Origin of the sequence: Alteromonas gracilis (genome assembly GCF_036870955.2) — a bacterium.
Taxonomy (GTDB): domain Bacteria; phylum Pseudomonadota; class Gammaproteobacteria; order Enterobacterales; family Alteromonadaceae; genus Alteromonas; species Alteromonas gracilis_A.
On record NZ_CP145482.2, the window covers coordinates 1,787,816 to 1,845,486 of the forward strand.

General features: G+C 44.0%; 54 protein-coding genes and 7 pseudogenes (2 of these 61 running past the window's edge). 20 read left to right on the forward strand and 41 right to left on the reverse strand.

Annotation, left to right across the window (positions count from 1 at the left end):
* From V6N89_RS08685 to V6N89_RS08700, 4 genes and pseudogenes are all read right to left on the reverse strand, one after another.
* Positions 1–108: the 5' end (the start) of a CsiV family protein gene (locus V6N89_RS08685; RefSeq protein ID WP_346993657.1), read on the reverse strand. The gene continues 888 nt to the left of window position 1, outside the view; only the first 108 of its 996 coding nucleotides appear in the window; the start codon lies at positions 106–108; its stop codon lies beyond the left edge, outside the window.
* Positions 53–946 (reverse strand): hypothetical protein, encoded by an 894-nt coding sequence (locus tag V6N89_RS08690; RefSeq protein WP_346993658.1) that lies wholly within the window; start codon positions 944–946, stop codon positions 53–55. Before V6N89_RS08690 ends, V6N89_RS08685 begins: the two co-directional genes overlap by 56 nt.
* 1 nt (position 947) lies before the next feature.
* Positions 948–4,466: pseudogene (gene mfd, locus V6N89_RS08695) on the reverse strand (transcription-repair coupling factor).
* Positions 4,456–5,025 carry a PilZ domain-containing protein gene (locus V6N89_RS08700; protein ID WP_346993659.1) on the reverse strand — a complete coding sequence of 190 codons (570 nt, stop codon included), beginning with the start codon at positions 5,023–5,025 and terminating at the stop codon, positions 4,456–4,458. Before V6N89_RS08700 ends, mfd begins: the two are co-directional and overlap by 11 nt.
* A gap of 269 nt (positions 5,026–5,294) precedes the next feature.
* Here V6N89_RS08700 and V6N89_RS08705 point away from each other — a divergent pair, with 269 nt between their 5' ends.
* Both V6N89_RS08705 and V6N89_RS08710 read left to right on the forward strand, forming a co-directional pair.
* Entirely contained in the window at positions 5,295–6,515 is a 1,221-nt protein-coding gene (locus V6N89_RS08705; protein ID WP_338517214.1) for a lipoprotein-releasing ABC transporter permease subunit, read from the forward strand.
* A gap of 77 nt (positions 6,516–6,592) precedes the next feature.
* The gene (locus tag V6N89_RS08710) at positions 6,593–7,156 is read left to right on the forward strand and encodes a phosphoribosyltransferase (RefSeq protein ID WP_338517215.1); all 564 of its coding nucleotides are present in this window, start codon (positions 6,593–6,595) and stop codon (positions 7,154–7,156) included.
* Between the two features lie 137 nt (positions 7,157–7,293).
* Here V6N89_RS08710 and V6N89_RS08715 read toward each other — a convergent pair whose 3' ends face one another.
* The 5 genes from V6N89_RS08715 to V6N89_RS08735 all read right to left on the reverse strand — a co-directional run bounded on the left by V6N89_RS08715 (position 7,294) and on the right by V6N89_RS08735 (position 12,267).
* A complete protein-coding gene (locus V6N89_RS08715; RefSeq protein ID WP_346993660.1) occupies positions 7,294–8,691 on the reverse strand; it encodes a GAF domain-containing sensor histidine kinase in 1,398 nt (465 codons plus the stop codon).
* Positions 8,688–9,830, reverse strand: coding sequence for an FIST signal transduction protein (locus V6N89_RS08720; RefSeq protein WP_346993661.1), 1,143 nt, complete (start codon positions 9,828–9,830; stop codon positions 8,688–8,690). The genes V6N89_RS08715 and V6N89_RS08720 overlap by 4 nt, the downstream gene beginning before the upstream one ends.
* Before the next feature lie 171 nt (positions 9,831–10,001).
* Positions 10,002–10,643: an energy-coupling factor ABC transporter permease gene (locus V6N89_RS08725; protein WP_338517218.1), complete on the reverse strand. Its 642-nt coding sequence runs from the start codon at positions 10,641–10,643 to the stop codon at positions 10,002–10,004.
* A 27-nt stretch (positions 10,644–10,670) separates the two neighbouring features.
* Positions 10,671–11,480, reverse strand: a complete 810-nt coding sequence (gene xthA / locus V6N89_RS08730; RefSeq protein WP_338517219.1) for an exodeoxyribonuclease III — start codon at positions 11,478–11,480, stop codon at positions 10,671–10,673.
* A 121-nt stretch (positions 11,481–11,601) separates the two neighbouring features.
* Positions 11,602–12,267: a hypothetical protein gene (locus V6N89_RS08735; protein WP_338517220.1), complete on the reverse strand. Its 666-nt coding sequence runs from the start codon at positions 12,265–12,267 to the stop codon at positions 11,602–11,604.
* A 209-nt stretch (positions 12,268–12,476) separates the two neighbouring features.
* Between V6N89_RS08735 and V6N89_RS08740 the strand changes: the two genes are divergently transcribed.
* Positions 12,477–12,875 (forward strand): DUF2750 domain-containing protein, encoded by a 399-nt coding sequence (locus V6N89_RS08740; protein WP_338517221.1) that lies wholly within the window; start codon positions 12,477–12,479, stop codon positions 12,873–12,875.
* 29 nt (positions 12,876–12,904) lie between these two features.
* Entirely contained in the window at positions 12,905–13,288 is a 384-nt protein-coding gene (locus V6N89_RS08745; RefSeq protein ID WP_338517222.1) for a SufE family protein, read from the forward strand.
* Between the two features lie 33 nt (positions 13,289–13,321).
* Here V6N89_RS08745 and V6N89_RS08750 read toward each other — a convergent pair whose 3' ends face one another.
* On the reverse strand, positions 13,322–14,089 hold the full coding sequence (locus V6N89_RS08750; protein WP_338517223.1) for a helix-turn-helix domain-containing protein: 768 nt from the start codon (positions 14,087–14,089) through the stop codon (positions 13,322–13,324).
* A 145-nt stretch (positions 14,090–14,234) separates the two neighbouring features.
* Here V6N89_RS08750 and V6N89_RS08755 point away from each other — a divergent pair, with 145 nt between their 5' ends.
* A complete protein-coding gene (locus tag V6N89_RS08755; protein ID WP_338517224.1) occupies positions 14,235–15,047 on the forward strand; it encodes an alpha/beta fold hydrolase in 813 nt (270 codons plus the stop codon).
* Positions 15,048–15,090: 43 nt separating this feature from the next.
* Here the strand turns inward: V6N89_RS08755 and V6N89_RS08760 are convergent, their stop codons facing one another.
* The 16 genes from V6N89_RS08760 to V6N89_RS08835 form a co-directional block, all read right to left on the reverse strand.
* Positions 15,091–15,669, reverse strand: a complete 579-nt coding sequence (locus V6N89_RS08760) for a hypothetical protein (RefSeq protein ID WP_338517225.1) — start codon at positions 15,667–15,669, stop codon at positions 15,091–15,093.
* 111 nt (positions 15,670–15,780) lie between these two features.
* A complete protein-coding gene (locus V6N89_RS08765; protein WP_338517226.1) occupies positions 15,781–16,137 on the reverse strand; it encodes a hypothetical protein in 357 nt (118 codons plus the stop codon).
* A gap of 89 nt (positions 16,138–16,226) precedes the next feature.
* A complete protein-coding gene (locus V6N89_RS08770; protein ID WP_338517227.1) occupies positions 16,227–16,823 on the reverse strand; it encodes a DUF998 domain-containing protein in 597 nt (198 codons plus the stop codon).
* 70 nt (positions 16,824–16,893) lie between these two features.
* Positions 16,894–17,283, reverse strand: coding sequence for a GFA family protein (locus V6N89_RS08775; RefSeq protein WP_338517228.1), 390 nt, complete (start codon positions 17,281–17,283; stop codon positions 16,894–16,896).
* 424 nt (positions 17,284–17,707) lie between these two features.
* Positions 17,708–18,025, reverse strand: a complete 318-nt coding sequence (locus tag V6N89_RS08780) for a hypothetical protein (RefSeq protein ID WP_338517229.1) — start codon at positions 18,023–18,025, stop codon at positions 17,708–17,710.
* 892 nt (positions 18,026–18,917) lie between these two features.
* Positions 18,918–19,112 carry a hypothetical protein gene (locus tag V6N89_RS08785; RefSeq protein ID WP_338517230.1) on the reverse strand — a complete coding sequence of 65 codons (195 nt, stop codon included), beginning with the start codon at positions 19,110–19,112 and terminating at the stop codon, positions 18,918–18,920.
* Positions 19,113–19,185: 73 nt separating this feature from the next.
* On the reverse strand, positions 19,186–19,497 hold the full coding sequence (locus V6N89_RS08790; RefSeq protein WP_338517231.1) for a hypothetical protein: 312 nt from the start codon (positions 19,495–19,497) through the stop codon (positions 19,186–19,188).
* Between the two features lie 61 nt (positions 19,498–19,558).
* Positions 19,559–19,798: a hypothetical protein gene (locus V6N89_RS08795; RefSeq protein WP_338517232.1), complete on the reverse strand. Its 240-nt coding sequence runs from the start codon at positions 19,796–19,798 to the stop codon at positions 19,559–19,561.
* Between the two features lie 95 nt (positions 19,799–19,893).
* Positions 19,894–20,490: a rod shape-determining protein MreB gene (locus tag V6N89_RS08800; RefSeq protein ID WP_338517233.1), complete on the reverse strand. Its 597-nt coding sequence runs from the start codon at positions 20,488–20,490 to the stop codon at positions 19,894–19,896.
* Positions 20,491–20,615: 125 nt separating this feature from the next.
* The gene (locus V6N89_RS08805; protein WP_338517234.1) at positions 20,616–21,008 is read right to left on the reverse strand and encodes a hypothetical protein; all 393 of its coding nucleotides are present in this window, start codon (positions 21,006–21,008) and stop codon (positions 20,616–20,618) included.
* A gap of 128 nt (positions 21,009–21,136) precedes the next feature.
* The gene (locus tag V6N89_RS08810) at positions 21,137–21,475 is read right to left on the reverse strand and encodes a nuclear transport factor 2 family protein (protein WP_338517235.1); all 339 of its coding nucleotides are present in this window, start codon (positions 21,473–21,475) and stop codon (positions 21,137–21,139) included.
* Positions 21,476–21,595: 120 nt separating this feature from the next.
* Positions 21,596–21,919 (reverse strand): low molecular weight protein tyrosine phosphatase family protein, encoded by a 324-nt coding sequence (locus tag V6N89_RS08815; RefSeq protein WP_338517236.1) that lies wholly within the window; start codon positions 21,917–21,919, stop codon positions 21,596–21,598.
* A gap of 11 nt (positions 21,920–21,930) precedes the next feature.
* Positions 21,931–22,260, reverse strand: coding sequence for a DUF1801 domain-containing protein (locus tag V6N89_RS08820; protein ID WP_338517237.1), 330 nt, complete (start codon positions 22,258–22,260; stop codon positions 21,931–21,933).
* Between the two features lie 32 nt (positions 22,261–22,292).
* Positions 22,293–22,682 (reverse strand): hypothetical protein, encoded by a 390-nt coding sequence (locus V6N89_RS08825; protein WP_338517238.1) that lies wholly within the window; start codon positions 22,680–22,682, stop codon positions 22,293–22,295.
* 434 nt (positions 22,683–23,116) lie between these two features.
* Positions 23,117–23,587 carry a hypothetical protein gene (locus V6N89_RS08830; RefSeq protein WP_338517239.1) on the reverse strand — a complete coding sequence of 157 codons (471 nt, stop codon included), beginning with the start codon at positions 23,585–23,587 and terminating at the stop codon, positions 23,117–23,119.
* Between the two features lie 333 nt (positions 23,588–23,920).
* Positions 23,921–24,205 (reverse strand): hypothetical protein, encoded by a 285-nt coding sequence (locus V6N89_RS08835; protein ID WP_338517240.1) that lies wholly within the window; start codon positions 24,203–24,205, stop codon positions 23,921–23,923.
* 183 nt (positions 24,206–24,388) lie between these two features.
* Here V6N89_RS08835 and V6N89_RS08840 point away from each other — a divergent pair, with 183 nt between their 5' ends.
* Positions 24,389–24,637 (forward strand): type II toxin-antitoxin system Phd/YefM family antitoxin, encoded by a 249-nt coding sequence (locus tag V6N89_RS08840; RefSeq protein WP_338517241.1) that lies wholly within the window; start codon positions 24,389–24,391, stop codon positions 24,635–24,637.
* Positions 24,627–24,920, forward strand: coding sequence for a type II toxin-antitoxin system RelE family toxin (locus V6N89_RS08845; RefSeq protein WP_338517242.1), 294 nt, complete (start codon positions 24,627–24,629; stop codon positions 24,918–24,920). Before V6N89_RS08840 ends, V6N89_RS08845 begins: the two co-directional genes overlap by 11 nt.
* A gap of 102 nt (positions 24,921–25,022) precedes the next feature.
* On the opposite strand, the gene V6N89_RS08850 is transcribed toward V6N89_RS08845, so the two are convergent.
* Both V6N89_RS08850 and V6N89_RS08855 read right to left on the reverse strand, forming a co-directional pair.
* Positions 25,023–25,469 (reverse strand): hypothetical protein, encoded by a 447-nt coding sequence (locus V6N89_RS08850; protein ID WP_338517243.1) that lies wholly within the window; start codon positions 25,467–25,469, stop codon positions 25,023–25,025.
* 242 nt (positions 25,470–25,711) lie between these two features.
* Positions 25,712–26,960 (reverse strand): annotated as a pseudogene (locus tag V6N89_RS08855) (glycosyltransferase).
* Positions 26,961–27,306: 346 nt separating this feature from the next.
* Here V6N89_RS08855 and V6N89_RS08860 point away from each other — a divergent pair.
* Positions 27,307–28,146 carry an HDOD domain-containing protein gene (locus tag V6N89_RS08860; RefSeq protein WP_346993795.1) on the forward strand — a complete coding sequence of 280 codons (840 nt, stop codon included), beginning with the start codon at positions 27,307–27,309 and terminating at the stop codon, positions 28,144–28,146.
* A 65-nt stretch (positions 28,147–28,211) separates the two neighbouring features.
* Here V6N89_RS08860 and V6N89_RS08865 read toward each other — a convergent pair whose 3' ends face one another.
* A complete protein-coding gene (locus V6N89_RS08865; protein ID WP_338517246.1) occupies positions 28,212–29,027 on the reverse strand; it encodes an acyl-CoA thioesterase in 816 nt (271 codons plus the stop codon).
* A 169-nt stretch (positions 29,028–29,196) separates the two neighbouring features.
* Between V6N89_RS08865 and V6N89_RS08870 the strand changes: the two genes are divergently transcribed.
* The gene (locus tag V6N89_RS08870) at positions 29,197–30,522 is read left to right on the forward strand and encodes a spinster family MFS transporter (protein ID WP_346993662.1); all 1,326 of its coding nucleotides are present in this window, start codon (positions 29,197–29,199) and stop codon (positions 30,520–30,522) included.
* Positions 30,523–30,588: 66 nt separating this feature from the next.
* The gene (locus tag V6N89_RS08875; protein ID WP_338517247.1) at positions 30,589–31,398 is read left to right on the forward strand and encodes an alpha/beta fold hydrolase; all 810 of its coding nucleotides are present in this window, start codon (positions 30,589–30,591) and stop codon (positions 31,396–31,398) included.
* On the opposite strand, the gene glgC is transcribed toward V6N89_RS08875, so the two are convergent.
* Entirely contained in the window at positions 31,395–32,681 is a 1,287-nt protein-coding gene (gene glgC / locus V6N89_RS08880) for a glucose-1-phosphate adenylyltransferase (RefSeq protein WP_338517248.1), read from the reverse strand. The two genes, V6N89_RS08875 and glgC, sit on opposite strands and share 4 nt — an antisense overlap.
* A 271-nt stretch (positions 32,682–32,952) precedes the next feature.
* Here glgC and V6N89_RS08885 point away from each other — a divergent pair, with 271 nt between their 5' ends.
* The 3 genes from V6N89_RS08885 (at position 32,953) to V6N89_RS08895 (ending at position 35,779) form a co-directional block, all read left to right on the forward strand.
* Positions 32,953–33,930 carry a nucleoside hydrolase gene (locus V6N89_RS08885; protein ID WP_346993663.1) on the forward strand — a complete coding sequence of 326 codons (978 nt, stop codon included), beginning with the start codon at positions 32,953–32,955 and terminating at the stop codon, positions 33,928–33,930.
* Positions 33,931–33,973: 43 nt separating this feature from the next.
* Entirely contained in the window at positions 33,974–34,507 is a 534-nt protein-coding gene (locus V6N89_RS08890) for an SRPBCC family protein (RefSeq protein WP_338517250.1), read from the forward strand.
* Positions 34,508–34,594: 87 nt separating this feature from the next.
* Positions 34,595–35,779, forward strand: coding sequence for an MFS transporter (locus V6N89_RS08895; protein ID WP_338517251.1), 1,185 nt, complete (start codon positions 34,595–34,597; stop codon positions 35,777–35,779).
* Between the two features lie 104 nt (positions 35,780–35,883).
* On the opposite strand, the gene V6N89_RS08900 is transcribed toward V6N89_RS08895, so the two are convergent.
* The 6 genes from V6N89_RS08900 to V6N89_RS08925 all read right to left on the reverse strand — a co-directional run bounded on the left by V6N89_RS08900 (position 35,884) and on the right by V6N89_RS08925 (position 42,924).
* Positions 35,884–36,783: a hydroxymethylglutaryl-CoA lyase gene (locus V6N89_RS08900; RefSeq protein ID WP_346993664.1), complete on the reverse strand. Its 900-nt coding sequence runs from the start codon at positions 36,781–36,783 to the stop codon at positions 35,884–35,886.
* 5 nt (positions 36,784–36,788) lie between these two features.
* Entirely contained in the window at positions 36,789–38,831 is a 2,043-nt protein-coding gene (locus tag V6N89_RS08905; RefSeq protein ID WP_346993665.1) for an acetyl/propionyl/methylcrotonyl-CoA carboxylase subunit alpha, read from the reverse strand.
* Positions 38,832–38,833: 2 nt separating this feature from the next.
* On the reverse strand, positions 38,834–39,652 hold the full coding sequence (locus V6N89_RS08910) for an enoyl-CoA hydratase/isomerase family protein (RefSeq protein ID WP_338517252.1): 819 nt from the start codon (positions 39,650–39,652) through the stop codon (positions 38,834–38,836).
* An 11-nt stretch (positions 39,653–39,663) separates the two neighbouring features.
* Positions 39,664–41,271 (reverse strand): carboxyl transferase domain-containing protein, encoded by a 1,608-nt coding sequence (locus tag V6N89_RS08915; protein WP_346993666.1) that lies wholly within the window; start codon positions 41,269–41,271, stop codon positions 39,664–39,666.
* Between the two features lie 79 nt (positions 41,272–41,350).
* A complete protein-coding gene (locus V6N89_RS08920; protein ID WP_346993667.1) occupies positions 41,351–42,520 on the reverse strand; it encodes an isovaleryl-CoA dehydrogenase in 1,170 nt (389 codons plus the stop codon).
* Positions 42,517–42,924: a MerR family transcriptional regulator gene (locus V6N89_RS08925; protein WP_159625046.1), complete on the reverse strand. Its 408-nt coding sequence runs from the start codon at positions 42,922–42,924 to the stop codon at positions 42,517–42,519. Before V6N89_RS08925 ends, V6N89_RS08920 begins: the two co-directional genes overlap by 4 nt.
* Positions 42,925–43,243: 319 nt before the next feature.
* Between V6N89_RS08925 and V6N89_RS08930 the strand changes: the two genes are divergently transcribed.
* The 4 genes and pseudogenes from V6N89_RS08930 to V6N89_RS08945 all read left to right on the forward strand — a co-directional run bounded on the left by V6N89_RS08930 (position 43,244) and on the right by V6N89_RS08945 (position 48,436).
* Entirely contained in the window at positions 43,244–44,419 is a 1,176-nt protein-coding gene (locus tag V6N89_RS08930) for a thiolase family protein (protein ID WP_346993668.1), read from the forward strand.
* Between the two features lie 108 nt (positions 44,420–44,527).
* Entirely contained in the window at positions 44,528–45,496 is a 969-nt protein-coding gene (locus V6N89_RS08935; protein WP_346993669.1) for an alpha/beta hydrolase, read from the forward strand.
* A pseudogene (gene kynU, locus V6N89_RS08940) lies at positions 45,486–46,720 on the forward strand (kynureninase). The gene V6N89_RS08935 and the pseudogene kynU overlap by 11 nt, the downstream one beginning before the upstream one ends.
* A 282-nt stretch (positions 46,721–47,002) precedes the next feature.
* Positions 47,003–48,436, forward strand: a complete 1,434-nt coding sequence (locus V6N89_RS08945) for a diguanylate cyclase (protein WP_338520249.1) — start codon at positions 47,003–47,005, stop codon at positions 48,434–48,436.
* 35 nt (positions 48,437–48,471) lie between these two features.
* Here V6N89_RS08945 and V6N89_RS08950 read toward each other — a convergent pair.
* Together V6N89_RS08950 and sbcB are read right to left on the reverse strand one after the other, a co-directional pair.
* Positions 48,472–50,128, reverse strand: a pseudogene (locus V6N89_RS08950) (DUF342 domain-containing protein).
* A 93-nt stretch (positions 50,129–50,221) separates the two neighbouring features.
* Positions 50,222–51,652, reverse strand: coding sequence for an exodeoxyribonuclease I (gene sbcB, locus V6N89_RS08955; protein WP_338517255.1), 1,431 nt, complete (start codon positions 51,650–51,652; stop codon positions 50,222–50,224).
* A 185-nt stretch (positions 51,653–51,837) separates the two neighbouring features.
* On the opposite strand from sbcB, the gene V6N89_RS08960 reads away from it, so the two are divergent.
* The 3 genes and pseudogenes from V6N89_RS08960 (at position 51,838) to V6N89_RS08970 (ending at position 54,310) form a co-directional block, all read left to right on the forward strand.
* Positions 51,838–52,416 carry a hypothetical protein gene (locus tag V6N89_RS08960; protein WP_338517256.1) on the forward strand — a complete coding sequence of 193 codons (579 nt, stop codon included), beginning with the start codon at positions 51,838–51,840 and terminating at the stop codon, positions 52,414–52,416.
* Between the two features lie 227 nt (positions 52,417–52,643).
* Positions 52,644–53,654, forward strand: a pseudogene (locus tag V6N89_RS08965) (isoaspartyl peptidase/L-asparaginase family protein).
* A gap of 234 nt (positions 53,655–53,888) precedes the next feature.
* Positions 53,889–54,310: pseudogene (locus tag V6N89_RS08970) on the forward strand (CBS domain-containing protein).
* A gap of 99 nt (positions 54,311–54,409) precedes the next feature.
* Here the strand turns inward: V6N89_RS08970 and V6N89_RS08975 are convergent.
* The 3 genes and pseudogenes from V6N89_RS08975 to V6N89_RS08985 all read right to left on the reverse strand — a co-directional run.
* Entirely contained in the window at positions 54,410–56,500 is a 2,091-nt protein-coding gene (locus tag V6N89_RS08975; protein ID WP_338517257.1) for a phytase, read from the reverse strand.
* A complete protein-coding gene (locus V6N89_RS08980; protein ID WP_338517258.1) occupies positions 56,500–57,579 on the reverse strand; it encodes a metallophosphoesterase in 1,080 nt (359 codons plus the stop codon). Before V6N89_RS08980 ends, V6N89_RS08975 begins: the two co-directional genes overlap by 1 nt.
* Before the next feature lie 79 nt (positions 57,580–57,658).
* Positions 57,659–57,671 (reverse strand): annotated as a pseudogene (locus tag V6N89_RS08985) (TonB-dependent receptor) (it continues 2,694 nt past the right edge of the window).

Genomic DNA, 57,671 nt, shown 5'->3' on the forward strand with positions numbered 1-57,671 from the left:
ATGTGCATGTGAAGCGCGCGGCCAATCATGTCCCTCAATAATGATGGGTAAGCTAGCGGGTACTCGGTAAGCGGTTGTCAGCTTTTTCAGCTTTCCAAACAATGTCATAACCTTTTTCTACAACGGTTAGCCAAGGTTTGGCTGTTTCGCAAAAAGAAAACTCAGGCACTTGCAACGAATTGCTTGTTGCTTCTTCTGAACTAAATAATGGCTGTTTACCAGAGCGAGAGTCTGCGCCAAAAAATGACAACCAGTATTGTGCAATGGTCGCTGCCGAGGGGGCAGGTGTTTCATCATTTAAAGAATCGGTAGTGTCTGCGGTAAGTAGACGGTCTTCCTGTGTTGTCACTGAATCATTTTCAGTATCCAGAGTATCGCCATTTAGATCGCTATCGATTGTTTGTACTGTCGTTTCAAGTGCTTCTTGCGCTTCAATGTAGTTAGCGGAATCGTCTTCTGAAGTAGATTCCTCTGATATTGAAGTCGAATCAAGTGGCTGTTGACGTGTACTTTCTAACGAAGGTTGTACCAGAGCCAAAGTGTTGCTTTGTGCATCACTTGCTTCGCTGTCTTGTATATCAGCCTCTGCCAATACATCTTCTGACTCAGTAAGGGAAGGCAGTGACAAAAAATCAACATCGCTTTTGGGCACAGTAAGTGCGTGGTTCACGGGCCATGAAGGTCGGGTGTCTATGTTGCACTGACGTAAGCCTTGTTTCAGCCAGCTGATGTCAGGTGCAATGATGTCTCGAATTACGTCGACATCTGCGCGCGGTGCACTTAACGAATTGGCCAAAGTGAATTGTTCTTCAAGTTCGCTTAATGAGGCGTTTCTTTTAAAGGCAATGACCTCTACATCAAACCACCAGTCATCATTAGCATGCGCCGAGCTGGCTAGAATCGCAATGGTTAATGCAACCCATGAATACCAGCGAATAAACTTCATATTACCGCGACTCCTTTACAAAATCGGCAATGATATCGCTAATAAAGGCGATACGCGCTTTGGCTGTGTCGGTCTGTTTTACTAACCGAAGTTTTTGGCTACCCTCAAATTTGAAAGTATTCGGTTTAGTTTGCACTAGCTTAATAATGTAGCCAGGATCGACCTTTGTTGTTTCTTTAAATTCTATGGTACCGCCTTGGGCAGACAAGTCCACTTTTAGGATGCCAATTTCTTGTGCTTTTATTTTAATTTCAGCTACTTCAATAAGGTTCTTGGTAGGTTCAGGAAGCAGTCCAAAACGGTCGATACATTCTACTTGGAATTCATCTATATCGTCTTGTGTTTGACAGCTTGCCAACCGTTTGTATAACGAAAGCCGCGTGTTCACGTCAGCAATGTAGTCTTCAGGCAGTAAAGCCGGAATACGTAACTCTACTTCGGTGTGGCCAGCCATAGCATCGTCTAGCGAGGGCTCTCTACCATCTTTTAATGCATTAACCGCTTTGTCTAGCATGTCCATGTATAAACTAAAGCCAATGCTAGCAATTTGACCAGACTGGTCGTCACCAAGCAGCTCACCCGCACCACGTATCTCAAGGTCATGCGTGGCAAGTGCAAAACCTAAGCACCTAAATCCTCAAGCTGAGATATAGCATCTAAACGCTTTACCGCGTCTTTAGTCATGCGCTTCGGATGCGGAGTAAGAAGATAGGCATACGCTTGGTGATGCGAGCGACCGACACGGCCCCGCAATTGGTGAAGCTGTGCTAAACCCAAATGATCGGCTCTATCCATAATGATAGTGTTGGCGCTTGGTACATCGATACCTGTTTCAATAATGGTGGTACAAACAAGCACGTTATAGCGCTGATGGTAAAAATCGCTCATCACGCTTTCAAGTTCTCGTTCCCGCATTTGGCCGTGACCTACGGCAATGCGGGCCTCTGGTACAATTTCAGCAATTTCTTCTGCGGTGCGTGCAATGCTGTCTACTTCGTTGTGCAGGAAATAAACCTGTCCGCCGCGTAATATTTCTCGCATTACGGCTTCACGAATCACAGCCTTATTACGTTGTTGTACAAAGGTTTTTATCGATAAACGTCGTGCTGGTGCGGTAGCAATAATTGATAGGTCGCGCATTCCGGATAGCGCCATATTTAGCGTACGCGGAATAGGTGTTGCAGTTAGCGTTAAAATATCGACATCAGCGCGAAGCGACTTCAATTTTTCTTTTTGTCGAACACCAAAACGGTGTTCTTCGTCAATAATGACAAGCCCGAGATCTTTGTATTTTATATCGCTCGACAGTAGCTTGTGTGTACCAACGACAATGTCTACTTTGCCTTTGCCAATGCGCTCTACAACCGACTTCTGCGCCTTACCACTGACAAACCGGCTCATGACTTCAATTTCAAACGGCCATGCAGCAAAGCGGTCCTTAAAGTTTTCATAGTGCTGTTGAGCAAGCAGTGTGGTGGGTACAAGGATCGCCACTTGTTTTCCTGCATTTGCAGCAAGAAAGGCAGCGCGCATTGCAACTTCGGTTTTACCAAAACCAACGTCACCGCACACCAGTCGGTCCATGGCTGACGGGCTGCCCATATCATGCATAACTGCCGCAATGGCTTGTGCCTGGTCTGGTGTTTCTTCAAATGGAAAGCTGTCGGCAAAAGACTGGTAGTCGTCCCAGTTGATGTTGTAGGCAAACCCAGGCTTTGCGGCGCGGCGAGCGTAAACATCAAGCAGCTCTGCAGCCACATCGCGCACTTTTTCAGCTGCTTTCTGCTTAGCTCTGCTCCACGCATCAGAGCCTAACGCGTTAACCGGAGCACTGTCTGCATCGCCTCCGGTATAGCGTGAAATGAGGTGTAATGACGCGACCGAGTACATAAAGTTTTGATTGCTTAGCGTACTCAATGCATAGGTATTCGGTAGTAACACCGCCAGCATCAAGGGTTTGTAAGCCCAAATAGCGTCCAACACCATGGTCTAGATGCACCACAGGCTGCCCAATAGAGAGCTCAGCAAGGTTTCGAATGATTGCACTTTCGTCAGTAGCGGTGCGTTTATCTCTAAGCCTGCGTTGGCTTACTTTGTGGCCAAGTAACTCTGTCTCGGTAATAAAAAGCAATTCGCCTTCTTGGCTTTGCCACCTAAAGCTGTGCTCAACCATGCCAACGGTAATACCAATGGGCTCGTGGCTTCCTATGAACGCGTTAAAGTCGTCTACTAACGCGGGCTTTATTCCAGCTTTGGCGAGAACCGTTAGTAAGCCTTCTCGTCGGCCTTGTGTTTCTGCACAAAAAAGCACTTTGGCTCCTTTGTCAGAGGCTTCCTTTACGGTTGCAATAAGTCGCTCAGCAGGCACCTTTTTTTGCGAATTAATTGCGATGTCGTCAAGCAGCTCACACTGCAAGTTATTCGTGCCCGCTTTTTCTTCTAACACTCTGCTGGAGAGGGTGGCTCGCGGCCATTGTTTTATGGCCCCAAATAACTCGTTGATAGGCAGAAATAAATCATCGGGGGCAAGTAGTGGGCGCGCTAAGTTATAACGATACTGCTCATACCTTTCTTGCACATCAGCCCAGAAAAACTCGCTCGCGTCCTGCACATCGCCATGTAATAGAAGTAAGCTTTTCGGGTGAAGGTAATCAAAGAGCGTCGCAGTTTTTTCGAAAAACAACGGCAAGTAGTATTCTACACCGCTTGGCATAGTCCCTTTGCTTACCTGAGAAAATACGCTTTCAGAGGCATTATTTGCGTCAAACTTTGCTAAGAAATTCTGGCGAAACAGCGTAATAGCATCTTTGTCCGTAGGGAATTCTCGTGCGGGTAACAAGCGAATTTCATTAACCGCCTCACCAGAGCGCTGCGTTTCGGTATCAAAAAAGCGGATTGAATCAATTTCATCATCAAACAAATCAATTCTAAAAGGCTGGTCGCTGCCCATGGGGAAAAGGTCGATAATGCTGCCGCGCACTGAAAATTCACTGTGGCTCATTACCTGACTTACATGAAGGTAGCCCGCTTGCTCTAGGTTTCGTCTAAACTGATCGCGATCTAAGGTATCACCTTTATTTAGCATCAAGAGATACTTGGCAAGATAATCTGTCGGCGCTAACCGCTGCATCAAGGTGTTAACAGGAACAATGAATATCCCTTCTCCCTGCTGAGTAAAACGAAACAGGGTTTCAAGGCGTTGTGAAACAATGTCTTGGTGGGGAGAAAACGCATCGTAAGGCAATGTTTCCCAATCTGGAAACAGGGTAATAGGTGTGTTGGCAAGCTGCTTGTTTTCGCCCACGCCACCTTTTAGGAAAAAGGCGATTTCCTTTTCTAGCTTCATCGCCGATGGAGTGTCAGCAGTAATAAGCACGATAGGGCCTGTGTACTGGCTCAGTGCTTGACTAATACAAAGTGCAGCGCTGCTGCCTTGTAATTGGCCCCATTGTTTATGATCTTGTGACGATGCGTCTTTTTTCGGCGCTGGTAAAGGCAGCGATAATAAGCTAGCTGTCATGACTTCCTATTTTTAATTCAAGTAATACCAATAAATACGGCGATATATACTGATAAGGATACCGTTTAGGATCCTGATTTTTTTCTTGCGCGCGTTTTCGAAGCTGTAGCGTTTGAATATGCAAACTCGCGCGAACAAGAAGCTCTTGATCTTGCTCTCTAATGGTATTGAAGATAAACGCAGTATGATAACTGTCTTCAACTTGCTCGCAACTAATTGCTTCGCCATAGCAGAATATGGCTGCAGCTTCGGCATCAAGGAATAATTTAAGCTCAGCATGTTGGCCAACATCAAGCGGTGTGGGCATGGCGACGATAACGCCACCACCACCAAATTTAACCGACTTAAACCGATATTCAGGCTCGTCTTGCTGGTGCAGTACAAATGACATCATCAGGTCTATTTTGCGAGCCTGATGGTTTAGGTAATCGGCAAGCGTCTCTGCATGTTCACTTAAGTTACGAAGTGGGCGTAAAGCTTGTGCTTCTATCGCGGCCATTTCGCTGGCAATTCGAAACGCATATGGCATGGCATCTTCAAGTTCGTCTTCAACTGGCACGCTCTCGCCTTCGTCTAGCGGGCGTACGTTGACATTAATACCGTGCGCTATAGAAAAGTATTCATCGAATTGGGCTTTTTTTCTTCTATGCTTTGCTCGCTCACATCATTCCTCTGCCACTAATTCTTGTACAGCCAGTAGCTTACACGTAGTATAACCACTTTACTATTTCAGGTTTACTGCTTTACTGCGTAAATTTAACCTCGCCAATGCAATAAGCATAGCTAAAGGCGAGGCACAATACCCCATTACTCATTGAACAAGGCGTTATGTTTTCTTCGTTATTTCCGCTCCCTGCTTTTATCGCTTATCGCTACGCCAAGTCGAATAAAGCAACCCAAAACAGTTTTGTGTCGTTTATCAATCGTTTTTCTGTAGCGGGGATCGCGCTGGGGTTAATGGCGCTGATTATTGTTGTGTCCGTAATGAACGGATTGGAAGGGCAGTTAAAGCAACGCATATTGGGCATTGTACCGCATATTGAAGTTACCACGTCGCTATCAAAAACGCAGGCTATGGACGGCGTTATTGCCACTATGGCGTTTAGAGAGGCGGAAGCGGTTGTGCAAAGTCGAACTGACTTGCGAGGGGTTCAGCTTCACGGAGTTGAGCCTTCAGTAATGATGACACATACCTTGGTGGCGAATAAGCTTGAACAGGGAAAGTTCGAATACATTGAGCCTGGTACATTTCACGTGATAATCGGACGAGCGCTGGCAGTAAAACTAGATGTTCGAGTTGGTGATAGGCTTCGCGTCATGGTTGCGGGAGCAAGCGTGTATACCCCATTTGGACGAATGCCAAGTCAGCGCTTAGTGACTGTGGCAGGCATATTCGATATGGGGTCACAGATGGATGACAAAGTAGTGTATATGCACCTGGATGATGTAAATAGACTGCTGCGAGACCCTAGAGGCCAAGGGATATCTCAACGACTGTTCCTGCAAGACGCTTTTAACTATCTCTCGGTAGTAGAGCAACTTAGCAACGAACTGGCTGTTAAGCCAGAAACCATTAGAACGTGGCGAGAGCGCCAAGGGCCGCTTTTTGATGCGGTAAAGATGGAAAAAAACATGATGATGTTGATGCTTCTGCTGGTCATTGCCGTAGCTGCATTTAATATTGTCTCTGCTCTTGTTATGGTTGTAACAGAAAAACAAGGCGACATTGCGGTTCTTTTAACGCAGGGTATGACGCCTGCAGCAATAATGTGGATCTTTGTGCTTAATGGGCTCTTTAACGGAGTAAAAGGCGCCGCGATTGGTTTTGTACTGGGTGTCTTTATTACGTTAAACCTAAACAACCTTCTTGTGTTAATCGGTTCACCGTTAGCACTTTCTGCAGACGGTAGAGGGTTGCCAATTGAGATGGATGTTGTCCAAATAGTCAGCATTACGGGGCTTTCACTGCTGCTCTGTATCACCGCTAGTATCTATCCAGCGCGCAGAGCAATGAAAATTCAGCCGTCACAAGCACTGCAAAATGAATAATTCGTTGAATTTGCCGTGCAAAATCGGATGAAATTCACTATACTCGCGGTCTTTTAAATTTTGCCCAGTGAGACGTCATGAACAAGAATTTTATCACCTCGCAATCGCTTTTACAGGATTCCTTTCGCCTAGCGTCAAAGGTGTATGAAGATGGCTTCCGTCCAGACTTTATAATTGGTATTTGGCGTGGTGGTGCTCCTATTGGTATCGCGGTTCAGGAGTTCTTCGAGTTCAAGAACACGTCAACAGACCATATTGCCGTGCGCACATCGTCTTACTATGGAATCAACAAGCAATCTAAAGAGATCCGCGTTCACGGTCTTCACTACTTAGTAGAGAATGCCAACGCTGACGACAAATTGCTTATCGTTGATGATGTGTTTGATTCAGGCCGAAGTGTTGAAGCGCTTATCAAGCAAATTAACAAATTGATGCGCCTAAACATGCCGAAAGACATTCGTATTGCTTGTCCGTGGTACAAGCCTCAAAACAATACTACGGACATTGTGCCTGACTATTACGTTAACGAAAGCGATGAATGGTTGGTGTTCCCGCACGAAATTGCAGGTTTGTCTGAAGAAGAAATTCGCGAAGGCAAAGGCGAACTTGCTGACGTAATGGACATTCTTTTCCAAAAATAATTGCGTCGAAATAAATGAAAAACCGCACCTACCGTGCGGTTTTTTTGTGCCTGTTTTTTGAGTGTGTTGTTGAGCGTCGTTTTGCTGGCTAAGCCGCAATTTTTGCGCCGTTTACCCAAAGGCGAATGAAGTGGCATTTACTGCGCTGAACTTGGGAATGTGAGCGTAAACGTTGTACCTACATTAACCTCACTATCCACAGTAATTGTGCCTCCCATCGCCTCTACGATAGAAAACGAGATATAGAGTCCAAGATAGGTTCCTTTTCCAGTGGGTTTAGTGGTGTAGAAAGGCTCAAATAACTTCTGCAATGCATGTTTTTCTATTCCACAACCTGTGTCATTTACAGTCACAACCGTCGAGTTACTTTCTTTATCATGGCGAGAACAGATCGTTAATGTCCCGCCATCTTCCATTGCTTGCGCTGCGTTGACAAAGAGGTTTACCAAAATTTGATTGAGTTTACCTGTTTTCCCCTTAATTGAAGGTGGATTTTCAAGGCACTGTACTATTTCTATGCGATGTTTGAGTTCGCTATTAACCAAGCGCAGGGCGTGTGCAATACAGTCGTTCACATTAACGGTCTCGTCATCAGCAATGTCTGCATCATGAGAAAAAGAACGCAAACTTGTGATTATTTCCGTCACCCGCTGAAGGCCTTCTTGAGACTCGGTGCATATGTCAGATATCTCATCACTCACTGAATCAAGCTTGTTTTGACTTACCCATTTGGCCGCTGTAGAGGCTAGCGATAATCGTTCTTCTTCTGTCCTACTGTTTGCAAGCGAGGCCACTATATTTTGCATAGTAGCAAGGTCTGGAAGGGTGTCTTTTAAGAAGTGAATGTTACTGTTTATAAACGCAATCGGGTTATTTATTTCGTGTGCAACACCTGCGGCAAGAAGCCCTAAAGACGCCATCTTTTCTGAGTCAATCAGGCTCTTTTCAACTCGCGCCTTTTCTTCTTTTAGCCTGACTGTCTCGAGGGCCATTAGCTTAGCCTGAACACTCATGGCCATTTGTTCTGTAAACGTGCGATATCGATTTGCCATTTCCACATATTCTTGGGTGTAATAACCCAGTGTATGGTGACAAAACACAATGACTGCATGTTGGGAGTGCACTTTGAACGGACAATAAAGTACCGAAGTAACGGGAATATCAAACGTTTCTAAGTGTTGCTGCCATGTCGGCTGCATCTTGATGTTGAATAATGCGACAGGAGAGCTTTTCATCGCTCGTGATAGTGTTTCATCAACCTCCCATAAGCTTCCCAAAACGGGAGGGTAGGTGCTGTTAGTGCAACGCATCTTCCCTTTACTATCGTTTTCGAGAACAAAACATACCTCGTAATTGTAAAGATCTCTGAAAATACCAAACATTTTTTGGTACAGCTCTTGTTCGCTTTTTGCGGTTAACAGTGCTCGCGTGCCCGCTAGCAGAGCATCACTTTCTTTTTTATGTGCTTCAGCTTGCTCTTTTAAACGGTAAACAAGAGCAAGATCTTCTAAAACGTTTTCGTAGTCTTTACTCATCGAGAAAACACAACCGCAGAAATCATCAAATTACCATGCCTATTCTTGCCATCAAGGAAACGGCCTTGCTCGCCGAACGTAAACGCGCCACAAATGGGAAGCCCTTCAAACGTATGTTTCAAGTTTTCAATCATAGGTCGGATAGCATCGCCAACCATAAGTCGGCAACCTGCGCAATAAATCATCAATACGCCTACAGGCTTTTTGTTTTGTGGAAGCAGCATAATGGCATTGTTTATTACGCGCTCTGCTCGAGCCGTTAAACTGTCAATGTTGCCCTCCATCAGAGTGAGCTGCTCACCTTGGTGAATCTCAGAAAAAACATTAAGGCTGCCATCCTCACACACTTGATCAGGGTGGCAAAGCAGGTAGTTGAGTGCGCCGCTTTCAAGTGCAACAGGCTTACCAAGCGGTGCAGATGACGTGAGCCCTAAAATTTGTCCACCCCCTAACTCGCTCTCAATAAGGTTGTTGGTAGCGCTATTGTAGATAGCAGATGCGGGTTGACCGTCTAGCTCTATTAAATTTCGCCCGCTAGCTTGTGTGACGGTAAAAACAGTTTCAGTAGGCTTGTATCCAGAGCTGTAGCTTAAACCAAGTGGGGTAGACGGATACATAACGCAGACGGCTATGGTGTTAGGGCTACAGCTATTTATTGTTGCTGTAAACCAATGGCCTTCTACCGTATTGTCAGCTGCAGAGCCGCCAAAAATGGGTACTTGCTCACCAACAACACTGGCAAAACCCTCCAAAATGCGCTCTTCATCCCCCGGAGGTAGTGCACACCAAATTAAAGCTGGGCTTTCGAAAGGTCTGTTAGCGTTTATCAACGCCTGCTCGAGCGCATATGCCCCCGCTTTTACAGGGTCGCCCTGTGTTGTGGTTTTGTCGTCTAAGTCGGCACTCCCAATACCATATGCACCTTGCTCATCGTCAATAAAAAATAAAGATAGGTCTGACTCTGCTTCTGTGGCGTTAGGGCCACAGTGCAGAGCGCCAAGACACGACGTAGCCAGCATAAAGGGCATTGATGATGCTTTAAATATACGTCGAATGTGTTCGGTGTTGTGTGAACAGTTGCTGTAGGCTATAGCAACCGATGAGGGGGTGAGTCGAGCAGTTGTTGTAAAGTCGAGCACAAATCCTGAGTGTCTGCGTGTTTAATAGAATGTGTGATTACCTGCATATATACCCACTTGTATAGCGCTGTCTCTATAGCATAGAGAGTTCTGGTCAGATTCTTATTAAACATTAGTCCAAAATTACAGCCTGCGCGCCTTATCGACGTATCAGTCAGCCAAAATTAGGTGTTATTTGTTTAAATAGAATTTGTCGTGGAATGTATAAACCCAAGTAGGCTGGTAGATAACAAGAAGCGTTATAGCCATCCCATTTAGCAGCGCTTCAGGAAACACAAGTAGCGGAATGAGTAGCACATAATTGTCGAAAATAACGTCCCAGGGGTATGTACCTTCGACAAAATAGAACAAACCCAACGTCAGTGTTTTTAATGCAATAGAAATTGCCGCAGGGAAGAATGCACATAAAAAAATATAAACAAAAAGCTGTCGCGGAATATGGTGAAACGACAGCATGTAAAACAAGTAAGTAACACCAATGGGCAATACAGTACCTAACAGCCCGTCGACGCCAATATTTTCCCATGCGATAAAGCCTACTGCTGCACATCCAATGAGGGTGATGAATGCAGTGACAATAGCTAAGCGAAAACCAAGCATGAGCGTAAGTACGGATAGGCCCAGAAAATGAACATCTAGGCCGTCAAATATACCTACTTTGAAAAGCCAAAGTACAAACAAGCTGGCAGCACTGCCAAAAACCAGATGCTGCTGGTGCTTATTTTTTAAAAAGTGAGTCACATCTATGTGCCTAAGTGCGCCAAACAAAAAAGCGCCATAAACAAAAAGTGCCAACGTCTGAAGTGTACTCACTTAGTCTCCTGTTTCACGCTAACGTAATTAGCCTTTATAAACCGCCCAAATAGGCGCATGGTCAGAAGGTTTTTCAATCCCTCTTAAATCATAATCAATACCCGCATCAACAAGCTTCGAGTGAAGAGATTTCGTGGCCAAAATAAGGTCGATACGAAGGCCTCGATTATCGTTAAAGCCCTTAGAGCGATAGTCAAACCACGAGAATCTATCGTTAACGGTCGGATTTAATGAGCGGAAACTGTCTTCAAAACCCCAGTTAAACACGGTGTTAAGCCATTCTCGCTCTTCCGGTAAAAAGCTACATTTCCCCGTGCGTAGCCAGCGCTTTGCATTGTCTTCACCAATCCCGATGTCCAGATCAGTATGAGAGATGTTCACGTCACCCATGACAATAACTTGCTCTTCAGGTGAAAGGCTACCTGACAGATATGCCATCAGGTCTTGATAAAACTTGCGCTTTGCAGGGTATTTCGTCTCGTGCTTTTCATTTTCGCCTTGTGGAAAATACCCATTCAAAATAGTAACTGGTTTGCCGCTGTCATCCGTCGTCTTAAGAATGATCATGCGGCGTTGTGCATCTTCTTCGTCACTAGGAAAGCCCATGATGACTTCCTCGGGTTGTTTCTTTGTAAGGAATGCTACGCCGTAATGACTCTTCTGACCGTGAAAATAAACGTGGTAGCCCATTGCTTCAACGTCTTTAACGGGAAACTGCTCGTTATGAACTTTGATTTCCTGCAGGCCAATAATGTCTGGTTGATGCGTATCAATAAGCGCCTGAAGCTGGTGCAAGCGGGCACGAATACCATTGATGTTAAAAGAGATTACTTTCATGCGTTCTTTTTCGTAGATGAGTTTACGCGCAAGTTTACCAGAATCGAGGCAATTACCAATTCGCGATTGATTAACAACGTTAATTTTAGAGCAAATTAGGTCGACGTTTGATTAAGTTAATTTAGGATTCAACCGCAAGGGCGCTTTTAACAGTGTTTTGTGAAGTGCCTAAGCTGATTAAATAACTAAACCAAATGTTTGCATCTTCTACTATATGCTCGATAGCTTGACTGTTTTCTTCAAGCAGCAGTGGAACAAGTGCGTCTACATCTTGTTTGAAGCTTACCCAAGAACGAGCGCATTGAGCCATAGCTGAATAATAGTTAGTAGGTGGTGATGGCTTGTTTGAAGAAAGCCTACGTACAATGATGTTTGCGCCCATAGAAGAGCCAAGCCATACATATAACCCTGCTATGCAGCAGCTAGTGTTTGAGTTAAATGGTGACAAATCGCCTGGTGTTTGTTCAGCCAACAGGGACAGTAAGGGCTGTTCGTCTTTTTCGTTATGTATAGCATGTACCTGCAACACATCAGATTTGATAGCGTTAATCACGCTAGAATGGTCAATATGTTTGGCAAGCGCAGCTATTGTGTCGCTTGAGGCACTTGTATTCATTAGTGACTGCGATACACAAGCGTGAAAACGGTACATAACCAATAGCACATGTTGATACACACTAAAATCGAAAACATTGTCGCCGTGATACATGATAAACGGGTAAGTATTTTCCAGTGTTTCGTGACTAGCGTGCGTACCTTGTTTCAAAGCTGTAAAAAGATTGACCATAAGTTTTTATTTATTTGAAGTCGTCTGATGTTTGTAGGCTGCATGTACACTATACGCATTGTTATCAACACGTTATGCGCGTGGTTTTGTATACTATAGTGTAAACATAATTTGCGTGTTGTATAGCACTACGTTTTTAGTGGCTAAGTGGATTGCGTATAGCACTGGTGTGGGTATACTTGCGGCAAAATTATTTACAGGTACGAATTGTGTTTCCAGAGACAGTAGCAGAGAAATTGAACGAAGCAGTTGTTGAGCAGGCAATGAAACTGTCTGCAGAAGAGCGACAAGAGTTGGTTGTCACCTATGTATTGAAAGCAAAAGAAATTTGGATGGTGCAGGGTAGTGAAGGGTTTGTCATGTTTGAAGATGGCGAAAATGTGCAGCTACCTGTTTTTCCTCATCGTGATTTGGCGAGCACTTTTGTGACGATGAATGGTATTGAAGGGCAGTGTGTAAGTGTATCGCTTGAAGAGTTTACGCAAACGTGGCTACCAGGTTTGGAAAAAAATGGTGTGGAACTGGTAATGTTTCCCACAACAAGCGAAGTAGAAAACTTGGTAATGACTGCGCAAGACCTTGCACTTGAGTTGGGCTCTGTAGCTTAATCAGTCATAAACAGCGTAAAGGCCTAAAAGTGACAAAGCACACAGAATTACCCCCCATTGCCAGTAAACTAGCAAACGCGAGAGGGTGGGATGATTTTACTCGGACGCTAATGCTAGCGGGAAAACGGCTAGTGCCTTTAGACGAGGCCTTGCGTGATGAAACCACGCTTGTGCCCGGTTGCGAAAGTCCTGTTTGGTTGGATTTCAGTGATGGTGCGTTTAGCGCCTATTCACCGAGCAAAGTCATACGCGGTGTTTTAGCCGTGCTGTTAGAAAAAGCGAATGAACTTTCACCTGAAATGCGCTCGCAATTTAACTACGATGAGTATCTAGAACAATGCCAGCTTGACCGTTACCTCAGCCAGTCTAGAGGTAATGGTATCAAAACCGTTATTCTCAAACTGAAGCGTTAAAACGGTACACTGCTCTAAGACTACCTTGGCTGGTCAACTTAGTTGTGTCGGGGTGAAAATATTCAGCTGTCGTGGCTGTGATAGCAATTCTATTGGGCTAACGCCAAGTAGTTTTCGACAGCTATTCGATAAATGTGCCGAGTCCGAAAAGCCTGCCTGCTGTGCGCAGTAAGTAAGGTCAAACCCTTTTGAAGCTAACTCAGCAGCAACAATTAATCGTTGCCAAATTCTATAGCGTCGTAGAGTTAGGCCAGTAGTGCTTTTAAAAAGCTCTGATAATCTTGTTTTAGATAGCGACGCATGCTGCGTTAGTTCATCGATAGTGAACTTATGTGTTGGGGCGGCATGCAGCGTTTCTATAAGTTTGTCAATTCGCTTGTCTGCTTTATCTTGTTCAGTCTTATTTATTCCGAGTAAATCGAAGAACCGAAGAACATGTTGCATATTGAGAGTCTTACTCTCACCTAACCATCGTCCTGCTTTTACAAAAACATCTTCGTTGGCGAATTTATGATGTATTGGGGTTACATCGATGCCTAATTGCTGTCTTATCAAAACGCGTTGTTGTGCATTCAACTCAAAACAATAAATAACCACAGGGGACGAGCTCAACATTTCAAAGTCAGTGTTTTGCTCAATATAAAGTACTCTTGAACGATATTCTTCGTCGCGCTTTTTCACTACTAGCTTTTCACCTAGAGAAATGCAAAGGGCGCCAGTGGTGTGTTTGTGGTGTTTGATGGCATCGAGATGCCCGACAAAAAGTGCATGTTTAAAATCGATGAAGAGCTTGTTAATCATAAAAGCGGTCGTTCTTACAAGTCTCAGCTTTGCGTAGTGGGTACCATTTACACCACTTTTCACTGATTTGTAGAGTACATGAATGCCCATAACCATAAAAGAACCAACACACAATAACCTGATACACACCCCACGATTGCTTCAAATGGACGGGTTTGATTTAGAGTATCTGGATATTGGCACAGGGCCAGTAATTCTCTTTTTACATGGCGCACTAACCGACATGCACAATTGGGACAAGTTGATACCTTTTTTACAGCAAAATTATCGGTGCATCGCGCCCACGTTACCGCTTGGTGGGCATCGTCATGCTATTTGTGGAGCAGCTGATTTATCAGTCAAAGGTGTTGCTAGAATTATTGAAGCATTTATAAAGGCATTAAAATTAGCTCCAGTTAACGTGGTAGCAAACGATACTGGCGGTGTATATGCACAAATGCTCGCAGCTGAATTTGATAGTAGCGTGAGAAGTTTAGTGCTCACTAATTGTGATGCACTTGATGTGTTTCCGCCTAAGCCGTTTGCAACGCTTCCAAAAGCCGTCAATATCCCAGGCTATGTAAGGGGAATGGCAATGCTGTTTCGTTTTTCCACATTTATTAAGTCTTCAATAGCAATGGGGTTACTTAGTCATTCGCTTAGCGCTTATGAACTAAAGCGCCCACTTAGGTCATTTGTTAATGCTAAAGACATTCAAAACGACTTTAAGGAAGTAGCTGGCGCGTGGCGAAACGATGTTACACAACAATTAGGCACAGCGCTGTCTTCTTTTACAAAGCCTGTCAAAATAGTTTGGGGAGCCGATGATGTGTTGTTTCCTGTGGATCTAGGTCAACGCTTGAGTACTAGGTTTCCAAACGCAAGCTTTGAAGTGGTGACCAATACTAGAACTTATATTCAGTGCGATCAGCCAGCAAAGCTTGCACAACATATAACTGCGTTTATCAGCGCGCTTTGAGATAGGCGATACGAGTTTTGAAACTCAAAAATTGGCGCTGTGGCTAGATATACAATTTATTGTCTTTAAGTAGCTGCCGAATTTTATCCTGGTCTAGCAGTATTGTGCTGTAAATCCACTTGTAAAAATACTTTCCATTGGTCGCTATAACGTTTTGCGCTTGTTGTTTTCCAAGTAGCTCTGCTAGCGCGTCGAGTTCCATTAAACACACTGCTATATGCAAATAAGTTGAAAATTCATCTCTAGCGCCTTCTGGGTAGCCTACCGGGACTGAAGGGTACATTGCTTTAAGTGCTGTAATTGTGCTTTCTACCTCTTCAGGCCTTTCATCTTCAAACCAATGAATTTGTTCGTGAAGAAGCTGCGATAGTGCCGCTGGGTCGTTGTTAGGCATTGAGGCAGTGAGCGTAAGCACAGGGTGGCTGAATGGGCTTCTTGTGGTTTCATCAATAATAATATCGTCTGTAAACCACCACTTTTTTAGGTCGTACTGTTGTATTAACTTTGCTATTTGCTCTCGCTTTTGAGACTCCTTATCTGTGTTGTTTTTAAGCAAAATATTCACTTCACCTAAAGCAAAAGTGCTTGTAACAAGTGCAATTGTCATCAGTAGTAAACGCATTAATCCAACGCCTTTATTTATTGTTTTTAAAAAAGTAACTCTACCTTAAAACGGAAAGCTACGTTATTGATATATCTTGGTTTTAACTATGTATTGTCATACGTTTAATGCCTATGACGTTTGTTGTATAACAGGCCAGTAAATAGCAAGAAAAGAAGAAAGTACAAAGGTTATTGCGCAACCGAAGCCAAAAAAAGACGCGTTTACAGCGGTTCGTGTAAACAATGGTGAAAGGCGCAAGCTTTCTTTAAAAGACATCGCAAACATGAATAGTAGCGTTAAGCTTAAAAGTGGCCAAAAACGGAAAGAAGGAAATACCCAAGCCAACCAAATGGGTAACTCTATATTAAATTCGTTTTGAATACCTTCGAATGGGATCAGAAAAACCAACAGTGCCGCAGTTATTCCGCCCAGCAGGAGCGAGGATGAGAATAAGAGTGTTGATATATGTTTGTTTGAACTATCCATGTTTTGTCCTATTTTTTTAAAGTTTTGTACGCCAATTGCTAACACTCAGTTCCACTAGCCTAGCAATTCGCGAATTCATGATAACGTATTCATACAACGACAAATAGCGAATACACAAACAACCAAAGAATTTGAAAACCATAGCTAAGCCTTTGGTATAACCCTGGCACAGTTTTTTGCTCCAAAGCCTTGGCCAACCGATAAGAGAAGAAAAAGCACCCCACAACACATAGGCCCGAGAGCAGACGAAGAGATAGTGGAAAATAGCTAGAAAACACCACGATGCAAGGGGCTACGATGAAAGAAATAAGCATCAAGAGTCCTGACCACGTGTGTACTTTACAGCTTGTCGAAGGGGCCGTGGTATATGGGTCTGCATCCATCGGAAAGAAACCACATATCCAAGTGCACAGGCCATGAATAATGATCATGCTACCAATAACAATAGAGGGGGTGTGAGATTGAAAAGACACAACAACATAACACCCGAAAAGTGCGAATAAGGCGCCCAAGGGATAGTTGTTAATGGCAGGAGACAACCTTTGTGTTGGGCTTCCAAATGCACCTAGCTCACTACAAAACTGCCTTAAATGGCTGTAATTTGGATAAAAACGAGACGCAGCATAGATGCCTATTACTATCCAAATTGACGCAATAATGCCTGTGTAAGCCAATAGGTTACTCAACTTTCAAACCTCCATGAAAACAACAAGCTAGATTTCAGCTAACAATACGTGGTTTGCCTGCGATACACCATTAAGCAAAACCTTGTTCCATTTTTTTCAAAGTCGCCATGTCATTCAACCAGGCCAACTGAGACTCACAATATGTATGTACAGCAGGTTTAAGGTGCTCTGCGTTGTCTAATGCGCCCAAGTACACAATTTTAAGGCCTGCGTATTTTGGATTTTCGTTAAAAATTGGTGAACCACATTGAGAACAAAAGCTCTTAGATGCATTTTTAGATATCTGAACGGTTTTTAGCGCACCGCTTTTTAGCGCAAAATCACAACTTGGAAACACAGCGTAAGTTGAAAACGCGCTGCCATTTGCTTTGCGACACAAGCCACAATTGCAGTTTAAAATGGCTTTAATAATTGACGAGGTAGTAAATTTAACCTCTTTGCAGTTGCAGCTGCCTTCCATGTTGCACTCTATAATAGCGATGTCCGTAAATACTCTTACTGTTAGTGTGGTGCAAACGCAATAAGCATCGCCTTTATAAGTAACACAAAAATACCATATCCAACTAAGGAAATTGAGCGTCTTCGACGTTTTGGCAAAAGCTCTTTTATCACAACGTTTTGTGTTTGTTGTATAGAAGATTGCCAAATTACAAACCAAACGATTTTTACAGTAAATGTTTGACCCGCGATTTTGATAGTGTTGTTGTGCCACGGCCAAAAGCATAGGTGCTTTTTGTAAACACATTCGCTATCAACACGCATCTTAAATGCGGTAGTGAATCTGTCGTACGACACATCAAGCGTTTTATCACATACGGTGTGTCGATGGGTGTGGTATCGTTCGAAAATCATTTTATCAAAGCATAAATAAGCAAAGGGCTGTGCTACCCATGGCTCTCTCTTAGTTGAGTGTTTGCAACCTCTAGGATAATTAACGTTTCACATGGAGAGTATTGCTCCAAAAGCGAGATGGAACGGTAGTTCACCCATTCTGATATTGGATCAAAGTCGTTTTTCTTTTTGAAAGTCAATTCTTTAAGCTGTACTAAGCAAGCTCCTTGCATCATCGCGTTGGATACGGTTTCATCACTAAGTGCTTGCCCTTTAAATTGGTTAGCTACATTGTTGTACCGTTCTGTGCTCGCGCTTACCGAACTGCAGTACATGAGTATTAGCACAAGTCCAAAAATCTTATTTTTCAACGTATATTCTCCGTTTCGTTGATGGAGTCCAACTTCCATTTATCGGGCAGCATACGTCTTTAAACGCGCGTTATCCATAATTACACTCTGTTAAAATTGAATTTATTACAGCTTTTGGCTTCATTACTGAAAATGGAAAAGGTAACTCGCAAACACAAAACAAAAGAACAGATTGCTTCGTGTAAACTGCATAGAAATTATCGGATATACATGCTCGGTTGGCAGTGCAAATTGCATGTAAATACTTAGCATTATTGCGATCTACCTTGAATTCATATTCGTTGAGAATAGGTAGCAAGGCTTGCTGAAACTTATCGAGACTGACCCCTGTTATAACAGTAGGAGAATATTGCTTCCATACCATGAAATAACAAGCTGCGTAGCTAGTAGTCAGAAGACTATAAAAGATAGCATGCTTATTCGTATTCGATTGCAAAAGCTCAGATGCAAAAAGACAAAGAACAATAAAGGGCAGGCAGCTTAAGAACGCTTGAAAAAACATTCTAAAATGCATGACAAGTAATGGTTTTTTGAGAGCGAGTCGACCGATCCTGATTGTTCGTGCAACATCCATTTCATCCATAAATGATTAAATCTCAAATAAGGGAATAAAGCCGCAGCTTGAAGCACAATGCAAATTATCTAAATGAGTAGCAGCGAAGAGCGTTGCCAAGTTTACGCTAAACATTAAACCCTTCGCTTAAAGAAACCCCTAACTCATGGGTGGACAAAATTGCTGCTAGTTTGGGGCTTGCAAACAAAAATCTATTATCCATCAAGAGGAATTGCTTACCTTCTATGTTGAGATCGCTAGCCATTGTTAAGTCAAAGTGATGATTCACACACATCTGTTGGTAATTGCTATGTTCTTTGTTTGTGTTTCTTTCCCAGATTATTGCTTAAGCTTGAAAGTAACCCTTTCAATATCAAGTGATTGCAGATATTGAGCAATGTCATTCTCTACAAGTATATATTTAAATCCAACCATAAACCGAGAAAGCGCACCTTTCTGAGTGGGCTGAAATCTACCGTCGTTAAGTTCAAACAAACCCACTTCATTTTTGACCTTTACATACAAGGGGACCATAAACTTCCTAAATCATAACTGCTTAATTGCGATAGTAGAGCTAAAGAGAAAACCGCTAACTTAAATATCTCGATTACGAACTTTTATCATTGCTGGAGCCCTCGTGAATAATGGTACATTTCGCTTCAACATTAAGGATAAATTTTCGCGTCTCACATTCCAGCAGCGCTCTTTTATTGGCAAGCTCTTGGTTAGGGTAGCCATATGACCAGCCATTTACCCATGTCTCATTGTTATCTACAGCAACGGCATAAGCTTTATAGTCTTTGCAGTTTTCGTATTTTTGAAGGTCTGAATCTATTTCGTTTCTAACCGACTCTGGTATGGAGAGCGTTGCGCAAGAACACAGACACAAAACAAAAAATGGGGTAAGAATAAACTTCATTTTTTAAATTCCTTTTTAACTAATACAATTTCATTAGGGATAGCTTTAGTGACTAACTTTTTTATGAGGCATCACCAAATAGAAGAGACGCTAAGTAGAAAGTGACGCAAAGAGACATAAAACCGAGTATTGCACAAAGTGTTTTGTTCACCTTGTTTCTTTGTGGATGCTTGCCAAACGTCAAAAGCTTAATTGTTCCAAAACCATACCAATAAAATACGATTTCAAAAAGCGCGACGAGGACGAACCATTTTAATGTTGAAAATAGTGCTCTTCCTAAACTACCTGCTACTTCTTCCATGTAATCTCCATGTGTTTTTTTGATATATAAAGCTGTTAATGTTCTGTTTAATCGCATAAAAATGCTGGCTTAGAGCTATGAATGTTGGGCACGCCTTATTTGGCCCCAAAGTAAAATACTCCAATTAGCATCAAGACTACAAACAAGGTAAAAGCGAGCCCTGTCTCACCTTTGGTCGCATGATTGGCGTTAAGATCGTTAACACCATCTGTGTCTTCAATATCTTCAAAACTGAAACTGGCTATTGAAAGTGGCTCACCGACGTAAACTTTACTTTCAATAGAACCCGCACCCAAAGCCAGTTCCCGAAATGCCCTGATTTCAATCATTGTTAATCCACCATCTGTCTTTTCCATTGGGTGAATAACAGTCTTTGGTGTCACGCGCAGGAAGCGGTATTTAGCGAAAGTAGAAAATGCGTGTTGAAGAAGTTTTTCTCCAACATAGAAATCTGAGAACAACACCCGTGGATGAGAAAACGGATTTACAGTGACAATATTCGGTTGAGTGTTTGTAGTCGCCTGTCTTCCAATTGCTACTATCTTTTTCTCGCCAGATTCGAGGGTTTCAATGGCAATAACAGGTAAACTTTCATATTTATTCTTGGTGGATAAGTCTGTTACCCTCAACTTGTTTTCCCAAATTTGCACATAAAAGGTTGGCGCAAATTTGTTTCTAATCCATGTAATCACTGAATAACTTCCTTTTGGAACCTAGCTTTTATCTGGCGGTATTATAAGAGTAAGAACGGTATAGATAATCACGCTTGCGCTACTTGTATAGGCATCAACTACTGAGGTGAAGAGCGTTATTTTTATCAGGTTCGTGCTTGCTCATAACATTCTAGTAAATTATAAGCACACTCTTGATGTTTGTTACTCAACACTTCTGTTTCTGAAATAGAACGAACTAAGCGATATTCCTGCTCTTTTTTAATACTCCCCCGATTTAAAATTATCATAAATTCTCTGAAACTCTTGTTTTGCAATGAATGCAACGAGGGCAAACCAAGAGAAAGTAATTTTGCATCTAGCTTGGTTTGATCGCTTTTACGCATTTGCGATGAGATCTCTATCGCATCATTTGCTACTTGGCGAACTGAACTTAAAGACCCATTCATTAAACACTTTTTGGATAGGCAGTCTTCATCATCGTTGGCTTTGAAAACTAGCGCTACAAATTCAGAGAGAATTTCCTTTTCTGATTTCATAATGAGCTTAATTTTCCAATAATAAATGCAGGCATGTTGGGCACAATCGCGAAGCAGCCCTATGTATATGCAGTCCATCGAAGGAAAAGAGGGGCTTTATCACTTTGCTGAGCGCCTTCAGGTGCATATTAGTTTCCCCTTCCAAGATAGGCTTTAATGGATGAAATCAGTCCGTCATTATTGAATGTTACAACGTCAACGACAAACAGTACCTCTGTTTTGTTAACAACAATCTTGAGCTCTCCAGAGACCGAGTTTTCGTTTTCCATGACGTTTAAAATATCGATTTCCAGGCTTGAAGCGTTATCAAAATTCTTCTGAGTTTCTGATATGGCAATAGTTTTACCATGGACAGAAATTTTCCAATCTCTTAAATGAATATCGGGTGCAAAGAGCGTTGAAACTGCTTCAATATCTTTGTTCTGGTAGCTGAGAAGGTAAGATTCAAATTTCTCTATATTATTCATTTCCAATCCTTAGAAGATCATACGTTATTCAATAATTAGCCCATATACAGGGGAGTCATAATGGCGAAGCTGGCCGGAATTTGAGCGGTTAGCTTTAGTTAGCTGTTTCAAAAGTGCCAGTTACAACCGTACAAACTTTGGGACCCTATTTTTTAGAAGGCGAACAAGTTCGGGCTGCATACGCTCGTAGTTGTCTGGTATGTCTAAGCACGCCAGTTTTTTATCTTTAAGTAAATCGTTGTACTTTTTGGCGACTTTGATTCTGTGAGATTTTTCCATAACCAAGATCGCGTCGGCCCATTCAATAAGGTCACCTGAAAGCGGTGTTTCGGCATCTGCATTAGTGCCGCATCCGATTGCGTTTATTCCTTCATATTCAGAAAAAACTTCCTCACCTGTTGGGCTACGCAAACGGTTTTCTGAGCAAACAAATAATAGGTTCATATTTCCTTTTACTACATCCTTGATGCTTGAAGGAGAAGTTCTTTGATATACGGATAATCGATTTCTTCAGCATCTTTGAAATTGATGTGCCTTCTGTGTTTCCCCGTGCCAGTAAGCAGTTTGCGTTCATCTTTAAGCTGAGGACCATGACTGAATGACAATTGAACGTGCGCAGAATAAACAAATACCCCGCAGAATTGGCCTTCTTTTTCTTCTGGTTTCAGTGTGAATAAAGTACCGCCATATTTGCTGACTTTAGCACTGTCGGGTACGCAACTTTGAATAAATGCTTCTAGTTCATTTGCTAAAGCAATTAAATCTAATGCATTGTTTTCTGCCATCAAAATATCCTTTTAGTAAAACGCTTACTCACCTAACCCTTGCTAGTATTAACACGAAAACCGTTCCCTTTATTAGAAAACACTAGCTGCATTGCCCTCGAGGTAGTGATGCCCCAATCATCAACTTCCCAACGCTTGTAACCCGTATCGGTTAAAAACAGTTGGAGAGGTAATTGAACAAATTGCTTCCAATTGCAAATGAGAGTTAAGGCGTCGTCTTTTTCGAAGTCGTGGAACTCTTCGCCTACTAGTCTTGTTATACCTACAGCGCCGTCTTCAATCAAACCCTTCAATACGTATTGTACTAAAGAGGGCTGCACGTTCCGCCGGAACATGTCGACTTCTAGCTCTTGGACGTTAGCTTCTTCAGAAGCGAGCAACGCAACCAAAAATTGTATTTCGTTTAATGTTAATTCTTCCATGAGTTACCTGACTTCCGTTTGTGTAACAGCGAGCAGCGCAGTGGTTTTTGATTTGAGCGTTTTGTTACACGCAATCGTTAGCTGAGGTTATAGCATAGTTTTGAAATATATCGTTTTTATAAACTTTGGCAATGCAGTATTTACCGTTGGCCATATTAAAATTGTGCGTCCGAAGAATTCTAAGTTCGTTCCTGCGCATATTAAAGCTGCAAACGTAAACTCTGAATCGCGACTCCGTCCAACATTTTTCCGGTTCCTTTAGCCTGTGATTTCTCCATTCAAAGTCGTCTGTTCTTTTAAAAAGTTGTGAATCAACTAACTCCCAGGTTAGAAAAGAAATCAATGCTGTAAAAGCTGTAAAGAGTAGAGCAATTCTAATTTTAGTCTTAGTTTTTAATCTAACCTTATACGGCGTATTCATCATTGCGTAACTTTTAAATAAGAGGCTTGGTACTCCGGACTTTTCTGTAACGCATGGAAATAAACGAAAGAACGCCACAGAGAATACTGGTACTTACTGCTGCATGAAGACCAAAACCAACTACAAGCGGACGTAATATGAATAGTTGAATAATAAGCGCTGGTATAAATGCAATAGCGAGTATTTTAAATTTAACCGATATTTCAAAAGGAGTGTTGCAGTGTGGGCATGTTTTTATCTTTCCCCATTTATTTGCAGTTCTCGAGAAAAAACCTATTTTCTTTTCACACGTCGGACATTTGAAAAATTGTTCGTTAGGTTCAAAATCATCGTCAACTGTATTTAAGCGGCTTTCTTCTGATTTTTGTCGCGAAGCTAATTCGACTTTTATTCGCTCTACGCGCTCGGGATAACTTTCCTTATCTATATTGGCTAAAGCGTCTTTTAGTTCTGTGGTCGAGTACTCTGAATAATTTGGTTCCATTTACTAACTTCTCCTTGTCACCTAACACCCGCAAACGGGCAATAACCATTGGGCTATAGTAACGAGCGAGGCGAGGGCAGACCACTTATTGTTGCCTCTAGTTCGCTCGTTAGCCAACTCATGCGTTTGTTTTACGTCACTATCGTGAGTATAAATTAGCCAAAGGGCTAGTTAACAACGCGAGTAAACTTGCTATACCTATAAGCAAAGAGTACCTCAAAAACATATAATACCTACATAAAGGAGGCATTATAACAACCTATGTGAAGAGAGCCCGCGTGGTTTTGACCCCAAAGAGCGCAGTGCGTGCTAATGCGATTGTTACGTTGCGACCTATTCAACGAGTGGCCTTCTCATTGTATATGTCGAGTTTTCTACGCTGATGATTTCCCAGCCCAGCTTTCCTTGTTCTGTTAAAAAAGATGACTGTTTTTCATTGAGCAAGCTTAAAAATTGTTCTCTGTTGTTCAGTGAAATTTCATCCCCTTCTAAACTTTGAAGCTCCTTCATTGGGTCAAAGGTTATAACCTTATATTCCCATTTTTCGATTCTATGTAGTTGTGTAGTACACCCACTGATCAAACTTATAAAAAGGGTTAATAGAAATAATGTTTTCATGAATATCCTTATTGAAACTAACACCCGCATAACGGACAAAAATATGTAGGCTACAATACCAAGCGAAGCGCAGGGAGCCTACGTATTTTTGTCCCAGCGAACGTAGTGAGCGAGTTTATGCGCTTGTTAAACCAACAATGATAGATTAATATGACCTAATTAAAGACCTTTTAGGAGACTGTTATGGCGGTGAGAGTTTTGGCTGAAGTTGCAGCAAGTATTACAGAACTAAAAGCAAACCCTATGAAAGTTGCGAGCAGTGCATATGGCGATCCTGTCGCCATATTGAATAGGAATGAACCCGCATTCTATTGTGTCCCGGCAGAGATTTACGAAAAAATGATGGATCGTTTGGAGGAGCTGGAACTGCTACAGCTTGTTAAAGAAAGGCAAGGTGAAGAAAGCGTTTCGGTGAATTTGGATGACCTATAGATTAGAGTTTAAAAGAAGCGCCCTAAAAGAATGGAGTAAGCTTGGTAGTACTTTGCAGCAGCAATTGAAAAAGAAGTTAGCAGAGAGGTTAAAAACACCGCACGTAGCCCCAGATAGAGTGTTAGGTGCCGATAATGTATATAAAATAAAATTACGTCAATCAGGATATAGGTTGGTGTATCAGGTACTTGATGACGTAGTTATAGTTACAGTGCTTGCAGTGGGAAAACGCGAAAGAAATGAGGCTTACAAAAAAGCATTAAAGAGACTTAATGCGGAATAAGGGTTTAACTTTTAAATAAAGGGCGCAGGCGCGTGGGCTAAAATGCGAAGCAGCCCACGTGTATGCGTCCCAGCGAACGAAGTGAGTGACTTAATTTTTTTGTTATGTGCAACTTTGTTCTTCAAAAGAGAACCCCTTAAAAACAACCTTGAAGATAGAGCCGGAACGCATTTCAATTATATGGTTGTAAGCGTCGCCAGTAATACTAATGCGATGATCCAATATATCCCCATGGAAAGTGTCATTTGGGTTATAACTATTTTCTGAACCTAAGAACTCATAGGCGACAACATCTGAATAGATTAACACTAGTGTTCTATCATGTTGTTGGCCAAGTAGCTTTAATGTCACTCTTAACGAGCATTCAAATGGCCGTGTATTGTTTCTTAGTTCTTCTGTACACAGCGAAGATACCCATGAATCGTGAAGTGATTGGGGGTGATTCAATTCGTAGTGGTTTTCGTTTGACGCAAAAGAAAATAGCTCCGAAGGCATAGACTTCCTGCTTGCCTTAATTGAATCAATATAATCGTCAAAGCTAATATTCATTACACAGTACTTTCCTTGGCACATAACAATTTAATCGTTCCCAAAATGGTACGATTTCACGAACCAGAAAGGGTTTTTAATCCGTTTTTCTGCTAATAGACTAAACCATAACTCACTGCAATAGCTAGCAAAAGACTGTGTTGGTGTTTTTTACTCAATTACTAAAAGCACCATATCGGGTGGTAGGTGAAATTGGTGTTTTTCATACAAAACATACGCAATAAGTAATTCGAATTTCGTGATTATTCACTTTTTTTGTTTTTGGCCTCAATCCATTGGCTCATGTATTTGCTTGCCGTAAGCGATTGATGCCACAGCAGGCTTTGTAAGAACAACGAGTTTCGGTGTGAAGCAAGTTCAGAGTGCGTATGCAATAAGTGTGGTGCCAGGGGTAGGGCGCGCTCTTGTTTTTTAAATGCATTAATACAGAAAACGGCTTTTTCACTGGCCAATGTCCAAGCAGCTTCATCTTGGTACAATGATACTGCTGCATCAACGTAGTCACTAATAGCCTTTGTATCTGCGGTATCGGTGCCACAAATAGCGCCGGGCCAGTTGTTGTGCTCGGTTATGCCTTCTGTACCAATCCAGGTGGTTATGCTTGGGGTTGCACAGCGCATAGCGTCTAAAAATTTGCCTTTAACGCCCGCTCCAAATCGAAGTGGGGCAATAAGCACTTTGGCATTTAGCATAACATCATCAGCACTTTCAGCCCATCCTCTAACCAAAAAGCCCTGCTTGTCGTTATGCAATTGCGTCGCTTTCTTAGGCGGGTAAGCGCCGTAAATGTGTAGCTCAGCGCTGGGTAAGGCTTTTCGAATAGTAAGCCAAATTGTTTGCTTTAACTGTAACACCGCGTCCCAATTAGGAGCGTGTCGAAAATTACCAATGTGTACAAAGTGCTCGCGTTGCTCAAATGTCGGCATGCTCTTAGCAAGTGGCTTGGTTGGCAACGGGTAGTAAAAAAGTTGTTGGGCTGGAACTTTATAATGTTCTGTCAGTAACGCCAGTTCAGATAAAGAAATAACCAGCGTAATGTCGCAACGCAAAATAGCGGCTACTTCGCGCTGTGCCAGTTCCGAATTTAGGTCGGCTTTACTGGCATCGTTCGCGCTTTTAACCGCATTATGCCGTGCTTGTCGCAAGCTGTGTAAGTCTTCGGTATTAAGTACACGCAAAGCGTTAGGGCAGCGCGCCTTAACTCGCCAAGAAAATTGCTCTTCCGTCATGTAACGGTCAAATACAACAATATCGGGGGCAAGGTTTTCTATAACGTCATCAAAACTACTGCAATTTAGTGCAATTTCTTGGCTTGATACACTCAGTGCGTCTAAGTCAGCTTTGTGGTGGCTGTCAGTCGCTGCAGTTAAAAATGTAACGTGGTGTCCAGCATCTCGCATGGTAGAGATGATTGATAGCATATTTTGGTTAAGCAGCAGAAGAATTGGGTTCTGGCCATACGTAACCAATGACAACAACGTTTAGATTCATAAAAGCAGCAAAAATAATAAAAAAGTATTACAAAACGCAATGCTACCACGAATGGCACCTGCACTATTACTGGCTTTTTTCTAAGAATATGTCTTATTTATTGATGCGAGTTGGTATAATTGCCCATACCTGTCCAACAAAGTGGATAAACAAAAGAGCATTAAAGAGCATACATTACTTTTTTGTATTTAATTTTAAGTCGCTGAATAGTAAGTAAATCATACTTTTTTACTACACATATTTTATTGACCTTACGTTGTTTTATGCCTATACATAGAAGAAATGCGGGCGAATGGATGGGCCTTTGTTGTCTGTTAATGAAGGTTGCATTGGAGATCGTGCAAGAATGAATGTAGACGAACTTGTTTCAAAAGCCGAAGACCTTTTTGTGTTACCAGACTCAGTAACACGCTTGAAATCCTGTATGGACGACGAAGCGTCCAGCATTGACGATATTGGCGATATCATTGCTTTCGATCCATCCCTCGCCACTCAATTATTGCGGGTCGCAAACTCTGCACTTTATCGCTTTCCAAACAAAATCGACACTATCACACGGGCTATCCAGGTGGTTGGTACCCGCTCTACCTACGATCTCGCGCTAGCTTACGGTGTAAGCCAAGCTTTCAGTGAAGTGGACGGCCAAATTATCGATTTAGATAAGTTTTGGGAGCAGAGTGTGTCATGCGGTTTGTTGGCGAAGTACTTTACCGACATGCGAAACATTCGAGAACCAGAACGTGCGTTTGTCTCTGGTCTGTTACACAACATAGGCGAGTTAGTTGTAGTGTCGCTTATGCCTGAGGCCGCGACGCGATGTCAGGCGTTTAACGCGCGAGTTGCACCGGCTGAGTTGCAGTTTGGTGTACTTGGATTTACTTACAATACGGTGTCGGCAAAACTTATTGAGAAGTGGGGCATCCCTGAAACAATCTACAAACCCATAGAGCGTATTCACGAGGAAGATGGGGAATTTCCTGAAGATAGAATTCTTCAGCTTTCTTACGTATTGGCGTTAGATAATGTTAATCCTGAGGTATACCCCAGCTACCATAACTTAAAGCCTGAAATGCATGATGCGCTAGCGCTAAATCGTGAAGACTTAGAAGATGCGCTGGATATCACGAATTTACAGTGTATATCAGTTATCTCGCTGTTTAACCCTAACGCATTTATGCTGTACTAGTTTTTACTGAAGGTATAAACAGTAAAAAGCCTTTTTGGTTATCGCCAGAAAGGCTTTTTTATTGCTTAGTCAAATACCGCAACGGTTTGACGGCTAATGGCAATCACTTCGTTGTCTTTATCCCAAATAGTCGCTTCAGTGTGTCCGTATCCATCGGCAGCTTGGCGTGTATGCGCCTGATAAGCAAACCAGTCTGTTGGCGACACAGGTTTGTGCGGGTGGATAAACTCTAAATTCCAGCTCACCGTGCTTGCTGGTGCAGGAAGTTTCATCATTTGAAGCAGCGTAGGCGGCCATGCGTCAATCATAGTAATGATGTGAGCATCAGTAATTTCTGCTGGTGGCTGCTTAAAGCGCATAAAGCCGCGATAATGGCTGGTTTTCTTGCGAGTGAACGGCACACCGCCTTCATCAATCGATAAATCAAAGTAGCGCAAGAACTTAGGCGTAATTTTGGGGATCTGCGGAATAAACTTAGCCTTGTTTGGTGTTGCCATGGTATGCGTTTCTGTGTTCTCAACGCGAATTGAAGATTCTCGCGCTACACCAAAACAGGCTTGAGAAAATACACAGCTTTTTCCGTCTTGTATTGCGTGCGCTGTAAACTGAGACACATTTTTGCCAGTGCGCAGTAAGGTTACTTCTATTGAAAAGGGGGCTTCAAGAGACAAAGGGCCTACAAAGTTAGTTGTAAAAGAGCGCAGCACTCTACCGTCATGCACTTGCTGCTTAACGGCGCTATACAACATTCCTGCTGAAATACCACCAAAAGCGGTTCGACCTTGTCCCCATGTTTTCGGGATAACAAGTCCATCAACCTTCCATGTATTGTCTGAAGTCTGCGTTAACGCAGGAATATTTAACAGTTCGTCTACCGTCATGATTGCCTGTCTGGTCTGATGAGTTGAAGGGAATACATCGTACCTTAAGCGCTAGGGAACAGAAAGACTCAGTTAGAAATTTTCGTTATGTTAACAAATAAGTAACAATTAGTTGTTAATTTTTTTACCTAATGCGTAGACTGGGATACCATCACCTAAAAGGACAGTTATGGCCCAAACTCACGTTGAAGGTATTCCTGCAAATGATGCGGGAGCATCTAGAAGTTATCGCAACTATGTGTTGTTTATTCTTACCCTTGTTTATGCTTTCAATTTCATTGATCGTCAGATAATCGGTATTCTTTCACCTTTTATTAAAGCCGACTTAGGGCTTGATGATGCCCAGCTTGGTTGGTTGAAAGGCATCTATTTTGCACTGCTTTATACAGTGATGGGTATTCCTATTGCATGGTTGGCCGACCGCTATAGCCGTGTCAACATTATTGCTATATCACTTACGCTATGGAGCGGCTTTACGGCAGCGTCAGGGCTTGCTGCTAGTTATATGCAATTAGCCATTGCACGTATTGGCGTGGGTATAGGCGAGGCGGGTGGTAGCCCTCCGTCACACAGTATAATTTCTGATTTGTTTCCAAAAGAGAAACGGGCAGGCGCACTAGCCATTTATTCATTGGGGATCCCATTTGGCGTCATGCTGGCGTTCTTTGCCTCGGCGTTTTTCTTACAGGGTGGTTCAGCTGATTGGCGAACCGTTATGTATAGTGTGGGTATCCCCGGTGTTTTACTTGCTCTGCTATTGAAATTTACGGTAAAAGAGCCCGAGCGCACTGCGTCTGTGCCAACGGCAACCGATGAAGCCAACAAGCCAAGCGTAAAAGCATCGCTAAAAACGCTATTAAAAATACCTACGTGGTGGGGAATGGCCCTTGGTATTTCGTTCGGTTCATTCGGTAACTACGCTATTTCTACCTGGATTATTGATTATTACGTACGTGCATTTGCCGGGTTAGACATTACTCAGTTACTTATTGTATTTGGTATTATTAACGGTACGGCTTATGCGCTTGGTGTTTGGCTTGGAGGTTACATTGCTGACAGATGGGGTAAGCACAATAAGAAAGCGTACGCATTGCTCCCTGCTATCGCACTTATTATTGGCGTACCTGCGTTTTACGTGTCATTACAAGTGCAAGATCTTTGGCTATCTGTTGGATTAATGGCACTGCTGCTGTTTACCAGTGGTTCGTATTTAGGGCCTAGTTTTGCTATGGCGCAAACACTTGCGCCCATCAATGTGCGTGCTATGTCTACTGCACTGTTTTTCTTTGTGCTTAATATTATTGCGCTAGGTGGCGGGCCTACTCTTACCGGTATTATTAGCCAAGCACTTGTGCCTTCACTTGGGGAAACGGAAGCACTTAGGCAGTCGCTTATTTATTTGGTCATACCGTATGCGCTGTCAATCGCGGTCTTTTTGTGGACAAGCACAAAAATTGTAAAAGATTGGGAAATGGCGGAAGCGAGAGGCTTGTAGTAGTATGACGGCTAGATTGGAATAAGGGGCCATTGCCCCTTTTCTTTTTTATATTCCGAGGTTTACGTGTCATCTTCTGATCTGAGTTTTCATTTCGCCCATGCCAATGGGTTTCCTGCTGGCTGTTACAATGCCATGTTTTCAGCAATGCCAAACACATTTAATCGCCTTCATGTAGAACGCTTTGGGCACGACCCACAATTGCCCGTAAACGGGAATTGGCGTAATCAGGTCAATGAACTTATTCATCATATCGAGAAAGAAAACACCGACCCACGAGGCGTTTTTGGCGTTGGTCATTCGTTTGGTGCTGTAATCACCTACATGGCGGCATGCGAAGCGCCAGAGTTGTTTCGAGGCTTAATACTGTTTGACCCACCGTTAGTCGTTGGCCCGTTAAGTCATTTTTTTAAGTTTGCTAAACATACGCCGCTTATCAACAAGTTAACGCCAGCTAAGTTAGCGCAAACTCGCAATACCAGTTGGCCATTGCACACTGATATGGAAGCCTATTTTCACGGTAAAGCATTGTTCAGAGATATGGATAAACGCTGTGTTCGCGATTATGTAAAAGCAGTTACTGCACAAGAGAGTGACGCCATATCACTTACCTTTCGCGCCGATGTTGAGGCCGCACTGTTTCGCAACATACCGCATAATTTGGGCAAGTATAAGGGCAAACTGAAGTGTCCTGCGGTGCTAGTGACAGGGGATAAAAGTAACGTGTGTAAGCCGCAGATGTATTCTCGATTAATGCAGCACAATAATATCGAGCATAAAGTAATGAAGGGTGGTCATATGTTTCCATTAGAACACCCAGAAGAGGTAGCAGCATTTGTTACTGCTACCTTAACGAAATGGAACGCTCAGCGTTAGATCTTTGGCGCTGATGTTTTAACGCCACCAACAGGTTGGCCTAACATTTCACGGGTGACTAGCACCACGCCTTTTTCAGAAACACGGAAGCCTCGTGCTCTGTCCTGGTCGTGGTCATAGCCTATTGTGGTGCCTTCAGGCACCACACATCCACGGTCAATAATGACGCGCTTCAATTTGCAGTGACGTTTAATTTCAACGTCAGGCAATATAACGGCATCTTCTATCAATCCATACGAATGAACACGCACGTTTGAAAAGCATATTGATGAGCGCAAGGTCGACCCTGAAATAATACATCCGCCAGATACTACCGAGTTAATGGCTTCGCCGCGTCTATCGTGGTCTTCCCACACAAACTTTGCTGGTGGAAGCTGTTCTTGATATGTCCAAATAGGCCACTTTCTGTCATAGAGGTTTAGCTGAGGCACGGGAGCAACCATTTCCATGTTGGCTTCCCAAAATGAATCTATCGTCCCTACATCACGCCAATACGCGTTATCACCGCCACTTTGTTCAAATGGGTAGGCGTAAACCGGGTGGTCTTTAATAATTGAAGGAATAATGTCTTTACCAAAGTCACGCTGAGAACCCATTTTTTCAGCGTCTTTGGCGAGTTGTTCAAACAAAAATTCTGTATCAAACACGTAGTTCCCCATTGACGCTAAGCAACGCGTGTCGTCGTGTGGCAGAGGAGCTGGCGAGGCAGGTTTCTCTTCAAAGCCATTAATACGATAATTCTCGTCGACAGACATAACGCCAAATGCGCCAGCGGCTTCTTCAATTGGTACAGACATGCATGAAACCGTCATTTTAGCACCAGATTCTTTGTGCTTAGCCAACATGTCACCGTAGTCCATGCGGTAAATGTGGTCGCCCGATAAAACCATGACATATTTGGGCAGTTCATCTCGGATGATGTCTATGTTCTGAAAAACAGCATCAGCAGTACCTTCGTACCAGCTATCTGAAAAGCGCTGTGATGCGGGTAGAATTTCCACCGATTCGCCGAGTTCTTTCTTAAAATGACCCCAACCGCGTACAAGGTGTCGTATAAGCGAGTGCGATTTATACTGCGTAACAACGCCTATGCGGCGAATGCCCGAGTTAACGCAGTTCGACAGGGGGAAATCAATGATCCTAAATTTTCCACCAAAATAGAGGGCTGGCTTGGCACGCCAGTTAGTGAGTTCGTGTAATCTAGAACCTTTTCCGCCTGCGAGTATTAGCGCATAGGTATCGCGTGTAAGGTTACTGATGTAACGAGAACTTTGATCTGCCATTTCCTAAAAACTCCTGTAATAAAGCGACAACGGTGTATCGTTAGAAATATTGAAAGAAAACGTAAGGTAAGCGATTGACGGCGCTATACATGATTGACCCTTTGTTGATGATGCGAGAACAATTAATCCAATAATCACGGCTCACAAACATCAACAGTCGCAAGGACTTCGTGATAACCTAACTTCATATTACACAAGAATATTTAGAATAACAGTGTCATTTTTGTTCAATGTTATTTTTTGGTAAAACTTTTTAAAGGATTGTTTCATTATGTCAGCAAACCAAGCGGTTATTTTTGATCACGACGGTGGTATAGATGACTTACTTTCGCTTCTTTTGTTGCTTCGATTGCCGCAGATCGACGTCATTGGCGTAAGTATTACGCTTACCGATTGTTATCCTGATGATGCGTTACTCAGTACAAAAAAAATTCTCAACTTAACCGGGAATTCTCATATTCCTGTCAGCGTAGGCAATATTTCCGGGCCTAATCCGTTTCCACCTGAGTGGCGAGCACAACCTAAAGTGTGCCATGCCATGCCACTAATGCTTCGTACTTCTAGCCAAAATATTACGGTGAGTGATAAACCAGCGCACATTTGGATGCAAGAGCTTATTGCTAACCATGCATCCAAAGTGACGGTTCTTATGACTGGGCCTGCATCAAATTTGGCGGCTGCTATTAGCGATGAACATACAGGTGATGCGGTTAAAAACAACATTGAACGCGTTGTGTGGATGGGCGGTGCTGTTGATGTAAAAGGCAACGTGGCTATGCATGATCACAATGGAACGGCCGAATGGAATGCATATTGGCACCCCGATGCCACGAAAACATTGATTGATAGCGACTTAGATGTGCTGCTTGTGCCCCTTGATGCAACCAATGCGCTGCCAGTCAACTGGTCGTTTCTTGAAAAGCTAGCACAAGCGCAAACACCGGTATCAGATTTAGCCGGGCAATTTTGGGCGGCAACAGTTACGGCCATTCCGTCGTATGAATTTACCTATTTCTTGTGGGATATTCTTTCTACGTGTGTACTAGCATTACCGAGTGACAGATGCACAATTACCAACGCATCGCTTGAGGTGGGCGTATCTACACCAAATGCGGGTCAAACCTATCGTAGCGACGCTGAAACTAACACTGTTTCTTGGGTCTCTACGGTAGATGCAGATTATGTCAGAAATATGGTTGTGCATTACTTGAGCGGCGATTTTAACCAAGCTCCCAGTGACTTTTGTTAATAAAATGTTATATTTGGAGTTCTAAACTTTAATGGAGGCGCACATGGGTGCATTAAAAAAGTTGTTGGTGATAGTTGGCGTAGTGATCGTCTTATTTGTTGCAACAAGCTTTTTTATTCCTAAAGAGTACAGTGTCGAGCGCAGTATTACTATCGACGCTGCACCAGCAGATGTATATCCATACGTTGTGGATTTAAGGGAATGGCAAAAGTGGGGCGTATGGTTCAAACGTGACCCACAAATGGTGTTAGATTACTCAGGGCCAGATCGAGCAATTGGCATGCGCTCTGAATGGAAAAGCGCCACAGAAGGCGATGGTGAAATGGAAATCACTGAACTTGAGCATAATAAAAGAGTGTTATACAGCCTGTATTTTCCTGACTTTGACATGGGGTCTACGGGGACCGTAGAAATGAAAGCAGTAAGTGATGGCACTCAAGTAACATGGCGAGATGAGGGCGAGGTAGATAATAATCCGGTCAATCGTTACTTCGTACTTTTCATTGACGACTTAATTGGCCCTGATTTCGAAATGGGGCTAGAGAACCTTAAAACTATTGTTGAAAACAAAAGCTAAATACGCCGTGTTGCCCAATACAAATGATCGCGTATGAACATGTAACCGTTCTAATACACATTACACCTGTATTGGGCAGTACTTATCTTGCTTAGCAACAAAAAACACCGACTCATAGCAGGCTTGTCGTTAAACAAGCTTGCTGACCTTCTTATTTCTGCCAAGACCACACTTCCCGCGCTTATGCTTTCGATTGGTGCACCTACATGGATGGTGGGCTGGCTTGTGCCTATTCGCGAATCTGGTGCGCTACTGCCTCAAGCGCTATTAAGTTTTTATCTTAGGGGTCATAGTAAAAGGCACATCGTGTGGCGTGCAGGTATGATCATCCAAACACTGTCTGTGGCATGCATTTTACTAGCACTCTTTATGTCAAGCAGTGGCGCAACTAACAGCGCTGTATCTGGCGCGATAGTGTTGATTGCTTTAGTACTGTTAAGCTTGGGGCGCTCAGCTTGTTCGCTAACGGTAAAGGACATGGAGGCTGACGTTGCAGAAAAAGGCGAGCGTGGAAACTTAATTGGCATGGCCTCGACAATTTCTGGAGTGGCAACGCTTGCAGTTGCCTTGCCATTACTTCTGGTCAGCGAGGCGTTGGATAAACGCATGCTAATGGGCATTATAGGTTTTAGCGCTAGCGTGTTCGCACTTACACTTGTATGTATGTGGCCAATAAAAACCGACGTCAGTGTAGGGAAAGATAGCGATAGTAATACAAGCGTGTTTAGCGTTAATTTCGACAGCACGGTTTATAAATTTATATTTGTAAGAGGCTTATTTGTACATTCGGCACTGGTTGCTCCGTACTTTATGATTCAAAAAGAGGAAAGTGCAGCGAATTTATTGCCCATTTACATTGCAGCTGAAGCGCTTGCCACATTACTTTCCTCATTAATTTGGGGAAAGGTTGCTGATAAAAGCGCAAGGCTTACCCTACAAATTGCAGGGGCAATGGCGCTTGTTGCCTGTATTGGATTACTCGTTAGCAACTCAGAGTCGCTTGTATTGTCAGCCGCGCTATTTTTTGTGTTGTCTATTGCCCACGCAGGTGTCAGAACAGGGCGAAAAACCTACAGCTTAGATGTTAAAGAAGGGCATGAGCGTACAGAGCTGGTGGGCTTCTCGAATACCTCTATAGGGCTCATTTTGTTGGCATTTGGTAGCTTGTATGCCGCCCTAACGCCTGTGCTGACGTTTTCTGTGGTGTATGTGATGGCAGCTATGATTGCCTTGGCAATTGTGACCACCTTGATTTTGCCTAAAGAAAAATAAAGCGCAGTAGGTAAAAACCATACTGCGCTTTAATATTGGTATTGGGCGTGCTTACAGCGGATAATGGCCGGATATTCGGCTGGTATCCGCACTCATTTGCTTACCTATTTGGCAAGCAGTGCCGTTGCTACCTTAGATACCGGCGGTCTGCCCAGCACGCTTTGTACAAAGCGCGATGTATCCAGCAGTTTATCCATGTCCACGTTAGAGGTAATGCCCATACCATTTAGCATGTACACCACATCTTCAGTTGCCACATTGCCACTGGCGCCTTTGGCGTAAGGGCAGCCGCCCAGACCAGACACGGCTGAGTCTATCACTGCTACGCCATATTCCATTGCCGAATACAGGTTAACCAACGCTTGTCCGTAGGTGTCGTGAAAATGTGCCGCAACCTTAGAGACTGGAATGGCGTTCAACACTTCATCCATCAAGGCTTTCGTTGCTCCGGGTGTACCAGTGCCTATGGTGTCGCCCAGCGATATCTCGTAGCAGCCCATATCAAGCAGGGTCTTAGATACCTCGGCTACGGCTTTTGGCGCTATTTTTCCCTCATAAGGGCAGCCCATTACGCATGACACATAACCGCGCACAGGAATATTGTGGGCCTTGGCCTTTTCAATAACTGGTTCAAAGCGGCTAAGGCTTTCGCTAATTGAACAGTTGATATTCTTTTGCGAAAACGATTCAGAGGCCGCACCAAACACGGCCACTTCCTCAACACCCGACTCAAGAGCAGCGTCTAAGCCTTTCATGTTAGGGGTGAGGGCAGAGTACTGCACACCTTGCTTGCGGGTTAATTGTTTGAAAATATCACCTGAATCGGCCATTTGTGGCACCCATTTGGGCGACACAAAACTTCCTGCCTCGATACGCGTTAATCCCGCATCTCCTAACATGCTGATTAGCGTTAGCTTATCTGCCGTGGTTACCAGTTGCTTCTCGTTTTGTAGGCCATCGCGAGGACCTACTTCAACAATACTGACTTGCGATGGGAATGCCATGGCATTTACTCCTCTTCGCCATCGGCGGTAAAGGCCAGTAGCGTTGCGCCACCATCAACCAGTTCACCAGCGTTAAAGTAAAAGCTGTCAACCACGCCATCTTTAGGGGCAACAATACTGTGCTCCATTTTCATGGCTTCCATGATCAGGATGGGCTGGCCTTTTTCTACTTTCGTGCCTGGCTCTACCAATAGGGCAACAATAGTGCCGTTCATTGGCGCATCAAAGTTGGCGTCGTGACCTGCATCGCTGTCATCACCCAGTGAAGGTAGAACAACATCAAAGCTAGCGTGAGTATCGTTGTTAAATAGCGTGAAGTGCCCGTCTTTTTCGCACACGCTATACACTGTCTTGTAACCGTCGATAACGCCGTGAAGTTGAGCGCTGTTGGCATCTAGTGCAGTTAATTCTCCTGAAACCACATGCGTAGTACCGTTAATGATGAGGTTCCATACCAATTCACCTTGGGTAGCAGTATGGTTTACGCTGATATCAAGCGTTTCGCCGTTTACCTGTAGCTGCAATACTTCATGATGAGTAAGGTTTGCACGCCACGCTCCCGCTGAACCCCAAACAGAAAGCTGTTTGTTATTGGCGTTGTTGCGCTTGGTTTGCATCGCCTGACGATGTGTTAAGGCTAGTAGCGCCATAGCAGGTAATGTCACGCGATTAAATTGGGCGTTTTCTGGTGCAGGGGCAAACAAGTCGTCATTGTGTTTTTCAACAAACGTTGTGGTTAGCGCAGCGTTGATAAACGCTTGGTTGCTAGCAACGCGTTTTAGAAAATCGATGTTCGTTGATACGCCTTCAATATGATAGTTCCCAAGCGCATGGAGTAGGCGTTTAAGCGCCACTTCTCGTGACTCGCCCCATACCACCAATTTGGCAATCATAGGGTCGTAGTACACGCTGACTTCATCGCCTTGTTCTACACCGGTATCTACGCGCACTACGTCACTTTCTGTTGGCGGTTGTAGAAGGTGTAACGTACCTGTCGAAGGTAAAAACTCATTGTTTGGATCTTCGGCATAGATACGTGCTTCAAACGCATGGCTAGTAAGCGTAAGCTCTTCTTGCTGCTTGGGAATGGGTTTACCTTCAGCAATTGAAAGCTGCCACTGAACAAGGTCTTCATTTGTGATCATCTCTGTCACAGGGTGCTCTACCTGCAAACGAGTGTTCATTTCCATGAAATAGAATGAGCCGTCTTCATCTAGCAAGAACTCAACCGTACCTGCGCCAACATAGTTAATGGCTTTCGCAGCAAGAATGGCCGCTTCACCCATTTTCTCGCGAATATCTTGCGACATATTAGGGGCAGGGGCTTCTTCAATAATTTTCTGGTGACGACGCTGTACCGAACAGTCGCGCTCAAACAAGTAAACGCCATTACCTAAGGTGTCACAGAACACTTGAATTTCTACGTGGCGCGGTCGTGTAAGGTATTTTTCAACCAGCATGTGGTCGTCACCAAAACTTGCCATCGACTCGCGCTTAGCGGCGCTAAGGGCTTGTGAAAATTCTTTTTCACTCCATACCTGACGCATACCTTTACCGCCACCACCTGCGGCTGCTTTAAGCAGTACCGGGTAGCCCATCTCATCAGCGGCAGCTTTTAACACGGCTTCATCTTGATCATCACCGTGATAACCCGGCACAAGCGGTACGCCGGCTTTCTCCATAATATGCTTTGCCGCAGATTTAGAGCCCATGGCTTCAATGGCAGAAGCAGGAGGGCCAACAAAAATGATGTTGTTGCTCGCGCAAAGGTTAGCAAAATCGGCATTTTCTGATAAAAAACCGTAGCCAGGGTGAATGGCATCTACGCCTAGCTGCTTCGCTTTTTCAATAATCAGTTCGCCGCGCAAATAGCTTTCTTTTGATGGTGAAGCACCCAAATACACGGCTTCGTCGGCCATTTTTACATGGCGTGCTTGGGTGTCTGCATCTGAATAAACCGCTACTGTTTTTACGCCTAACAGTTTGGCTGTTTTAATAACGCGGCAGGCAATTTCGCCACGGTTAGCAATGAGTAATTTATTAATCATCTTTATTTCTCCAACCCCGCTTTGTCCTGTGCGGCTGGCTTTATCCACGCAGCGCGACGCTTCTCTAAAAAGGCACCTAAACCTTCTTGGCCTTCTTCAGACGTACGTACTTGAGCAATCAGTTTACTGGTTTCGCCCAGCAGCGCATCGTTAATGGGCTGAGACGCCACCCATTGCACTAGTGCTTTTGACTGCGCGACAGCCTGTGGTCCATTTTTAACGATACCGCTGATAATGCCGTCAATCGTGCTATCTAATTCGTCTTCGGTTACCGATTCACTTAGCAGGCCTAAGCGTCTTGCACGACGCGCGGAAAACACTTCGGCAGTTTGGAAATAACGGCGACATACACGAGCGCCCATTGCTTCAACAACATAGGGGCTAATAGTGGCTGGAATAAGTCCAATTTTTACTTCGCTTAAGCAAAACTTGCTTAGCTTGCTGCCAATGGCAATGTCACAGCAGGCAATAAGGCCTACCGCCCCACCAAACGCTGCGCCCTGCACACGTGCGATAGTTGGTTTGGGCAAGGCGTACAGTGTTTGCAGCATGGTCGCTAGGCCCATCGCATCACTTTCGTTTTGCGCTTGGGTGTAGCTTGCCATTTTTTTCATCCAGTTAAGGTCTGCGCCTGCACTAAAGCTTTTCCCCTTGGCTTGCAGCACAAGGGCACGCACTCTGGTATCTTCACCAGCTTGCTTAAACAATCGGGTTAATTCGGTAATCATTTCATCGTCAAAAGCATTGTGCTTTTCTGGGCGATTCAACGTTACGATGGCGACATCACGCTCATCAACAACGTAGGTTACAGCTTGTTCCATATTCATCGCTCCTACATTCTGAAGATGCCGAATTGAGTGTCTTCAATTGGCTTGTTAAGTGCGGCAGATAAAGACAGACCCAATACAAGACGTGTATCGGCAGGGTCAATAACCCCGTCATCCCACAAGCGCGCTGACGCGTAATACGGGTGGCCTTGCTTTTCGTAAGTATCGATAACCGATTGCTTAAATGCTTTTTCTTCTTCGTCGCTCCAGGTTTCGCCTGCACGCTCTTTTTGGTCGCGTTTTACTTGTGCCAATACGCCAGCGGCTTGTTCGCCACCCATTACCGAGATACGTGCATTTGGCCACATAAACAGGAAGCGCGGATCGTAAGCGCGGCCGCACATGCCGTAGTTGCTTGCGCCAAAGCTACCGCCAATTAATACGGTAAGTTTTGGTACATTGGCACAGGCTACTGCTGTCACCATTTTTGCACCGTGCTTTGCAATACCGCCATGTTCGTACTGTTTACCTACCATAAAGCCGGTAATATTTTGTAAAAACACAAGAGGAATTTTGCGCATCGCACATAGCTCAACAAAGTGAGCGCCTTTTAATGCACTTTCGCCAAACAAAATGCCGTTATTGGCAACAATGCCCACTGGATAGCCGAAGATACGTGCAAAACCACATACCAGCGTTGTGCCGTAAAGCGGTTTAAATTCGTCAAAATCAGAGTCATCGACGATACGAGCAATGATTTCACGAACTTCAAAGGTCTGCTTACTATCAGCAGGTACAATGCCGTAAATCTCTTTGCTGTCGTAACGTGGTGGCTTGATGTCGGCCACGTCTACTGTTTCAGGCTTTTTGCGATTCAATCTACCAATGGCATTGCGCGCTAGCGACAGCGCGTGATGGTCGTTGTTGGCTAAATGATCAGCAACACCTGAAATACGTGTGTGAACATCGCCCCCACCAAGCTCTTCAGCAGTAACCACTTCACCTGTGGCGGCTTTTACCAAAGGTGGACCGCCTAGGAAAATAGTGGCTTGCTCTTTAACAATAATGCTTTCATCTGCCATTGCTGGTACGTAGGCACCACCTGCTGTACATGACCCCATAACGACCGCTATTTGCGGAATGTTTTTGGCTGACATATTGGCTTGGTTAAAGAAAATGCGGCCAAAGTGTTCACGGTCAGGAAACACATCGTCTTGACGAGGCAGGTTAGCACCGCCTGAGTCTACCAAGTAGATACAAGGTAGATTGTTTTGTTCGGCAATGGTTTGCGCGCGAAGGTGCTTTTTAACGGTAAGAGGGTAGTAGGTACCACCTTTAACTGTGGCGTCGTTCGCAACAATCATGCACTCAACGCCATTGACCACACCAATACCGGCTACTACGCCTGCGCAGGGTACATAGTCTTCGTACACTTCCCATGCCGCAAGTTGGCCAATTTCAAGAAATGGCGTGTCTTCATCTATCAGCGCATTGATACGATCGCGAGGTAATAGCTTGCCGCGAGAAACATGGCGTTCGGCGGCTTTTTCACCACCACCTTGTGTAATTTGATTTATTTTTTCGAGAAGATCGTCCACTTGCGCCTGCATAGCTTCGCTATTGGCAACAAAGGTTTCTGATTTCACATTAATCGTAGAGCGAAGAACGGGCATGACCCCTCCTTGTGTGACAGCCTCTTACATTAAGAGGCTGTGTTGTCGTTTGGTACTAAAAGAGAGATTAACGGTTTTATTATTTTGATTCGTTAAACAGCTCTCGGCCGATAAGCATTCTGCGAATTTCAGATGTACCTGCACCAATTTCGTAAAGCTTAGCGTCACGTAATAGGCGACCGGTAGAGTATTCGTTGATGTAGCCGTTACCGCCCAGTAGCTGAATAGCGTCTAATGCCATTTTGGTCGCTAGCTCGGCAGAGTAAAGGATAGCGCCTGCGGCGTCTTTTCGCGTAGTTTCACCGCGATCACATGATTTCGCTACCGCATAAACATAGGCGCGCGCCGCGTTCATTTGGGTGTACATGTCTGCCACTTTGCCCTGAACCAGCTGGAATTGGCCAATTGACTGACCAAATTGTTCACGGTCATGGATATAAGGTACAACAACATCCATACAGGCCTGCATAATGCCTAGCGGGCCACCAGAAAGCACAAGACGCTCGTAGTCTAGGCCGCTCATTAGTACGCGAACGCCTTCGCCTTCGCTGCCGATAACGTTTTCAGCTGGTACTTCACAATCTTCAAATACCAGTTCGCAAGTGTTCGACGAGCGCATACCAAGTTTGTCTAGCTTTTGCGCGCGGGTGAAGCCTGGGAAGTCACGTTCTACGATAAACGCAGTTATGCCGCGTGGACCTGCGTTAACATCAGTTTTCGCATAAATAACAAAGGTATGTGCATCTGGACCATTTGTGATCCACATTTTGTTGCCGTTTAAAATGTACTTATCGCCGCGCTTTTCCGCTCTTAGCTTCATGCTTACAACGTCAGAACCTGCGTTTGGCTCACTCATTGCTAACGCACCGATATGCTCACCCGATACCAGTTTAGGCAAATACTTTTCGCGCTGGGCGTCGTTACCGTTTTTGAAAATTTGGTTCACACAAAGGTTAGAGTGCGCACCGTAGCTTAAACCGATGCCCGCTGAAGCACGACTGACTTCTTCCATTGCAACGGTATGTGCAAGATAGCCCATGTCTGAACCACCATATTGTTCAGATACCGTGACGCCAAGCAAACCCATGTCGCCCAGCTTGGTCCAGAGCTCGTTTGGAAACTGATTGTCGGCATCTGCTTTTTCGGCCAATGGTGCAATTTCGTTTTGCGCAAACTGATACACCTGATCGCGCAACATGTCGATGTCTTCGCCAAGGCCAAAGTTTAGAGTAGGGTAAGCGGTATTCATGCAATTTTTCCTCGTTTGAGTTCTGCGAGTTCTTCGCGGCAACGTGCTTCAACATCATCAAGTTCCGTCATCAGCATTTGGATATCTTCAAGTTGTTGACGCAGCACGGCACGTTTTTGCTCAGTCATTTCCAACATGGCTTCTAACTGAACAGCCGAATTAGGGTTGCTGTCGTACATGTCGAACAAGGTTTTGACTTCAGCCAGCGAAAAACCAAGGCGCTTGCCGCGGAGAATAAGCTTGAGTCTCACTCGATCTTTATTCAAATAAACGCGGTTTTGTCCGGTTCTCGATGGTGACATTAAGCCTTGCTCTTCGTAAAAACGAATAGAGCGAGGTGTTATGTCGAATTCGCGAGCAAGCTCGCCAATGGCGTAAGTCGTTTCGTCGTCGTACTTGTTCATTACATGTACCTTGTTTTTAAGCGCTTTCTTGCTACCTCACTTTTCTTTTAAAAAGTGGGTTATGTAACTACGTTTATAGCACTAACGTGCTATTCAATTGTGGTGCACTAATACGTAGTGTTTTGTTGACACTGTCATAGTACAGGTTTACGTTAACGTTAATTACAATTTACGTTAAGGTAAAGTAACATTTTACTAACGTCAATTTTTCATGGTGTTGACGGAAAGTTGTCACACTTTAGGGTGTTTACTTTTGTATACAAGCAAGCATCTTTCGCTAGTTAAGTAATTAATTTTATAGAAATTTAAGGGCATGGTTATGAGTAACGAATCAGTAGTGATAGTCGCGGCTAAACGCACACCTATGGGTGGTTTTAACGGCAGCTTGTCAGGCGTGTCTGCCACAGACCTTGGTGAAGTGGCGATTAAATCAGCGGTTGAGAACCTAGATGTGTCAGCGATTGACGAAGTGATCATGGGCTGTGTGTTACCTGCAGGTCTTGGACAGTCACCCGCACGTCAAGCGTCATTAGGCGCGGGATTACCACTAAGCGCAGGCGTTACCACTATCAATAAAGTGTGTGGTTCAGGCCTTAAGGCTGTCATGCTGGCTCACGACTTGATTAAAGCTGGCAGTGCAGAAACCATTGTCGCTTGTGGTATGGAGAGCATGAGTAATGCGCCTTACATGTTGCCTAAAGCTCGCACAGGTTACCGTATGGGGCACGGACAAGTGCTAGATCATATGATGCTTGATGGCTTAGAAAATGCCTACGATGGCAAAGCCATGGGGTGTTTTGCACAAGACACTGCAGATGAAGAAAGCATTACCCGCGGCGACATGGACGAGTTTGCACTTAGCTCACTGTCTAAAGCACACGAAGCGATTAATAGCGGAACGTTTAGCGATGAAATCGTGCCTGTAACCCTGTCTACACGAAAAGGTGATGTGGTTGTTGATACTGATGAGGGCCCAGGTTCTGCGCGCCCAGAAAAGATCCCAACGCTTCGTCCTGCCTTTAAGAAAGACGGCACGGTAACTGCGGCGAACTCAAGCTCAATTTCTGATGGTGCAGCAGCACTGGTGGTAATGAGTGAAAGCAAAGCAAATGCGCTTGGCCTAGCACCACTGGCCCGTGTTGTTGCTCATGCCACACACTCTATCGAGCCCGAGAACTTTACCGTCGCACCTGTTGGTGCAATGGAAAAAGTGCTCGATAAAGCAGGTTGGCAAAAAGAAGATGTAGACCTGTTCGAAATTAACGAAGCGTTTGCCATGGTTACCATGCTGGCGATTAAGAAACTGGGTCTAGACGCTGAAAAAGTCAACGTGAAAGGCGGCGCATGTGCACTTGGCCATCCAATTGGCGCATCAGGCGCGCGTATTCTTGTTACCTTGCTACACGCATTGAAACAGCGTGGCGGTAAAAAAGGTATTGCGTCACTGTGTATTGGTGGTGGTGAAGGTGTAGCACTTGCAGTAGAAATGCTTTAATGTAAACCTAAACAAGTTTTAATGTTTTTAGTGGCACCAATGAGGGTGCCACTTGTGTTTTAATGACGTTAAAAATAAAAATTAATAAAACGAAAAAGCACATATAACATGGATAAAACGAAGGTTTCATTGCGCTTATTGTTAGCACTATTCATCTTCACTAGTACATCGTTGCCCGCCAGCGAGGACGAGCCAGATTTATCAGCCAGTGATCAAGACCAAAATCAAGCTCAAACGCGTTCTCCAATGCGCACGCAAGTTGGGTATGGTGAGCTACTTTCACTGGAAACTCGCCCTTCAGATAGCACAATTACCTACGGCGATGACCCGTTGCAGCGTGTTGAAGTATGGCGCACAAACGCACCAGCTAATACCGCATTGGTATTTATTCACGGTGGCTGCTGGCTTAATGCCTACGACTTAAATCATGCCAAAGGGTTTTATCATGCACTTGCTGAGAAAGGTATAACCACTTATGCAGTTGAATACCGGCGAACTGGCGATGAAGGTGGCGGTTGGCCAGGCAGCTTGCACGACGTAGAGGCGGGCATTACTGCTTCATTAGATGATGTGGCACGCAGTAATAGTAAACAAACTGTTGTAATAGCGGGTCACTCGGCAGGGGGACATCTTGCTTTGTTAGCGGCACAATCGCTAGGTGCTGTTTCTCTAGGTGCCGTATCGCCAGGTCCTATCAAAAGTGATAACGCGAATAGTGATCACGTGAATAACACTAACGTTCAGATTCAAAGTGTTCTTGGCCTAGCTGCAATTACCGATGTGGCAAAATATGCGATGGGCACAAATAGCTGCCAATCTGCTACAACGGCGTTTATGGGGGGCGAGCCTAGTACGGCAGAGTCTGCGTACACTGCAGCCACGCCAGATTCGTCGAAAAGTGATATTCCCATTCACTTGCTTCACGGTAGTAGCGATAGCATTGTGCCTGTGCACCACGCATCACTGACAGGGACTGCATCAACCATTGTACCGTCTGGCGGGCACTTTGATTGGTTACACCCTGAATCAACATCATTTCACGCATTATTAGAGGTTATTAATCAGCATGGTTACTAAGGTTTTTTCTGCTGAGCAGTTAGATGATAAAGACCCATTGCGCTTAAAACGTGACGAGTTTGCTCTTCCCAACGGTACTATCTATTTAGACGGTAACTCGCTAGGGCCACTGCCAAAAGCCGCCGAAGTGCGTGCACATGATGTTGTAAAGCGACAGTGGGGTGATGGATTAATTACTAGTTGGAATCAACATCAATGGATTTCGATGCCAACCCGAGTGGGAGATCGAATTGGTCAACTCATTGGTGCTGCGTCTGGCCAAGTAGTCTGCTGTGATTCAATTTCTATCAATCTGTTTAAAGTGTTGAGCGCTGCGTTGAAAATGAATCCGTCACGTAAAGTAATTGCTACTACCCGTGATAATTTCCCCACTGATATTTATATGGTTCAGGGTCTGTTAGACCTACTTGGCGATGAATACCGTCTTCACTACATAGATGAAGACAACATCTGCAATGAACTTGATGAAGACGTTGCTGTAGTTATGCTTACCCAAGTGAATTTTCGCACGGGCAAAAAGCTAGATATGCAAAAGGTGACAGCATTTGCTCAGAGCAAAGGTATTTTGACATTGTGGGATCTTGCCCACAGTGCAGGGGCTTTTCCTGTAGACCTTGATGCCTGTAATGTGGACTTTGCTGTGGGGTGTACCTACAAATATCTTAACGGTGGTCCTGGCGCGCTTGCCTTTGTGTATGTTGCCCAGCGCCATCAAAAAGATTACCAACAACCGCTCTCAGGTTGGATGGGACATAGTGCCCCCTTTGAGTTTTCACCTGACTACACGCCCACCGAAGTATTAAGCAAAATCTTTGCGGGACACCTGGCGTGATAGGTATGAGCATACTTGAAGCCTCGCTTACCGTATTTGACGGCGTATCGCTAAAAGCTATCGATGAGAAATCAAAAAAGCTTCAGGCATTTTTTATGGCCGAGGCAAAAAACAGTGGCTTGCTTGACGTCTTTACGCCTGTGAGCCCTAATGTTGATGACAGGGGAAGCCAGCTTGCTCTTGCGCATGATGACGCGTACGCCATTTGCCAAGCCTGGATTGCTCAAGGTGTTATTGCGGACTTTAGAGCACCAAATATTCTGCGAATAGGCTTTGCGCCTTTGTATTTATGCTTTAAGGATATTGAAGTTGCAGTACAAAAGCTAAACAAGATAATGGAAGATAAAACCTATAAACAGCCACTGTTTAGCCAAAAGCAGGCCGTTACTTAATTCACAACGACGACAAACGCTTTGGCAGCGAGGCTGCGTTTGGGTACGTGTGGCGTGCTAGATATTAATAAGATGGATGCTTTGTGCAACAATACTTAGATAAGCATGCCAAATTGTTGATTTATAGTGTGAAAATATTGATTTTTAGACGGCAAGCGTTAATACTTCGCGTCGTATAACGCAGTAGAGGCTGCGAAAGGTGTTTTGAAGAAACTGTGCATTGAGGCAGAGCCTGTTGCACGGTTCTAAATATTATAGCTATAAGGGGTATGTTTGAAGACTGTGATAAGGCAATGTTTTTTCCGTTTGCGAGTGTGGGTTGCACTAATTGTGTTAATGCCTGCCTTCGTATTCGCTCAAAACAGCGATTTATCAACAGATAATAAACAAAGCGATATAACCTACTGCATAGACCCTAATTGGGCACCTTATGAAGCTATTCGAAACGGCGCCCATATCGGTATTTCAGCGCAATACCTTCAAATAATCGCTGAACTTTCAGACCTCAACTTTAAACTTGTTCCCACTGATACGTGGCAGCAAAGTCTTGAATACGTCCAGCAGGGCAAGTGTAAAGTCATTCCAATGCTGAACACGTCGGATTACAGAAGACAGTTCCTAGATTTCAGTTTGCCATACTTTGAAGCGCCTAACGTGTTGGTTGCAAAAGTCGGCACACCCATGTTGCAAGGTTACGGTGGGGTAGGTAATCGCTCAGTGGGTGTTGTACAAGGGTACAGACAAGTTGAGTATATTTCGCGTTATTATCCCAGCTTAAGGCTAAGACTTGTTGAGTCTGAACAAACTGGGCTAGTTCAGCTTGCCAATGGAGATTTTGATGTCATGGTCGGCTCGCTACTTAGCGTCAACATGCATATTAACAATCTGAGATTAAAAGATTTGATAGTGGTTGGGTATGCCGAGCCCTTTGACTCTCTCGCGTTTGGTGTAAATAAATCTCATAGCGAGCTAATAGAAAAGCTTAACTACGCAATTGAGCGGATCCCTGAATCGCAAAAAGTTGAAATTTTTAAGCAGTGGAATAACGTTCAAGTTCGCTACAGCCAAGACTATATAAAACTGTTTTTGTCTGCGGCCATTGTACTTATGGGGTTGTTTGCCATTATTGCGCGCAAACGTTACCAAGGTCATTTTAAGCGGATTATTAAGCAAAAGAATGAGGAAATTAGCACGCTGCAATCTACGTTGTTAGAAAAGAACAAAACACTGGCATTTCTTTCGTCACACGACAACGTTACGGGTTTATATAATCGTAATCATATGATTCAGCGCGCAGAAGAAGAAATATCAAGGTTTCATCGTTTCCACACGACGGCGTCGCTTATTGTTATCGAACTTACTGCAATCAATGAAGATGAATTTAGTTTTGATTCGCACGCCAAAGAAGACGCGTTAAAGATAGTCGCTTCAAACTGTTTAAATACGGTGAGAGAAGTTGATGTGGTTTCGCGTTTCAGTGATGACCAATTCATCATTTTATGCCCTCAGACGCCCGTTGGCCCTGCAAAAACCTTGGCAGACAGATTGTTAGAAGGAATGCTAGGTAATTTGCTCCTCACAAGTACATTCAAAATTGCCGTCGGCATGTCACAAATACACAAGGATGAAGAGTTTAGTGAGTGGTTTGAGCGTTCCGTTAAGGCGCTCTATCAATCTAAGCGCCTTGGTTTTGGAAAAGTGTCTGTTGCACAATAAGGTAGTTCTGAAGCCTCGAATTTAAACGCTAGAATTTAAGCGATTGGCTCGTAGTGCCATTGGTGAGAGTCGTAGTGAATACGGGCTTTGTCATACTCGCGTTCAGAACGCCAGTTGCGATTGTTTAGTTTAACTGACACACCCGGATACAAACGCTTGTTTGCCACTAGTTTCACTTCCTGTTGGTAGCTTTCTTTAGCAAGTCTTACATCGTTAACTTTGTTTTCAATCCACTCAAGCAAAGCGCTTTCGTTATTAAACAGCTCAAGCGCTTCAGTGACCTTACGTTGTAGTTCTTTAGGCACTTTCTTGCTCTGTAGTAGTGCAATTTTTTCCTTATGCTTTAAATTATTTTCGCGCAATTGACGCAACAGCTCATCTAACGATTCTTTTCGCTCAAGCAGTAAGTTAAAACCCGGACTAAAGTCAATTTTAAGGGTGCTACCTGAGACTGCGCCCAGTGTACCCGCTTCAATTTTGTTTTGGCTAATAATGTCACATGCAAATAAATTACCCATGGGATTATCAATTTGCCCAACCGTTACTGAGCCAGCACAGCGCAATTTGCTGTAAGCGAGTTGTCTCCCAATGGTGACATTGCCTCCACACTGCACTTCGATACCTTGACCATGCTGTACGTGAACACTGCCAGCGGCTACAAGTTTGCAATGGTACTCACTATCGGCATCATTCACTTTACCCATAGCACCTTCGGTTACTATGATGTCGCCGCCAGATTCGATATACGCCGATTCGACAAAGCCGTTGATGGTGACATCACCCGCAGCCCTAATTTCCATTTTCTCTGTAACATCGCCGTTAACCAGTACAGCACCCTCATAGTTAACGTGACCAGAGCCAACGTTAACGCTAGGTGCAGATAAAGGTGTCATCTACGGTCATGGTTTGATCTTGATATTTTGGCATACCGGAGATGGATGAAATAAGAAGATTCGCGTCGTGGTCAGAAACGACAGTACCTCCTCCCATTTTAAACTCTACCCATTCGCCAGCAACGGCATCAATCTTATTTCCTTTAATGTCAAAACCAGTTCGGCCTTGTGTTGGCTGCGTTCTTCGCAGTACTGGTGTGTTTATCTTTACGCAAATAACTTCTCCTAAGTTGCGCATATCTACGCGTTCACCTTTGCCTGTTTGTGGCTTAAGTACGCGTTCCAGTGCATTAGGAACTAAAGGAATAAACTTTGAGTTTTTACCGTTGCGTGCGGGAAGGCCTTTGGCAATGGTTTTTTCGATAATCGTGCCGGGCTCCGCCGACTTCGCTTCTTCCAGGATTGCTTGAATAGCTTTAGTCCCAAGCCCTCGAACCACTTTGTTTTTTTGTGCTAATGTTTTAATTGCTGACAAAGAGGGCATTTTCCCACCATAAGGGGTGGTGAGAACAAGGTTGGCATACATGCCATCTTCTGGAATTCGAAACTCTACTTCAGCATTTTTTCGCTCGCCGATGCGTTCATTTACTTCTGAATCGTCATAGGTTTTAAAGTAATGGTTCGCTGTATCGCACGCTGACTTTAGTGCTTTTTCGGAGATATACAAGCGTTTTGTTTCGCCCGATGCGAGCAAGGCACTCACATCGCCAATGCTTACTTCTGAAGTAAACTCTGCAGGCTTTAGGGTTAATTCGATATAGGTTCTGGACTCATCAAAACTGATTACTACGCCATTCATCACTTTTATTTCCTTGCGCACTTGTTTTTATATTATCGGCGGCATGCATAAAATGCTTAATGTACTCTAATTTATGCTTATCCCCGTCGTGCGTCAAAGGTTTTCAGCATATTGATAGAGTGCTCTAAGTATGGCTTGTTTTTCGGGGTTGTCAGTGTGTTCATGGGCGAGTTGCTCAAGGCGCATCATATAGCTCTCAAGAGTTATCGACCCCTGTGAACTGGCGTCAGTAAGACGCGCCTGACGATGATATTGCCATCGCGTTAACTCATCTGCCGTAAGCGTATTGGGGAAGTTTCGCGCGCGATATCGAAAGAGCTGCTTTTTCAACCCTTCATTTTGTGTGCTATTAGCAAGTGTCGCCAATGCTTCTGGCGATGTTGACAGCACTTGCTCACACCAGCGTTTATCTTCATCGTTTAGAAAGCCGCCGCTATACAAGGCGTGATCTATATCCAATTCTTCATCGCGTTCATCAAGCGCGTATAACTGTGTTAGTTTGCTTGATAAATCTTGATATGCCGCAAGCTTGCGGTAGTTGTCTAGACATCGCTCTCTGTCCAACCCTAAGCGAGCCGCATTTTCTTCGGTCATGGCTTTAGCTGTAGTGATGAAAGGAGAGCGGTTAGCGTGGATCAGTTTTATGCCAGGACGCTCTAAAGGCGAGTCATATTCTTGTGACGATGCGTACAACGCGCTTTTGATATCTTCTGGTGAGTCATTAATTAGCATATCAATATCGTGTGCCAGATCGACAGCAATAAACGCGTTACTGTTAGTTGGGTGTTTCGCTACCGGCATAACCCAAGTACAGCAACCTTGGCTAGCAGGTAATTTAGACGAGATATGCAGTAATACAGAGGGCTTTGAGACATCAATTTGCTGCATTACGGTATGTTTGCTGCGAAGTGAAAACGCATAATCAAACAATCGAGGCTGCTTTTCTTTTATAAGTTTAGCTAGGGCGATAGTGGCATAGACATCACTTAGCGCATCATGAGCATTCTCATGACCAATGTTATTAGCCGCAGTAAGATTCTCTAGTTTAAAGCTTGGTGTCCCGTCCTCTCGTGTGGGCCAGTTTATGCCTTCTGGGCGAAGGGCATAGCATGCGCGGGCCAGGTCAATCACATCCCATCTGCTATTGCCATTGCGCCACTCTCTAGAGTATGGGTCGTAAAAGTTGCGGTAAAACAGGTATCGCGATACTTCATCGTCAAAGCGAATGCTGTTAAAGCCCACGCTGCACGTGTTTGGCGTCGCCATTTCTTGATAAATTCGCGCTGCAAAATCGGCTTCATTTGAGCCGTCTCTCAGTGTTTGTTGTGGTGTAATGCCAGTAACTAGGCATGCTTCAGGATGAGGGAGGTAATCGTTGGCAATTGCACTCATGATGTTGATAGGCTTATCGACGATATTGAGCGATAGATCCGTTCTTATCGCAGCAAACTGACAGGGAAGGTCTTTTTGTGGGCTAGTGCCAAAGGTCTCAAAGTCGTACCAAAGAAATGTAGGTGTATGCATGGTCACCAAAGTGCGTTTTTTCAAAATATGGACGCAGTTTACACTGGGCATTTTTGAATACCAAATGCTGTCCAAAAAACAAGCTTAGAGCATAGTAAAGCAAGCGATGCATGTGATAAGGCTTCTTTGCTAAAAACTTGCGAAATTACTTACTGCTGACTAATTTTTTATTAGTCAAAAGTATAATGGAAAGAGCAGTATTGTCTCCCGCACACAATGAGTCTTTGCTGATCAAAGCTAAACGCACCATGACGCTTGTTATTGTACTTTCGATTTCTTTAGCCCTAGTGATCATTTTTCTTTTTGAGCAACGTGTTCAAGAAAGCACATCGTCTCAAGTGTTCGGCGTTTTAGGCAAAAGCGCAGGTAATGTTGAAGATGTGGCAGAGGTGCTCATTCCAAAAGTGAAACATTGGCTTGTGGAGCAGATGAAAAAGTCGGGTTATAAAAATGACAATGTATCTCCGTTAGTCGATAAGCTAATGCACAATATTAGCGAAGAAGTTCAAAGCATTTCGGCAACACCCCCACATGAACGATATTGGGATAAAGAAAATGCTATAGCCTGCATGAAGGGGGATAAAGCATTGTTCTCTAGAGTGTGCTCACTATTTGCACATAGAGCGCCTGATAAAGTGAAACTGCTAGAAAAAGCCATTGCTCATCGTGATGTTGACCAAGCAAGAACGTTGACTTTGAAGCTTAAAGGAATCTCTTCAGACATTGGGACAGTGCATCTACAGAATGATTTTGAAAAGCTATAGGAGTGTGTTTCGTACGAGCAATGACAAGATGCACTTAATCATCTACCTACTATTCAACAAGACCTAACTACTTTCTTAAAAATTATGGATGTTGCTTAAGCGCCTATTGCGTTAATGTAGATGCATTAGTAAAAAAACAGCATGCTCAATAAGAATAAAGGAGAGTAACTTTGCAATTTGATTCTTTCGCCCCAATTCGCAGCATTTCTCGTCTCACACGCAAAAATATGGCTTCATTAGTTGTTTCTAGCCTGGCGCTGGTAAGCGTTGGTGTATATGCAGACTCCGCTTCGAATGCGTCGCCGGGTGTGGCAATTGCTATTCATGGTGGAGCTAAGCACTATTTTGAAGTCGTCTATGACGCCCAAAAAAGAGGCGGCATATAAGGAGACGTTGAAAAAAGCGGTTGAGCATGGCTATGCGTTGCTGAAAAAAGGAGAGAAGGGAGAAGTTGCCGTTGTCGAAACAATTAAAATCCTTGAGTCCTCTCCACTTTTTAATGCAGGTGTAGGTGCGGTTTATACCTATGACGGCGAGCATGAGCTTGATGCATCTATCATGCATGGCGGTACGAAAAACGCGGGTGCAGTGGCTGGCGTAAAAACGATAAAAAGTCCTATTGAGGCGGCATTGTTAGTAATGAATGAATCGCCTCACGTTATGTTGTCCGGTAAAGGTGCAGAAACGTATGCGGCAGAGAATGGATTGGAACAAGTAGACAACAGTATTTTTGATACTGAGTTTCGTAAACAAGCCCTCGATAAAGCAAAAGCGCGTATGGCTCAAGCTGCAAATGGATACGGTGCGCAGCAAGGAAATGAACGTTTTGGTACAGTAGGCGCTGTTGTACTAGACGCCCAAGGCAACCTAGTTGCAGGGACTTCAACTGGTGGTATGACAGCGAAGCGTTATGGCCGTATTGGAGACTCGCGGTAATAGGCGCAGGAACTTATGCTGATAACGAAAGCTGTGCAGTGTCTGCAACGGGACATGGTGAATACTTTATTCGTTATCATGTTGCTGCGGATATTTGTGCGCGCATGAAGTACCAAAACATTAGTCTACAAGAGGCTGCGGATGCAGTGGTTAATGGCGTATTGGTTGAGGTTAAAGGCGATGGCGGTATTATTGCTGTCGATAAAAAAGGCAACATAGCTATGCCTTTTAACTCTAAGGGAATGTATAGGGCGAGTGTCTCAACTGACGGAAAGGTGACGGTGGCTATTTATCGCGACTAGGTAGGCGTGAGTCTCCTTGTTTAGCGCAGTTTTGGTGAAGATTGCTATGTGTGAACATAAATGAACCAATGCGCTAAAACTTTAATGTCAAAAAATTGGCTTGCGATGGTTTCAAGGTCTAGTCTTTACGTGTGGGGGAAATGCTTTCACATGTTTTTACTATAATTGAAGTGCCGTAACGCCCAAACAGTAGCAGTATCGGTCATATTGAGCGCCACGGCTGGAGAAAAGAAAATGGAATCGTTGCAAGTCAGTGATTATATGAATACCCATCCGGTTAAGCTCAATGTTGATATGCCCGTTGCGCAGGCCGTTGAAGCTCTGCTATCTAGCGGCCAAAGCGGTGGACCTGTGCTTGATATCAAAGGAAGAGTAGTGGGCTTTTTATCTGAGCAAGACTGTATCGCTCAGATGATTGCATCTAGCTATTATCGCGAGCAAATTTGTCGCGTGGGTGAAATAATGAAAACGCTTAGGTGATAACCATCAAACCATACATGTCGGTGATTGAGCTTGCACAGTTACTCTTGAAAGACAAACCTCGCGTATACCCTGTGGTAGATGACGACGGTGTTTTACTGGGGTGTATTAACCGAACGCAGGTCTTGCGAGCTATCGATGTTCAGCTTAATGATGGTTACCAGCGCGCTGGCTAAGTGTATTTAAAACATATTGGACAAGCGCTAGAACTAAAAAAGAGGAGTAGATGCTCCTCTTTTTTATGGACTAGGGCCCGTCTTTAGCGCCAATGTTCATTAATGTTTGCTGGTTTGCTTGGTCAATGTTCTTATGGCATCAGCAAGGTGTGACCCTGACACGAGCTTGAAGTTTTGACGTTCAGTTGGCAATACATTCCTACCGTCTTGTACTACCCATAACCCTTCTTTGAAAACGCCTCCTAAATTTGCGTTAGTCGCGTCAAGCCCATCGGTTTCTGACACCCCATCAATCATAGCGATGTCGTTTTGTGCAATGTCGATTGAGCCTACGTACGTAAGGGTAATTGGTCGCTCACGGCCTGACGCAGCTATTGTTTGATAAATCGCATAGGTATTGTTCCCTTGACTCGAAGCAATAACATAACGCTTTTCATCCACGTCAAATAATGCCAGGCCTTCTATATCGGCCTCTACTGGGCTTTGTATTGGTGTGCTAAAAATCGGTAAACTGTTGTTATCGCTGATAGGAAGCTGCCAAATGCCCGCCGCCTCTTCTCCTAAATACGCAATGTGTAACGACGTATCTACTACGCATCCTTCAGGTTGCGAAGGTAATGAAAATTGCTGTAGTAAGCTGCCAGATACTGCGCCGTCTGATGCGATCGCAACAGCGTATCGCTCAAAGTGGCCGCTTGTGTCATTTACAATGACTTGTGCGCGGCCACCTTCCACAAACAAACACATGCCATATACGTCATTTAGCGACGTGGCTATATCACCTAAGTACGTAAGCGTTCCCGTCTTATCAATATGTGTGATCGATAAACTGTTGTGCGTTCTATTTGATGCCACCGCAATGTCAATTGTCTGCCCATCAAACCTTGTGTCGGCGACGGGAATTACATTAACGTTGTAGCCCACGTCAACGTTGTTAACTCTGCCTTGAGGCAGGGTCTGTAACAAATTTCCGTCTAAGCGATAACTATTGAGTGCCCCTTTTTTGTCTGTCCCTATGACAATGCTATCTGAGGGTGCTAAGTCATTGACCCATATGGCAGGGTCATCCGCCGCATCACCATAGTGCTCAACAGGTTGGGTTTCTGCTATTGCAGTTACGCTGACAATATCCTTATTGTCGAGTCTCCCTTTTGTGCTGTCGCACTTAAGTGGCAATGCGCGCACAGGAAGCGTGGTGCTATATACAGAGTTGGAGTTATCGTCATCAACTTGAACTAAAAGGTTTTCTGCGTCTTGACGCAACGAAAGGATGACGGTTTCAGGCGCTATTTGGCTTTGCCGTAAGGTGTTTTCAAGCAGTAACGCCCACGCTTTTTCACTGCAATGCGCTTTCAGCCACAGGGTATTTGTATCTGGGCTTACCCATGCAAGCAGTTCGCTGGACGTTGCTTTGCCTTCATAAGACGCAAGAGGGGCGGTAGTTACAACACTTATTCCTTCTACGGCGATATTCGCATTGTGATAGATGAGTTCACGAGAGACTTCACTTTCACTGTCAGCGTCTATTTGCCAGATGCCCGCGTACTCATCAGCCACATAAATAAGACGGTTTTGCGATGATATTGCGCAGCTTTTGGCTCCTGCACCAAAGGCAAATTGTCTTCTACTTACAAGCGAATTCTGCATTACGCTGTACTGGTTTAGCATGCCCGTGGCATCTATGTTGATTAATTGAAAATCGCCGTCTATCACACCAGCACATAGTGTTTCAGACCCTTTGACGCGAACCGCTATCTCGCTGTCAGGTAACGTTAACAACGAAGAAGCTGAAAAACGTTTTACCACCAGTTTTTGAGTATCCTTGTCAAAAAGTGGAACATCGAGTATCACATCACTTTCTAAATGGCGTATAGACGGTGTTGCAAGGGAATATGACCCTTTAATCAACGCGCCGCGACCTTGAGTGTTCTTAAGCACGATGCCATCTGGTGTATTAAGTGTCATTGTCACGGTATGCAACATGCCGTTGCCGTCGGTAAAGTGCAGTGTATGAGTGAATCCATCAGGCAGTTCTTTTAGTGGCAGTGTGTTTACACCAAGCGCAGTGTTTCTTGTAGCGACTTTAGTGTTAGTGGCGTCCGAAGCACGAGTCGCAGGCGCTGTCATCGATAAAATCAACGTAGCCGCCAAGGCAATAATAAAAAGGCGGATGTGTGAATGATGGAACATTATTGGCTTTGCTCCTTATTGTTTTGATTAGGGAATGTTTTTTGTCGGGAGTGCGAGAAAATGACCTCGCCATTGTGATCTATAAAATTCAAGGTAAGAGTGTTTTTGTTTAGACTAACTGCTACAAAGCCTCCCGTTGATTTGGCAAATCGTGTGAAAGGGTATTGTTTTATCGGTCTCACTTCAGAGCCTCCGCCTGAAACAACGTGAAGCAGTTTGTCGCCTTGTATCTGATTAAGTTGCAAGTCGTGTTCATGTCCAGCGATGTACACATCAACGTCGTATTTATGCAGAAGAGGGTTAAGTACGCTTCGAATGGCATCTGTTTTACCATAGCGTTTACCACTGGAATAAAGCGGGTGGTGACCAATAACAATCTTCCAAGTATGTTCAGACTGTGAGAGTTCGTCACGTAACCAAGACAATTGTGCTTCACGGTCTTGCTTGTAGGCGATTTCATATTTTTGTGAATCAGCATATTCTGGGTTTAACGGCGATGTATCTGCAAATACAACAAGCGCGGTAGCATTGTCATGCAGTGTTATTACTTTACTGTAGTATTGGCTGGGCATTTGCCAGCGTCTACTTTTCTCGCTGTAATCAATTTGAGCCTGCCAGTTTCCTCGATAGTCGTGATTACCTAAAACGGGGTGCCAATCTATGAAAAGGTGGGGATGATGGTAAACAGACTCATAAGATGAAATCCAATATGGATCATCAATAGATGCAACGCCATTGTCATAGAAGTTGTCGCCTGTGGTGGCTATAAATTCAGCATCTAATTGATAGCTGGCGATATCTAACCATTTAGCGACGGGGCGTTGATAAAAGTGCCCGTTGCGCCCCCAGTCGCCTAAAGTAAGAAATGAGATGGCATTGTCTGGAACGGTTAGGTTTTCTATTTTTGTCTTCTCATAGTAATTATGTGTAAGCGCTTCGTCTGTCTTTGTTGTCACAGCGTGAGCTTGCGCTATACCACTAATCAATAAATAAAGCGCAAGTATGCTTGTTAACGCTAGGGTGGAGCTCGAATCTCCAATAAGCGTTCTCGCATTTCGCAAGAATGTTAAAGTGTGCATGAATTACTCTCAATGTGGCCCTGCCTACGGCTAATGTGCGTAGATCAGGGCCCTAAATTTACAGCGGTAGATACGCCTGTTAGTTCATCTGC

Coding starts and splice junctions, on each gene's coding strand:
- V6N89_RS08925 (WP_159625046.1), bottom strand. CDS start 42,924: ATGAACAAGTACGACGACGAAACGACTTACGCCATTGGCGAGCTTGCT.
- V6N89_RS08795 (WP_338517232.1), bottom strand. CDS start 19,798: ATGGAAGAAGTAGCAGGTAGTTTAGGAAGAGCACTATTTTCAACATTA.
- xthA (WP_338517219.1), bottom strand. CDS start 11,480: ATGAAAGTAATCTCTTTTAACATCAATGGTATTCGTGCCCGCTTGCAC.
- V6N89_RS08785 (WP_338517230.1), bottom strand. CDS start 19,112: ATGGTCCCCTTGTATGTAAAGGTCAAAAATGAAGTGGGTTTGTTTGAA.
- V6N89_RS08715 (WP_346993660.1), bottom strand. CDS start 8,691: ATGAGTAAAGACTACGAAAACGTTTTAGAAGATCTTGCTCTTGTTTAC.
- V6N89_RS08705 (WP_338517214.1), top strand. CDS start 5,295: ATGTTTTCTTCGTTATTTCCGCTCCCTGCTTTTATCGCTTATCGCTAC.
- V6N89_RS08960 (WP_338517256.1), top strand. CDS start 51,838: ATGGAAAGAGCAGTATTGTCTCCCGCACACAATGAGTCTTTGCTGATC.
- V6N89_RS08810 (WP_338517235.1), bottom strand. CDS start 21,475: ATGAATAATATAGAGAAATTTGAATCTTACCTTCTCAGCTACCAGAAC.
- V6N89_RS08910 (WP_338517252.1), bottom strand. CDS start 39,652: ATGGAACAAGCTGTAACCTACGTTGTTGATGAGCGTGATGTCGCCATC.
- glgC (WP_338517248.1), bottom strand. CDS start 32,681: ATGGCAGATCAAAGTTCTCGTTACATCAGTAACCTTACACGCGATACC.
- V6N89_RS08830 (WP_338517239.1), bottom strand. CDS start 23,587: ATGGAACCAAATTATTCAGAGTACTCGACCACAGAACTAAAAGACGCT.
- V6N89_RS08980 (WP_338517258.1), bottom strand. CDS start 57,579: ATGCACACTTTAACATTCTTGCGAAATGCGAGAACGCTTATTGGAGAT.
- V6N89_RS08750 (WP_338517223.1), bottom strand. CDS start 14,089: ATGATTAACAAGCTCTTCATCGATTTTAAACATGCACTTTTTGTCGGG.
- V6N89_RS08815 (WP_338517236.1), bottom strand. CDS start 21,919: ATGAACCTATTATTTGTTTGCTCAGAAAACCGTTTGCGTAGCCCAACA.
- V6N89_RS08850 (WP_338517243.1), bottom strand. CDS start 25,469: ATGAATATTAGCTTTGACGATTATATTGATTCAATTAAGGCAAGCAGG.
- V6N89_RS08890 (WP_338517250.1), top strand. CDS start 33,974: ATGGGTGCATTAAAAAAGTTGTTGGTGATAGTTGGCGTAGTGATCGTC.
- V6N89_RS08905 (WP_346993665.1), bottom strand. CDS start 38,831: ATGATTAATAAATTACTCATTGCTAACCGTGGCGAAATTGCCTGCCGC.
- V6N89_RS08760 (WP_338517225.1), bottom strand. CDS start 15,669: ATGCGTTTACTACTGATGACAATTGCACTTGTTACAAGCACTTTTGCT.
- V6N89_RS08920 (WP_346993667.1), bottom strand. CDS start 42,520: ATGAATACCGCTTACCCTACTCTAAACTTTGGCCTTGGCGAAGACATC.
- V6N89_RS08860 (WP_346993795.1), top strand. CDS start 27,307: ATGAATGTAGACGAACTTGTTTCAAAAGCCGAAGACCTTTTTGTGTTA.
- V6N89_RS08870 (WP_346993662.1), top strand. CDS start 29,197: ATGGCCCAAACTCACGTTGAAGGTATTCCTGCAAATGATGCGGGAGCA.
- V6N89_RS08710 (WP_338517215.1), top strand. CDS start 6,593: ATGAACAAGAATTTTATCACCTCGCAATCGCTTTTACAGGATTCCTTT.
- V6N89_RS08765 (WP_338517226.1), bottom strand. CDS start 16,137: ATGGATAGTTCAAACAAACATATATCAACACTCTTATTCTCATCCTCG.
- V6N89_RS08935 (WP_346993669.1), top strand. CDS start 44,528: ATGGATAAAACGAAGGTTTCATTGCGCTTATTGTTAGCACTATTCATC.
- V6N89_RS08820 (WP_338517237.1), bottom strand. CDS start 22,260: ATGGCAGAAAACAATGCATTAGATTTAATTGCTTTAGCAAATGAACTA.
- V6N89_RS08690 (WP_346993658.1), bottom strand. CDS start 946: ATGAAGTTTATTCGCTGGTATTCATGGGTTGCATTAACCATTGCGATT.
- V6N89_RS08915 (WP_346993666.1), bottom strand. CDS start 41,271: ATGCCCGTTCTTCGCTCTACGATTAATGTGAAATCAGAAACCTTTGTT.
- sbcB (WP_338517255.1), bottom strand. CDS start 51,652: ATGCATACACCTACATTTCTTTGGTACGACTTTGAGACCTTTGGCACT.
- V6N89_RS08835 (WP_338517240.1), bottom strand. CDS start 24,205: ATGAAAACATTATTTCTATTAACCCTTTTTATAAGTTTGATCAGTGGG.
- V6N89_RS08775 (WP_338517228.1), bottom strand. CDS start 17,283: ATGGAAGGCAGCTGCAACTGCAAAGAGGTTAAATTTACTACCTCGTCA.
- V6N89_RS08930 (WP_346993668.1), top strand. CDS start 43,244: ATGAGTAACGAATCAGTAGTGATAGTCGCGGCTAAACGCACACCTATG.
- V6N89_RS08845 (WP_338517242.1), top strand. CDS start 24,627: ATGACCTATAGATTAGAGTTTAAAAGAAGCGCCCTAAAAGAATGGAGT.
- V6N89_RS08825 (WP_338517238.1), bottom strand. CDS start 22,682: ATGGAAGAATTAACATTAAACGAAATACAATTTTTGGTTGCGTTGCTC.
- V6N89_RS08840 (WP_338517241.1), top strand. CDS start 24,389: ATGGCGGTGAGAGTTTTGGCTGAAGTTGCAGCAAGTATTACAGAACTA.
- V6N89_RS08885 (WP_346993663.1), top strand. CDS start 32,953: ATGTCAGCAAACCAAGCGGTTATTTTTGATCACGACGGTGGTATAGAT.
- V6N89_RS08790 (WP_338517231.1), bottom strand. CDS start 19,497: ATGAAGTTTATTCTTACCCCATTTTTTGTTTTGTGTCTGTGTTCTTGC.
- V6N89_RS08805 (WP_338517234.1), bottom strand. CDS start 21,008: ATGAAATCAGAAAAGGAAATTCTCTCTGAATTTGTAGCGCTAGTTTTC.
- V6N89_RS08975 (WP_338517257.1), bottom strand. CDS start 56,500: ATGTTCCATCATTCACACATCCGCCTTTTTATTATTGCCTTGGCGGCT.
- V6N89_RS08900 (WP_346993664.1), bottom strand. CDS start 36,783: ATGGCATTCCCATCGCAAGTCAGTATTGTTGAAGTAGGTCCTCGCGAT.
- V6N89_RS08755 (WP_338517224.1), top strand. CDS start 14,235: ATGGACGGGTTTGATTTAGAGTATCTGGATATTGGCACAGGGCCAGTA.
- V6N89_RS08735 (WP_338517220.1), bottom strand. CDS start 12,267: ATGGTCAATCTTTTTACAGCTTTGAAACAAGGTACGCACGCTAGTCAC.
- V6N89_RS08865 (WP_338517246.1), bottom strand. CDS start 29,027: ATGACGGTAGACGAACTGTTAAATATTCCTGCGTTAACGCAGACTTCA.